A 42,176-nucleotide genomic window follows, 5' to 3' on the forward strand; every position below is an offset into this window, starting at 1 on the left:
GATCGCCGTCCCGGCCGACGAACCGCTCGCCTGGACGCGCCCGTCCGCCCCGGACGACTCCCGTCCGCCGCGGGGCGCGCGGGCGGCCGCGGACGGGGCCGCCGCCGTCCGCCGGGCGCCCCGGCCTCGGTCGCGGTTCCGGCCCGGTACGCGTCCGCCTCCGACCCGGCCTGAGCACCTCGAACGCCTCCCACCTGCGGATATCGGCGGCGCCCCCGCGGCCGGTCCCAGGCCGTCCCGGTGCGCCGGAGAATGACACGATCAAAAACGGGAAAGCGCGCCGCGTCGAACGGCATTCGGACCGGCATGCCGATCGGCAGGGCCGGAAACCGCCGGTGAGGACGTTACTCGATTCCGCCGCATATCCCAAGTGATCGATTCGGCGAGTTGTCCGGGACGGTCTTTAGCATGGCGCCCATGACCGCAGCTGACTCCGACGAGACCCGCTCGGCCAAATTGAACCGTCGCGCGCTGCTCCAGGGCGGCGCGATGGTGGGGCTGAGCACTCTGGCGGCCGCCGTGCCGGCGTCCGCGTCCCCCTCGGCCACGACCAATTCGCCGACCGCGTTCGCCCCGGGATCCGGCGGGCCCGAGCCTTCGCCGCCCCAACTGAAATTGACCAAGTTCGCGGATCCGCTGCGAATCCCGCCGGTACTGCGGCCGCGCCGCCACAGCGCCTATGACGAACTGACCGTGACGATGCGCACCGCCGATGTCACGCTGCACTCGGAACTGCCGCCGACGCCGATGTGGACCTATCAGGGGACCTATCCGGGGCCGACGATCGAGACGACCAGCGGCCGTCCGCTCCGGGTCGCCTGGGAGAACCGGCTGTCCGGCACCATCCCGATCGACGCCTTCGACTTCTACCTGGACCCCGGCGACGCGCAGAACCCGCCCAGCAACTACCCGGGCACCGCAGGCTGCCAGGAGGTGCCCGGTGTCGCCGGCCTGCCGCCGTGGGCCGCCGTCCACCTGCACGGCATGCTCACCGGCGGCGGCAACGACGGCTGGATGGAGAACCTCATCGGGCCCGGCGACGTCCAGCTCTCGGCCTATCCGAACCACCAGCCCGCGACGACGCTGTGGTACCACGACCACACCCACCACGTGAGCCGCTACAGCGTGTACGCCGGGCTCGCGGGGCTGTTCGTCTCGCGCAACGCCGAGGAGCGCGCCCTCGACCTGCCCGACGGCAGGTACGAGGTGCCGCTGGTCCTGAGCGACCGCAACTTCGGCCTGGACGGGTCGGGCGCGCTGACCGGCCGGTCCCTGCACAAGGTCGGGGCGGTCAGCGACCTGCGGCTCGTGCGCCCGCACGCCGGCCCCTACACCCTCGTCAACGGGGTCATCTGGCCGTATCTGAACGTGGAGCCGCGCTGGTACCGGTTCCGGATCGTCAACACCTCGAACGCCCGCTACTACCGGCTGGTCCTGATGGCGGACGGGAAGCCCGTCCCGGGAGCGCTCAAGGTCATCGGGACCGACCAGGGCCTGCTCGACAAGCCGGTCCCGGTCGAGGGCGCGCTCAGCCTCATGACCGCCGAGCGGGTCGAGGTGCTCGTCGACTTCAGCGCGTTCCGCGGCACGGCGGTGAAGCTCGTCAACACGCTGCCGAACATCGCGCCGGGCGGCCGCGACACGCGCGACGACCTGCTCGAACCCGACGTCATGCAGTTCCGCGTGGCCGACCGCAGGCCGTCCGGCCGGTTCACGCTGCCCGCGGTGGTCTCGCCCACCTTCAAGCGGGTCACCCACGAGGACCTGCCGCACGACCACCCGCAGCGGTGGATCCTCCTCGCCCCTCCGCTGTTCACCGCCGGCACGCCGGGCGTCCCCGAACTGTGGGAGATGAACGAGGTCGACTCCGCCGGCATCACGTTCCCCACCGAAGGGATCGTCCAGGTCCGGGACGCGCAGGGGAACGTCAAGACGCTGCGCAGGAAGGCGATGGTCTACGACGACGGCAAGGCGTTCACCCCGGAGCACGGGAGCTGGGAGGTCTGGAACTTCCTCGCCATCCACATCGTGCCCCACCCCATGCACATCCACCTGTCGCACCTCCAGGTGCTGTCCCGCGAGGAATACGACGTCACCGGATTCGACAGGTTCGTGCGCGGATCGACGACACCGCTCAAGTTCCTGGCCGCGACACCGACCGAGCCGTACGGGCTCGGGGACAAGGACGTGGTCCGGGTCGGGACGTCCGGGGTCGTCCAGGGCGGCCACGGCGAACTCGTCTCGGTGGCGGTCCGGTTCCCGGTCGTCGGACGCGGCGTCTACCACTGCCACCAGCTCGAACACGAGCAGCACATGATCCGTCCGCTCGTGGTGACCCCCGCCGCGCACATGCACGCGGGCGGCCACCACCACTAGCCCGGCACCCGCGGCCGGGCCGGCACCCCGCGGCCGGGCCCGGACCGGTGGGGCTACCCCGCGGTTCCCGGCTCGGCGCCGTCCGGCGCACCCGTGATCCGGAAGATCACGTCGTCGTCCTCGGCGATCTCCGCGTTGAGGGCCCGGCCGCCGAGCATCGCGGCGACCTTGGTCTGGAGGAACACCCGCACGCCGTCGGTCTCGATGACCTGGTCCCCCGCGTCCGGCCCGGGCGTGATGGACAGTTCGAGGCCGCCGGCGGAGTCGTGGTGGACGATGCGGAGGCCGGAGTCCTCCGGGACCCCCGGCCTGGTCGTCAGGATGCGGATGGCCTCGACGGCGGTGCCGGTCAAAGTGAGCACGGTCGAACTCCTAGGTCGGCGGGCGAGCCCCAGTGAAGCACGCGGAAGCGTTCAACCGAAAAGACCGCCGCCGCCTGACGGCGCTCTACACTCGCTTTCCCAACGGCGTTCAACCGAGGAAACACGCAGTCGAACACCCCCGCTCGAATCGGTACCAGGGCACATATCCGAACGGTCGGCGACCGCGTTGACTTTCGGCCGGGCGATTCTTGATCCTGGCGTCCAGTCGGGAAATGCACGCGCAGGCCGTCGTCCTGTGCCCCGCGGCTTCGAGCGCTGAAGGAGCGATCCGTGACCGAGAATCGCAACGCCGCCTATGACGCGATCGTGATCGGCGGAGGCCCCAGCGGGTCCTCCTACGCCATCACCCTGGCCCGCAAGGGCCACTCGGTACTCGTGCTGGAGCGGGAGCAGATGCCGCGCTTCCACATCGGCGAGTCGCTGCTGACCTACACCGCGGACGTGCTGGAGCAGCTCGGGCTGCTCGACCGGGTGGCCGAGAGCGGCTTCGTCGTCAAGCGCGGGATCGAGCTCACCGGGACCGAGGGCACGTTCCGGCGCCTCGACCTGGGCAGGGTCGGCGAAGGGCGGCGCGGCTACACCTACCACGTGGAGCGGGCCCACTTCGACAAGATCCTCCTCGACGCCGCCGCGGAGACGCCGGGCGTGACCGTCCTCCAGAAGGCCCGGGTCAGGAAGCTGCACTTCTCCGGCGAGCGGATCTCCGGCGTCCGGTACGAGCAGGACGGCGAGGAGCACGACGTCACCGCGAGCTTCGTCATCGACGCGAGCGGCCGGACGGGCGTGATCGCCCGCGGGCTCGACCTGCGCAGGACCGACAACGACCTCAGGATGGCGGCGATCTTCCGGCACTACGGCGGCCTCGACGAGCGCAACAACCCGGCCACCGAGGGCGACATCCAGCTCGGCCTGTACGAGGACGGCTGGTTCTGGGCCATCCCGATCCGGCCCGACGTCATCAGCATCGGCTGCCTGGCCCCGGCGGAGGTCCTGCGGGCGTCGGTGCCCGAGAAGGTCTTCGACGAGAACCTGGAGCGGATCCCCCGGATCGCCCAGCGCCTCAAGGGCACGACGGTGGTCCGCGACATCGGCGGCGAGAACAACTTCGAGTACCACTGCGACACCCTCGCCGGGCCCGGCTACTTCATCGTCGGCGACGCCGGCTGCTTCACCGACCCGGTGTTCTCCGGCGGCGTGCTGCTCGCCCTCACGACCGGGCGGCGGGCGGCCGAGGAGACCGCGCGGGTGCTGGACGGCGAGGCCGAGGAGAAGGACGTCGCGCTGCGCTACCAGAACTTCTTCAAGACCGGCTACGAGACGTACTACCGGCTCATCCGCGCCGTCTACGACAACCGGTACGTCTCCGAGGGCCGCGAGCTCCGGGTGACGCCGCAGTCGGGCGAGCGGCGCCTCGCCGGCGCGGGCTGGTGGGGGATCCAGGAGAGGCTCCAGGCCACGTCCGGCGGGCCCTTCGACACCAAGGAGTCGATCGAGCACTTCTGGCTCGTCCGGGCCCTGAACGGCGACTTCTGGTCGGGCGAGAACCGGTTCTTCCAGCGGCTGCGCGAGGAGAAGGCGTGGCGCCTGTTCGACGACTTCGACCCGATCTACGAGTGCCCCGTCCACCCCGGTAGCTGACCGGCGCGCGACCGCACGGCCCCCCGAGGCGCCGTGCGGTCCGCGCGGTCGATGCGGCCCGCACGGTGCACGGTCACGGTCGTGCAGCCGTGCGGGACGCGGGCGGTCGCGGCGGGTCAGGCGCGCGGGACCGGTTCGGGGACTGGGTCCGTGCGGGGCGCGTCCTGGGCCTCGCCGCGGCTGTTCGCGGCGCGGAGCGCGACGACCGCGGCGGCCACCAGGAACAGGCTGCTGACCAGCAGCGCGCGGGAGAAGCCCGAGGTGAGCGCCGCGGGCGCGGGGGTCCGCCGGGCGAGGAGGTCCTCCGTCCGGGACGTCGCCACCGCGGAGAAGATCGCGAGGCCCAGCGCCCCGCCGATCTGCTGCGAGGCGTTGAGCAGCGCCGCGGCGAGCCCGGCCTGGTCCGGCGGGACGTTGGCGTTGGCGGCGGTGGTGACCGCCACGAACGCGAAGCCGAGCCCGAACGAGGTCACCATCAGGCCGGGGAGCAGGTCGGTCAGGTAGTGGCCGTCCACGGGGATGCGCGACAGCCAGTAGATGCCGCCGGCGGCGAGCAGCAGCCCGGCGACCAGCACCGGCCGCGTCCCGATCCGCGGCACGAGCTGGGCGGTGGCGCCCGCGGCGACGCCGACGCCGACGCACAGGGGCAGGTAGGCCGAACCCGTCTGCATCGGCGAGTAGCCGAGGACGTTCTCCATGTAGAGGCTGAGGAAGAAGAACATCGACAGGAACCCCGCGACGGCGACGAGCTGGGTGACGTCCGCCGCGCCGAGCCCCCGGATCCGGAAGATCGACAGCGGCAGCAGCGGGTCGCGGCCGCGCCACTCGTTCAGCACGAACAGGGCCAGGACGGCCGCGGCGCCCGCGAGCCCGCCGACCGTCCGGGCCGCGTCCCAGCCGACGTCCGGCGCCTTCACCAGCGTGTAGACGAGCAGCAGCATCCCGCCGGTGACGAGCACGGTGCCGAGGACGTCGAAGTCCGCGAGCCGCGCCGGCCGCCGGTCGCCCTCGACCAGCGCGAACAGCCCGGCGAGGACGATCACGCAGACGGGGACGTTGACGAGCATGACCCAGCGCCAGCCGGGCCCGTCGGTCAGCAGCCCGCCGAGCAGCACGCCCGCCGCGGACGCGCCGCCCGCGACGCCGCCCCACACGCCGAGGGCCTTGCCGCGGTCGCCGCCCTCCCTGAACGTCGTCGTCAGGATGGACAGCGCGCCCGGCAGCATCAGCGCCGCCCCGGCGCCCTGCGCGAGCCGCGCGCCGACCAGCACCTCCGAGGTTCCGGCGAGCCCGCCCGTGACGGACGACAGCGAGAACAGCACCGTCCCCGCCGCGACGACGCGGCGGCGTCCGAGCAGGTCGGCGAGGCGGCCGCCGAGCAACATGAAGCCGCCGTAGGTGAGCAGGTAGCCGCTCGGCACCCACTGGAGGTCCTGGACGGTGAAGTGCAGGTCCGCGCGGATGGCGGGCAGCGCCACGTTGACGATCGAGGCGTCGATGAAGTCGAGGAAGGCGATGGCGCACAGCAAGGTCAGGGTGAGCTTGCCGCGGCCCGTCGCCAGGAAGGACGGTCCGGCGTCCTGTTCTGCCATGGAGGGCCTCCGGGATCGGGCGGTGGGACTCGTGCTCGGTTGTCGCGATCCAAGAGGGCCGGGCGCCGGCGAGTGTGACATCGGGCGCCGCCGCTGAGGTCCACGTCACACTTCGTCTCCCGATGTCACACTTCGGGGGCCCGCACCGCTCAGAGGGGAGAGCGCACAGGAGGTCGCGACCATGCCGGACACCGCCACGGGCGTCTTCGCCGATCACCGGGAGCTGCTGTTCTCGGTGGTCTACAACATGCTCGGCAGCGTCGCCGACACCGAGGACGTCCTCCAGGACACCTGGCTCGCCTGGACGGCGCGGACCGGCGCGGAGGACGCCGAGGAGATCGCGAACCCGCGCGCCTACCTGGTGCGGATCGCGGTGAACACCGCCCTCGCCCGGCAGGCCGCCATCAGCCGCCGCCGCGAGACCTACGTCGGCCCGTGGCTGCCCGAGCCCCTCGTCGGCGGCGAACCGGGCGCGGACGGGGCGGCGGAGCGCACCGAGGCCGTCTCCCTGGCGCTGCTGGTCGTCCTGGAGACGCTGACGCCGCTGGAGCGCGCGGTGTTCGTCCTGCACGAGGTGTTCGGCTACGCCCACACCGAGATCGCGGGGATCCTCGACCGCAGCCCGTCCGCCGTGCGGCAGCTCGCCCACCGCGCCCGCGAGCACGTCCACGCCCGCCGTCCCCGCTACCGGGTGGACCCCCGCGTCCAGCGGCAGGTGACCGAGCGGTTCCTGAAGGCCGCCATCGGCGGGGACGTGCAGGGCCTGCTGGAACTCCTCGCCCCCGACGTCACCCTCTGGACGGACGGCGGCGGCAAGGCGCGCTCGGCGGCGCTCCGCCCGATCAGCGGCCGCGACAAGGTCGCCCGCACGATCGCCCGGACCAGCCAGGGGTCCGACGCCGTGATCCGCTACCGCAGCGTCAACGGCGACCCGTCCGCGGTCCTGTTCGACGGCGACGACGCCCCGTTCGGCGTCATGGTCCTCGACCTCGCCCCCGAGGGGGACAGGATCACCGGCGTCTACGCGGTCACCAACCCCGACAAGCTCGGCCACATCGGCGGCCACGGCACCGAACGGGGGTGAGACGGCTCACGCGCCGCGGACGCCGACGAACAGGCCCCGCCCGGTGAGGCCGCCCTCGCGGTACTCGGCGGGGCAGCCGGCGTCGGCGAACGCGGCGTGGTACTCGTCCCTGCCGAACAGGGTGAGCAGGTGGACGTGGGTGAACTCCCGGATCCCGTCCGAGCCGCCGACCAGGTAGCGGGCCTCCAGCCGGGACACGCGGCCCTCGCGGGTGGTGTGCGAGACGCGGGCGACCGCGCGCCCGTCGACCTGCCCGGCGTCCGCCGCGAGGTAGCCGTCGATGAACCGCTCGGGGAACCACCAGGGCTCCACGACGAGGACGCCGCCGGGGTCCAGGTGCCGGGCCATCGCGGCGATCGCGGCGCGCATCTCGGCCGCGTCGGCCAGATAGGCGATGGCGTTGAACATGCAGGTCACGGCCGAGAACGTGCGGCCGAGCGCGAAGTCGCGCATGTCCCCGGCGTGCACCGTCACGCCGGGCAGCCGGCGCGCGGCCACGGCGCGCATCGGCGCGGCGATCTCCAGGCCCTCGACGTGCTCCATCGACCGCGCGAACGTCTCCAGGTGCGCGCCGGTGCCGCACGCGACGTCCAGGAGGGACGTCGCCCAGGGCGCCTCCGCGCGGATCAGCCGGACCAGCTCCTCGGCCTCGGCGGCCCAGTCCTTGCCGCGGATCCGGTACATGTCCTCGTAGACCTCGGCGAACTCCGCGGTGTACATCAGCGGCCGTCCCGCATCGGGAGAACGGTGGGGCATCGTCATCCTCCTGGGCGCCGGGGGCGCGCGTCCCGCGATCGGAATCCCCGTCCCCGCATTATGTCTTCGCCGCCCGCGGCCGAACAGTTCTTGAAGAAAGGCGCGCTCCGCCCCGCCGCCGCTTTATCGACAATCTGGGAGAAGACGCGGACCGGCGCCCATGGGATGCTCATCACAGGTGTCGCGCGGCACCATCACGAATTCATTCAACGTGAATTCATGGAAGACAAGAGCGAACGGAGCTTAACGGCCTAGGAGGCTCTCATGAGTTCGCGTGACGTACGTGTGCTCCTGCTCTATCCCCCGAACCAGACCCTGCCGGGCGTCATGTGCAAGCCCAACGGCTCCCTGGCCTACCCGTCCCTGGGCGGGTCGCTGCGCCGCCACGGCATCGACGTCGCCGTCTTCGACGCCTGCGTCGGCGACGACACCGACGACCTGAACGAGGTGTTCTTCGACCGCGCCGACGAGCTCCCGAGCGGGATGCTCCGGACGGGCGTCGACGACGAGCGCATCCTCCGGGAGGCGGCCGACTACGACATCGTCGGCATCACCTCGATCTTCACCGAGCAGGAGACGATGGTGCTGCACTGCGCGCGCATCATCAAGGAGGCATTCCCGGAGAAGATCCTGGTGTCCGGCGGGGTGAACGCCCGGTCCCGGATGCCGCAGTTCTTCGGCGCCGGTTTCGACGTCGTCTGCCTGTCGGAGGCCGAGGAGACCATCATCGAGATCGTCCGGGCGGTCCGCGCGTCGGCCGGGTCCCCGGACTTCTCCGCGATCGCCGGCGTCGCCTGGCCCGAGCCGGGCCGCATCCGCGTCAACGCCACCACGTCCAAGGACATGGTGTGGGACCTCGACACCCTGCCGATGCCGGCGTGGGACCTGCTGCCGAACAGCCGGTACTGGGAGATCGGGCGGCCGCACGGCGGCGTGCCGGGCGGCGTGCTGTCCTACTCGTCGATGGTGACCTCGCTCGGCTGCCCGTTCCACTGCGCCTACTGCCACATCGCGGGCGAGCAGGAGGGCAGCATCGCCGGATACATCGGCAAGTACCGGATCAAGTCCGACGAGCGGGTGCTGGAGGAGCTCGACGTCCTCAAGGGCCTCGGCGTGAACCAGGTCTTCATCGAGGACGACTCGCTGCTCGGCGACAAGCGGCGCGGGCTGCGGCTGCTCCGCAAGATCCGTGGCGCGGGCTTCGACATCGTCGACGTCAACGGGATCAACATCGTCCACCTGCTCAAGAAGTGGAAGCCCGACCACGAGGTGCTGGAGGTGCTCGTCGAGGCGGGGTTCTCGCAGATCGCGCTGCCGTTCGAGTCCGCGAACCTGCGCATCCTGCGCAAGTACGCCAGCAACAAGCTGAACATCGAGAAGAGCGACATCGAGGGCCTGATCCGGGCCTGCAAGGACTACGGGATCCGCATCATGGGCAACTACATGATCGGCTACCCGGACGAGACGCGCGAGGAGATCGACCGCACCGTCGAGCTCGCCCGCCGGCACATGTCCTACGGCCTGGACTCGGCGAACTTCTTCTGCGTGATGCCGCTCCCCGGGACGCCGCTGTTCGACCAGGCGATCCGGGACGGCAACCTCGACCGCGACTTCAACCCGGACATGATGAACTTTCTCCGGGCCAACATGCGCAACACGATCGTCCCGGCCGACGAGCTCGAAGAGATCCGGGACCGCGCCTGGGAGGAGGTCAACCGGCCGGAGTTCAAGGCGTACAAGCGCACGATGGTCGTGAACCCCCCGACGGTCGCGTGAGGACCGCTCCGGGAACGCCTCCCGCGGGAAGGCGTTCCCGGGATCGTCGCGCCGCCTCTCACTTCAGCGGGTCGTGACCCCAGTTCATCAGCGAGTACCGCCACTTCGTGTCCGTGACGTCCCCGGACGGTCGCTGCGCGAGGTGGCGGTGCACGTAACCGACGACCTTGTCCATGTGCGCGTAGTCGTCCTCGGTCAGCTCCGACTTCCTCTCGTGCAGCAACTGCACGATCCTGCGCCCGGACTCGTGCCCGACCGACTCGCTCCCGCCGTCCTTCTGGCCGACGGACTTGGACTCGTCGGTGTCGAGCCACCGCTCCAGCTCCTTGGCGGTCATGTTCACGGCCTTGCCGAACTCGGACGCGACCTTCCGCTCGTCGTCCTTCACTTCGACCCCTTCTTCTTCAGCGCCTCGGCCTTGTGCACCGCCTTGCCGCCGCTCTTCTCGCTGCGCACCACGTACTGCGGCTCGTCCTCCGAGGCCGCCACCGTGCGCCCCGCCTCCTTCGTCCGCTCGGTGAGCTTCTTCTCGACCTTGCCCTCGGCCGTGGAGCCGTGGCTCTTCCAGCTGACCTCGTCCCCCACGGACGGCTCGCTCTTCCCCTTTTTGCTCATGTGTCCCGGCTACCCGCCTCCGGCCCGAATACCGGGACGGCACGGCTGATCTCCGGCGATTTGACCGGCCCCCGAGAGACTCGGCCGTCCGGTCACGGACACGTCCCGCGCTCGCCAAGCCCGCGTCAAGTTCGGCCCGACTCCCGGTGAAGCGTCATCCGGCGGGTAGCCGGGGAGTGCCGGGAACCCGCACCGCCACGGAGGTGGACCATGAACCAGCCGGCGCAGCAGCAGCGGCCGCCCGGCGTCCAGTCGGCGATGTCGCCGCGCCCCGACTGCGGCGAGGACTCCTACCGCGGCTCGGGCCGCCTCGACGGCAAGACGGCCGTGATCACCGGCGGGGACAGCGGGATCGGCCGCGCGGTCGCGATCGCCTTCGCCCGCGAGGGCGCCGACGTCCTGCTCTCCTACCTGGACGAGCACGAGGACGCCCGCGACACGGCCCGGCTCGTCGAGGAGGCGGGCCACCGCGCCGTCCTCGTCCCCGGCGACCTGGCGGACCCCGCGCACTGCCGCGACGTGATCGCGAAGGCCGCCGGCGCGTTCGGCCGGATCGACGTCCTGGTCAGCAACGCCGCGTTCCAGATGACTCGCGACTCGCTGGAGGAGATCCCCGACGACGAGTGGGACCACACCCTCAACGTCAACATCTCGGCGATGTTCCACCTGTGCAAGGCGGCGCTGCCGCACATGGGCCCCGGCGGCTCGATCATCGGGACCACCTCGGTCAACTCCGACATGCCGCCCCCGCAGCTCCTCCCCTACAACTGCACGAAGGCGGCCATCGCGAACTTCGCCGGAACGCTGTCCCAGCTGCTCGGACCGCGCGGCATCCGCGTCAACAGCGTCGCGCCCGGCCCGATCTGGACCCCGCTGATCCCCGCGACGATGCCGTCCGAGCAGGTCGAGTCGTTCGGCGGGCAGGTCCCGCTGGGACGCGCCGGACAGCCCGCCGAGGTCGCCCCGGTGTACGTCCTGCTCGCCTCCGACGAGGCGAGCTACGTGTCCGGCGCCCGCATCGCCGTGACCGGCGGCCAGCCGATCCTGTGATGGACTGGCATCCGCTACGCCTGACCACGCCCGTCAAGGCGCACGTGTTCGGCGGCCGCGCCATCGCCGACCGCCTCGGCCGCACCGGCCTGCCCCCGGGCCGCGTCGCCGAGACGTGGGAGGTCAGCGACGTCGACGGCGAGGGCGCCGAGGTCGCGGACGGCCCCCTCGCCGGGCACTCGCTGCGCGACCTCGCGACCGAGCACCCCGAGGAGCTGATGGGACGCGGCTGGCGCGGCGACCGCTTCCCGCTCCTGACCAAGTACATCGACGCGACCGGCGCGCTGCCCGTCCACCTCCACGCCGACGACGAGACCGCCGTCCGGCTGGAGGGGCAGCCGAACGGCAAGACCGAGGCCTGGCACATCCTCGACGCCCGTCCCGGAGCCACGGCCCTGGCCGGGACGAGACCGGGCGTGGACGCCGCCACCCTCCGCGAGGCCCTCCTGCGCGGCGACTTCGACAGCGTGATGCGCCGCCTGCCCGTCGTCCCCGGCCAGACCATCTACATCCCCGGCGGCACCCTCCACAGCTTCGGCCCGGACACCCTCGTCTACGAGATCGAGCAGACGTCCGACATCCAGCAGCACGCGATGCCCTGGCGCATGGAGGACGGCTCCCCCATCGGCCCGGACGAACGGCACCGCAACATCGACATGCTGCTGGCCGAATGGAGGCCCGACCCCCGCCCGCGCTTCCACCCCGGGCTCGTGATCCCCGTGTCCGACGGCGTCCAGCGAACGGTCTGCTGCGCCGGCCGCTACTTCGCCCTCGAACGCTGGCAGGCCGCCGCGGGCACCCGCATGCACCTCACGCTCCGGACGGCCACGATCGTCAGCAACGCGGGCGCCCCCGCCCGGCTGAGCAGCGGGAACTGGTCGGGCACCCTCGAAGCCGGGAGCACGCTCCTGCTCCCCGCCGTCCTCGGCGAGGCCGAGGTGAGCGGCCCGGCGGACGTCCTCCTCGGCTACCTGCCCGACCTGCCCTGTGACATCGAGATCCCCCTGGCGAAGGCGGGCCACTCCCACACCGCCCTGACGACCCTGACCTCGGACGCCACTGAGGCGTCCGTCACACGACGATCTTGACGCTGCGGGCGCCGGAGGGAAGCGAGGGCACGGCCTGCCCCCGTCCCACGACGGCGACGGGCGTCCCGGCGCAGAAGGCCCCGGAGTACACGAAGGCCGTGACCGGCACCCCGGTCCCCGCCGGATAGGTGTTGGCGACCGACCCGAGCGGAAGCGTGGAAGCGGTACAGGTCGTCCCCCCGCGGAAGATCGTCACCGCTCCGGTGAAGTTGGGCCCGCTCCAGCCGCAGACCGAGTTGGCGGGACACCCCGGCAGCGGTGCGGCGGAGTCGGCCTGCGCCGCCGGCACCAGCCCCGCGACGGCCGCCGCAGTGGCAACGAACAAGAGAGCCGCTTTCCTGATCACGATGCACTCCTCTGGATCGGTCACCGGAACCGTCCGCCTCTCGACGGACGGCCCCCTCCGACCCGAGCATGCGCTCCGCGCCGCCCCCTGTCCTTACACCTGCACGCACACCCCTGTTCTTTCCATGCACTCCGCCGCTATGGGCATCACCGTCGCCCTCGGCACGGCTGGACGACCTTGCCGCCGACCACTCCGCGCAGCCGCCGGTTCGTCGCCGCCGTGTTCGCGGTGACGGACCAGCGCCTGCCGTCGGTGACGCTCGTGAACGGTATGCCGAAGCTGCACGCGATCTTCACGCCGGCCCGGAAGTCCGCCGGCGAGTCGTAGACCTCGACGTTGACGTGCTCCCCCCGGACGACGCACGTGACCTTGGTCCCGCCGAGCACCGCGCCCCGCTTCGGCCGAGCGCAGCCGAGCCCCGCGGACCTGATCTTCTTGGCGATGTCCATCGGCGTCCGATAGCCCCCGGTGGACGGGCCACTCGCCGCACCTGCCGCCGACCGCGACGCAACGGCGCCCGCTCCGGTGCCACTGGACGAGGGCCCGGCGCCGTCCCCGCCCCCGCCCCCGCCGCCGCACGCGGAAACGAGGACAAGCACCGCAACCAGGAAGCCCGCATTGCGCACGAGCGCACGGCAAGTGGACGTCGGCACGCCGCTGTGAACGGATGGCATGGCAGATCCCCCGTGAGAGCTCATGAAGGAATACGCCACCAGACCGATGGCGTCGTGTGTTACGGACACCAAGTGAAGCATGTGTGTATAGAGTTCACAAGCGTAGCCCGGTCATGCCGTCCACCACGGACGTCGAGCGCCAGAACCAGCACCCGCCCGCCATAGAGCGGACGGTGCCGTGTTTCACCGAGCCCGCCGAGCCGGGCTTTCCCACCGACCTGCACAGACCACGGCCCGAACATCCCGGACGTCACGCGGTGGACTGGCGACCGCACTGCCTGAGCGGTCACGCCAACGGCCGAGCGGCGCCGAGACGACACCCGGCGATGTAAAGGTGCGATCCCGGTCGACGACACTGACGCGGCAGGCCCGCCGACTCTCGGCCGCGTCGCGCGTGGTGAGCAGCACGGTCATGCCGACCGCGGCCACGCGGCGCAGCGTCGCCCAGATCCGATGGATCGTTCCATCGTCCAGGCCGGACGTGGGCTCGTCCAGGAACAGCACGTCCGAGCGGTTCACCATCGCCAGCGCCAGATCGAGCAGCCGCCGCTCACCCGCCGTCAGCCGCTCGAACCGCACCCCGGCGACCTTCTCCAGCCCGGTCAGCGCGAGCACCTCGTCCACCGTCAGCGGGTCCAGCGTCCAGCGCCGCCAGCCTTCGATGACCTCGGTGACGGTGAGGCCGGGGAACGAGCCGCCGTCTCGCCACACCGCGCCCACCCGAAACCCGTCCCGCTCGGCGTAGGGATCGGCGCCACGAAGCCGAACCCGGCCACCGCACGGCCGCCGCAGACCGGCCAACGCCTCCAGCGCCAAGGTCTTTCCGGCCCCCCGATGGCCGAGCAGCGCGTGGATCTCGCCTTCCGGCACCGCCAACGACAGGTCCCTGACCATCCGGCCGCCGGAGCTGACATACAGGTCGCGTGCCTCGACGACGATCGCGCCCATCCTGGTTCCCTCCACGCCGTGCGACTACCAGTCCTTCCGGACCTCCCTCGTGGGACGAGCCTATGGACGCGACCCCCCGATAGCCGCCTGAGCTGGCCGGACGTTCGCACTCCGTAAGATCACCGGAGAGACCCCGCCAGCAATGACGCGAAGCGCGGCTAGCGGTCGTAGCGTCCGGCGCGGACGTCGAGCGCCAGCGCCGCGAACGCCGCGCGCCCAATCAACAATCTCGGCCCGTCCGGATCCGTGGAGTCCCGCACGGCGACAACCGACTCCCCCGCCGCCACCTCAACGCAATTCCCTCCCTCGGAGTCGCTGTAGGAACTCTTGCGCCAACTGGGCGCCGACAGGCCGGGAGTGCTCACTTTCCCTCCATGATGCTGCTTATCTGAGAGTCCGCCGCACGTCCGGACCGATTGCGCCACAGGTCAAGGTCTCGAAGGCAGCTACGGGTCGGTCGTCGCGGCTAGCGGTCGTAGCGTCCGGCGCGGACGTCCAGCGCCAGTGCCGCGAACGCCGCGCGCCCGATCAGCAGCCTCGGCCCGCAAGGATCCTTGGAGTCTCGCACGGCGACAATCTGCTCCGTTGCCGCCACCTCGACGCAGTCGCCGCCGGATGAGTCGCTCCGACTGCTCTTGCGCCAGTGGGCGGACGAATGATCGAACATGCTCACACGCTTTCCATGATCGAGCGGATGAAGCTTCCGGAGTCGTCCGCGGACATCGCGGTGGACCTGATCATATTAAAAAGCATATTGAGCCTGCGCACATCCGGCGGCTCGGTGAGCATTTGCCCGAAACCGCTCACTCCATCGACATACGCGACGTCCGCGCTCGCGTCGAACGAGAGCAATTGGTAGCCGCCCCCTTGGAAGACGCGTGCCGTCGTAGGGATGACCTGGATCGCGACGTTCGGTTCAGCCATCATGTCGAGCAACCGCTTGCACTGTCCTACGCGGACGCAAGCGTGCAGGTCACGGAGCACGGCCTCGCGGAGGAGGACGAACAGCCAGGGTGGGTTCGCACGAGCGAAGATACGTTGCCGCTCCATGCGGAGGGTCAGGACCTCTTCCACCTTGTCCGCCCGCTGTTCGGACTCGAAGACAAAGCGGGCGTGCTCCTCAGTCTGAAGCAGCCCCGGTATGAGCAGCGGAGCGAAGATGCTCAGTTGCGACGCATCCGGTTCCGCCTCGGCCAGCGGGCGGAAGCCCTTGGGGATCAGGCCGCGTTTGCGGACTTCGATGTGTTTCTCCCAGAGGCGGCGGAAGGTGCCGTGGCACTCGAAGTAGGTGTCGAGGTCGTCGGCCAGGCCTTCGGAGGGCGGCTTCTCGAAGGTCTCGACCTTGGCGATCCACTGGGGGGTGCAGCCCAGGGCCTCGGCGAGCTTGTTGCGTGAGAGCCCGGCCATCTCGCGGCGGGCGCGCAGCTCGATGACGAACATCTCCTGATAGGCGGTGGGGCCGCTGTCACGCGCGGGTGCCATCGGACGCCTCCCGGGTGTCGGCCTGCCGGTTCCGGGTGTCGCACTGTCCGGCGGGGGTGCTCGCTGGGGGGTGAGTGGTTCGTAGCTCAGCGTAGTCGTGCGCTGCGACGCTCGTCTCCCGGACAGAGAAGCCAGCAGGGAGTTCCACACCGTGAACGATCCAGAACACGCCCGCCTCCAGCAGCAGTACCCGGACTGGTACATACGGCGCCCTCCGACGATGGCGTGCTTCGTGGCCACGCGGTTGCGTCCGCTCACCGAGCGGGAGATCTTCTACGGCCTGCACGCCACGCTCGTCGAGGACACCCGGGAGCGGCTGAGCGAGGCGCTCGCCACCCAGCACGAGATCGAAGAGGCCCTGTGATCGTCGTAGCGATGTGCGGTGCGGCGGCCGTCGCGCTGCTGGCGCTCTGGATGCTCGTGCTCTTCGTCAGCATGGCCGGACGGTCGTCGGGCGGCGCCCACGTCAGGAGCCGGCACTCCTGGGAGCAAGAAGAGGGAGGAAGACCTGGTCGACGATCTCGGTGAGCGTGGTCTCGGCGATGGGGTTGCTGGTGAGCAGCATCTCGTGGCGGAGGAGGTCCACGGGCAGCGTGACCACGCGGGACGGGAGGTCGGCGGTTTCGAGTTCGCCGCGTTCGGCCGCCCGCTGGAGGACGGTGGTCATGACGCCGTGCATGATGGTGAAGAACCGGGGGTCCAGGTCGGGGGCGTCGGCCATGAGCCCGTGGACCAGGTCCGGGCCCAAGTCGCGCTGACGCTGGACCATCCGGCGCAGGACGGTCAGGACGTCGCCGCGCAGCTCGCCGGTGTCGATGACCTCGTCGGCGATGGAGCCGGTGTGGTGGCGCACGGCGGCGATGACCAGTTCGGGGCGGTTGCGCCAGCGGCGGTACAGGACCTGCTTGCCGGTGCGGGCCCGCGCGGCGACGCCCTCCATGGTCAGCCGGGAGTAGCCCACGGCGGCCAGCTCGTCCCAGGCGGCCTCCAGGATCGTGGCCTCCAGCGCGGCGCCGCGGCGGCGCGTGCGCGGCGGGCTCTCGTCCATTGCCATCTCCTTTGGAGACGTTGCGTCTCTTGTGTTCGTCAGCCTATCGTGGCAGTGCAAGAGACGCCGCGTCTCTTAGAGTGGAGGGTGGGCGATGACCGCGGAGCGGCTGGATCGGGGGTTGCTGGGCCTGGCCGGCATCCTGGTCCTCGGCGCGATGGCGCCGCTGCTGGACAGCACGATCGTGAACGTCGCCATCCACGTCCTGGGCCGCGACCTGGACGCGCCGGTGTCGACGGTCCAGTGGGTGAGCACCGGCTACCTGCTGGCGATGGCGACGGCCATTCCCGTCACCGGGTGGACGGTGGAGCGCTTCGGCGCCAAGCGGATGTGGCTGGTCGCGCTGGTGCTGTTCCTGGCCGGTTCCCTGCTCAGCGGCCTGGCCTGGGACATCGGCTCGCTGGTGGCGTTCCGCGTGGTCCAGGGCGCGGGCGCCGGCCTGATGCTGCCGGTCATGCAGACCATCCTCCTGCGCGCGGCGGGCGGGCGGCGGATCGGACGGCTGATGGCCGTCGTCTCGCTGCCGGTGTTGGCGGGTCCGATCCTCGGGCCGGTCATCGGCGGGCTGATCGCCGGGCATCTCAGCTGGCGCTGGATCTTCTACGTCAACCTGCCGATCTGCGCGGCGGCGATCGGCCTGGCCTGGAGGCGCCTTCCCGCGGACCCGCCGCCGTCGAGGCCGCGCCTGGACGTGATCGGGCTGGCGCTGCTGTCGCCCGCGCTCGCGGCGCTCGTCTACGGCCTGTCCCGGGTCGGCGACCGGGGCGGGTTCGCGCATCCGGAGGTCGCGGTGCCGCTGGCGGCCGGTGCGGTGCTGCTCGCCGGGTTCACCTGGCACGCCCTGCGCGCCGCCGATCCGCTGATCGACCTGCGGCTGTTCGGCAGCCGCTCGTTCGCCGCGTCCTCGGCGCTGCTGTTCGGGTCCGGGCTCGCGCTGTTCGGGCCGATGCTGCTGCTACCGCTCTACTACCAGCAGTTGCGCGGCGAGAGCGTCATCGCCACCGGCCTGCTCCTGGTGCCCCAAGGGCTGGGCAGCCTGCTGGCCCGGCCGCTGGGCGCGGTCGCCGACCGCATCGGGCCCCGGCCGGTCGTCCTCGCAGGTATCGTGCTCGCGGCGCTCGGCACCGCGCCCTTCGCCCTCGCCGGCCGGCACACCGGCATGCCCGTCCTGGGCGCCGCGCTCGTCGTCCGCGGATTCGGGCTGAGCGCGGCGACCATGGCGGTGATGGTCGGCGCCTTCGACGGCCTCGACCGGGCGCGGATCCCGCACGCCAGCAGCACGAGCCGGATCATGCAGCAGCTCGGCGGATCGTTCGGCACCGCCGTCCTCGCCGCCATCCTGCAAAGCCAGCTGAGCGGTCACCCGGGCCCGTCCGGGCAGGTCACCGCATTCGACCGCACCTTCTGGTGGACGGTGGCGTTCACCGCCCTCGCACTCGTCCCGGCCCTCGCGCTGCCCCGCCGCCCCCACCCCACCCCCGCCGTAGACGGCAAACGCAACACCACGTCCACCACCGCCTCCTAGTCGTCTACCTCCTGGGCGGCATCGTCCGGGGTAGCGGATCCTTCATGGCTCGAAGCGCGGCGGTCACGGGTGAGCCACGCGGTCAGGAAGGCGGCGGCGATCGGCATCGCGTCCGCGACGGCGGTGTGCAGGAGATGAAGGATCGACATGCCACTCCCTCGGGGCCGACGTGCCTGCTTCCCCGAGCCTCCCGGAGGGTCCGCGCCGCGAGCCGGAGGCAAAGCGTCCAAGACCGGGAGAAAGCGTCGGTTTGCGTCGAACGCCTCAGTTCTCGGACGGCGAGATACGTACGCTTGCGGACAGTGAGTGCGAGACGTCCCCGATGAGCCCGGTCACCGCCCCGGAGCCTCACGAGCGCTGGGCCAAGGCGCTCCGGACGCTCGTCACCCCGGGCGTGTACGGCGCGGACCTCAAGGAGTCACCGCTGCTCGACCATCCCGCCGTGCTGGCACGGGCCGGGGAGGGCGCCGGACGGCAGGTACGCGCCGAGGCTCTCATCGACGTCCTCGAAAAGGTGGTGGAGACACGGCTGCGCGCCAATGACAGGATCGCGGCGCGAATGCTCCTCGGCCTCGGTGAATGGTCGGGCCGGCCCGTCACCGAGCGGCACCAGGCGGTGGCCAGGCTGCGGAACCGGCATTGGACGTGGGAGCGGAACTACCGGAAGGAGCCGCTCGGGCGCGACCTCCTCATGATCGTGCTGGCGCTCGACCGAGCCGTCCCGGGACCCGACGACAAGCCCGGTCCGCCGGAGACCCGGCTTCTGGAGTCGGCTCCTGGCCGGGCGGAGGTGCTCTCCGGCGACCTCGTCCGCGACCTGGGACGCCGTCGCACCGCCTACCCCCTCGACATGAGCCTCCACCAGTTGCACGACGGCGGCCTGCTCGTCGGAACGCGGATGGTGCGCTATCACGAGCGAGGCCGCAGCAGCCAGATGCTGGCACTGGACACCGTCATGCGGGCGCTCGCCGGAGGACGCTCGGTGCTCCTGCTCGGCGAACCCGGCTCGGGCAAGAGCGTGGCGCTGTACGAGGCGGTGCAGCGCAGTCTCGCGGAGGGCCTCCTGCCGTTTGCGGTGCGGGCGCGCGAGCATGCCCGGCTGCTGTCCGGCGCCGACTGGCCGTGGTTGAAGGTCCTTCCGGGCGCCGTCATCTTCCTGGACGGCTTGGACGAGGCCGTGGCGGACGCCGAGAGCCTGGCCCGCACACTGCCGGAGCTGCTCCGGGCCCGGCCGACGCTCGTCACCTCCCGGCTCCGCGCGTACGAGCAGGAACTGTCGCCGCTTCTGGCCGATGCGGGGTTCGACGAGGTGTACGTCCTTCTGCCCTGGCGGCCCGGTGTGGAGTTCCGCGATTTCCTCGACCGGCTGCACAGCGCCGACCTGCTCGACCGGCCGGAGCGCCTCCACGACGCGGTGACGGCGAGACAGGACCTGTCGCAGTTGGCGGCGCGGCCCCTGTACGCGCGCATGCTCACCTTCATCGGTGAGCACGCGCGATTCGTCGAGGATCCCGTGACGCTCTACGACGAGTACCTGTCCGCCCTGGCCAAGGTCGCCGACTCGTCCGCCGGGCACCAGGCCGCCGGTTCCGTTGACGCGCTCACCGTCTGGCAGGCGGCCGCGTGGGCCGCGCACGCGTCCGGTGCGATGGCGAGGGGCGCCATGCCCGTCGCGGAACTGGTGGAGGCGCTGGTGGAGGCGCTGCCGCCGGGCATCGGTCCGCAGTCCCTCCGGCGGATGCTCGACCTGATCCTCGACATCCGGACCGTCCGGAACCGGGAGGTGGGCGAGTTCCTCCACTACTCGTTCTTCGAGTACCTGGTCGCCGCGCATGTCTGCGATGCGCTCCTGGACCGGCCGAACGTCCGGAGCATCCACGAGCTGTTCCGCCGCGATCTCACCCGTGAGATGCGGCACTGCCTGCTCGCCCAACTCAGGGCCACCCCGCAGCGGGATCTCCGTGAGGGGCTCGCGGCGGCGTACCGGGAGGCCGGGTCCGCGGGCACGACCCCCGAGGGGCAGGCCGTCCGCAACCTGCTGGTGTATCTGCTCTCCAGGTCCGTCCCGCACAGTGACGCGGTGCTCTCGGAACTGCTGGAGGCAGAGGACGACCCGTTCCTGGCCGCCGCCATACTGTGGGCCCTCTGCCATCGCGACGTCCCCGGAAGCGACCGGCGCTTCTTCGCGCGGCTCGATCAGGATCCGTCCTTCCGATCTATGTGCCGGGGGTATGTCCTGTATTACTACGGCGATCTGGAGTTCTCCGACGGGCCACCCTATCTGGACAATCCACCATATCGCTCATGCGCAAACACTCTGCGCACGATCCTGGAACTTTTTGAGCGTTCCACCGGAATTCAGGACGTCTCAGCCCGCCGCCGCGGAATCGATCTCTATACTTTCCTCGACATCCTCGTGGTGCGCGATATCACCCTTCCCACCGGATCATTGGACCTTCTCGAAATATTTCACCGGAACCTTCAGGGCGGGGACATCGATGCTACGCTGTGGGCTCGCTTGGCGGAGATGATGGAAATGCTCCGAGCCCGCTGACGATCCGCCGCCCACCGGAGTCAGGTGATCCTCGTGAAGAAGCTGTTCGTCTGGGATCTGCACGGGACGCTGGAGCAGGGCAACCACCGGGCGGTCATCGACATCTCCAACCATGTCCTCGCCGCTTACGGACACGCCGAGCGCTTCTCCCATGCCGACAGCATCACCCTGTACGGCAAGAAGTGGTTCGAGTACTTCACGTGGCTCTTAGGAGAGGACGAGTACGTCCGCGCCATGGAGCTCCAGGAAGCATGCTTCGAATTGTCGGAGAGCAACCCGAACATGCAGTGCGACGGCATCGAGCCGACCCCGCACGCGGCGGAGGTGCTCGCCGCGATCCAGGCGCGGCATGACCAGATACTGCTGTCCAACACCCGGCCCGCCACCCTGTCGATCTTCTTGAAGGTGCTGCGGCTCGAAAGGTTCTTCCCCGAGGGCACCGCCTTCGCGGTGGACCAGCACACACGGGACGCCCGCCGCACCAAGGCGGACGTCCTCACCGAGTACCTCCGCGGCGCCCGCGACTACGACGAGATCGTGGTCGTCGGCGACTCCCCCAGCGACATGGGCCTGACAGCGATCAGCGGGGGCACGGGCTACCTGTTCACCCATCCCGGCTTCGTCTTCCGCGAATGCGAGGCGACGCACCGGATCAGGGACCTCAGAGCGGTTCTGTCGGCGCTGTGAGCCCGGCCGGCCCGAGTTCCCGCCGCCGGAGGCGATCAGCGAACCCCCTCCGCCAGGACGGGGCGTTCCAGTCGTACGCGAAGGCCCACGGAGCGATGCCCCGCAACCGCACGCCCGGCGGAGGACGCACGGCCAGCGGAGAGCCGCGCACGATCTCCAGCATGTTGAGCGAGCCGTCCACCATCCCCGGTGCCCGACCGCACTGGGCCTCGAACCAGGCCAGCTGCCGCTCCGCGGCGTCCAGCGGCTCGTCCGGCAGCCCGAAGATGAGGTTGATCACCACGGCGATACCGCTGCCCGCGCAGGCCGCGACGACGTCCTCGACGACCTTCGTGTCCGTCACCTTGGCGAACAGCCGCTGACCCGCGGGGTGGACGCTCTCCACACCGAACTCCAGTGTCGACAGGCCCGCCGCCGCCAGCCTCGGCGCGTGCACGGCCAGGCTCGGCGTGATCTTGGTGGTCGCGCTCCAGCGGACCCGGACGCCCGCCTCCTCCAGCGCGCCGGCGAGGTCGAGCATCATCGGGACGGTGAAGAGCGAGTCCTTCACCGAGAACCGGCGGACGCCGTGCCGGTCCACGAGGGCGCCGATCGCCTCCGCCGCCCGCGGCGCGTCCAGCCGGGTCGTGGCCGGCTCCACGACCGGGTACGTGCAGTAGGTGCAGCGGCCGTAGGAGCACCCCCGCGTGAACTGCAGCGGCATCGTCAGCGTGGACGGGTCGTAGGGGGCCAGCTGGTCCTGCGACATCAGCGGCAGATAGTCGAACGGCCTCCCGGCGGGCGGGACGCCCGCCACCCGCGGGGCGGCGGGGCGGCCGCCACGCACCCGCCGTACCAGTTCGGCGAACTCCTCCTCGGCGTGCCCCGGCAGGACATGGTCGAAGAACCGCGTGTAGCGGGCGTCCGCGGCCATCTCCGCCGCGAGGAGGGTGGCGTGGCTGCCGCCGAGGACGGTCACCGAGCCCGGCCAGTGGCGCTTGACGAGCCGCGCCACGACGATCCCGAGGAAGACCTGCGACGGACCCATCATCGAGACGCCGACGACGCATGGCGGCTCCGGAACCGCAGGGAAGAGAATCCCGGACAGCCATGTCGCCCAGAACGCGCCGGGCTCGGCGGCCTGGGCGGTGGCCCGCTCCAGCGACGCGAAGGCGAAGTGCATTCCCGCTCTCGCATCGGCGGTGTCAGGAAGATGCAAGGCGTCAGCGCGGTCGAGTCCCGTCTCGTCGAAGAACCATTCCGCCGCCGCGGCGAGCAGCGCCCGATTCTTTCCGTGGTCGCCGATGATGCCTTTTCCGCGATCATCGGTCACTCCCCGGAACCGCCGGAGGTACTCGATATTGAGATCACAGATCCGTACATGGACGCCATTCCGGTCAGCCGCGCGCGCCAGGATCATCGGCCCCAGCGGAGGATTCGTCTCGGACGGGGACGGCGGCGGCACGATGAGCAGCGCGTCGATCGGCTGGCCGGAATCCATGGCGTTCCGATCCGAGTCAGGCGCGAGGCAGCCCTCCCGCTTCAGGGCACTCTAACTCGGATCCCATCCTGTCGACCATGCAATGATGCACAGTCTTTTCCGGACACGTTCACCGGCCATTTCCCAGCCTCGACGGAGATCAGCCGAACCTTTCTCGATGATTCAGGGACAGGTGGGATAGAGGGGGCGGGCGCCTGTGGTGCGGACGGTCGTGTCGGTGGTTTGGTCGTGTCACCCGCCGGGCGCCTGCCCGTGTCGATCCAGCGGACCAGGTCGTCCCAGGCGGCGCCGGCCTCTGAGCCGCCCGTTTCACTACGGCGGTGGGTGGACGATCGTGTATCCCGGCAGCGGCTGGTCGTCCGGCGTCGTGGTGGCGGCGGCTCCGGTCGGTATGTGGAACCCCTCGACCGGATGTGGCCGAGGGGTTCGTCCACGTATCCGTGCGGGTCAGCGGTCGGGGTGGTTCAGGAGCCAGGTCAGGACGGCGCGGGTGGTTCCGGCGGCCGTGCCCTTGAGGAGCGCGGCGAGCAGGGTGAGCCGTTCGGCGCGGGTGAGTCGCGCCGTTTCGGCGGGGTCAGGGGCGTGCCTCATCGGGAGTCCTCTCGATGGCGTCTCGGATCACGTCCAGGATGGGGAGCGCGTCGGGACCGGAACTGAGTTGCGACGAACGGGGGCACGGTCGGGCACAGCGCCGCATTCCACCCCGCATGGGCGTCCGGGGAGGACATGATGGTTCGCGATGAGTCGCGACGAGTCAGCCGGGGACGGGGTGCGCAGGCCGCGCTTGGTGACGCGGCCTCGGGTAGCGCCCGGTCCGCTGCGGGACCTCAAGGATTTGCTGTACGAGCTCTACCTGGAGGCGGGCGCGCCTTCGCTGGACGACATCGCCCGCGACGTCCTGGACGACGACGATCTCGCGGGGGCGCCGACGCGAGCGACCATCGGCCGCATCATCGGCTCGCCGGATCCGCCCGCCGCACAGGCGGACACCGTCGCGGTCGCCACCGTGCTGGCTCGCCTGGCGGGCTGGGACGGGCAGGACGCCGCGCGGCGCGTCCGCAAGCTGTGGGTGCAGGCGCGGATGGAGCCGCCGATCGGCACGCCCATCACCGAGCTCGACGACCCGTTCGCGCTGGAGGTGCATCGTCCGGTCGAGCTTGATGCGTCTGCGGGCCTTCCCGTGCTGCCCGCGTACGTGCCTCGGGAGCATGACCGGCGGCTCGCAGAGGTCGTCGGCGGGGTGCTCAGCGGACGCAGCGCGATGGCGGTGCTGGTCGGCGGATCGTCCACGGGCAAGACGCGGGCATGTTGGGAGGCGGTCCAAGGGCTGCCGGACGGCTGGCGGCTGTGGCACCCGTTCGCCCCGACGCGCCTCGACGCCGCGCTGGCCGAGTTGGCGAAGGTCGGACCGCGCACGGTCGTCTGGCTGAACGAGACGCAGCTCTACCTGCACACGCCGGGCAGCGACACGGGCGAGCGCGTCGCCGCCGCCTTGCATGCCCTGCTCACCGACCGGACACGCGCTCCCGTCCTGGTGCTGGGCACGCTGTGGCCGCAGCACTGGGACGCCCTGACACGTCCGGCCCCGGTGGGCGGCGCGGCCACGCCGTCGCGCGCCTCCATACTGCTGGCGGGCACCGACATTCCGGTGCCGGAGTCCTTCACGGCCGAGGCGCTGCTCGATCTCCGGCAGGCGGCCGCCGGGGACGCACGGCTGGCCGCGGCGGAGGAGGAAGCCGAGAACGGGCAGGTCACGCAGTATCTGGCCGGTGTCCCCGAGCTGCTGACCCGATACCGCAACGCCCGGGCGCCCGTCCGGGCGCTCATCCACGCCGCGATGGACGCCCGCCGCCTCGGCCACGGCCTCGCGCTCCCCCGCGCTCTCCTGGAGGCCGCCGCACCCGGCTACCTGACCGATCTGGAATGGGACGCGCTGGAGCCCGGCTGGTTGGACGAGGCCCTCGCCTACACGGCCGCACCCTGCAAGGGCGTTCGCGGGCCGTTGACGCGGATCCGTCCCCGCGCGCCGGGAACATCCGAGGAGCCGCCGCGATACCGCCTGTCCGACTACCTGGAGCAGATCGGACGCCGCGACCGCATCGACCTCTGCCCTCCCGCGACGTTCTGGGAGGCGGCGATCACTTCGGCGGACGCTGGATCGTGCGAGCCGCTGTCCCTGGAGGCTCAGTCGCGCGGCCTCCTCCGGTACGCCGCGCTGCTCCACCGGCGGGCCGCGCACGCCGGTGATGCCTGGAGCGCGCGCAACCTGCTCGTCCTGCTGCACTCGATCGACCCCGGCACCGTCGCCGCCGAGGCCGAACGGCTCGTCCCGCACCTGGACCTGACCGACGCTTCCGCCGTGGCCTCGTTCATCGACCTGCTGCGAGAGGTGGACGCTGGCACGGCGCTTAGCCTGCTCTGGGATCGCGATCCGGCGGCGCATGCCGACGTCTCCAACGTCCTCGACGTGACAGTACTGCTCGATGCGTTACGTCGGGCGGATCGACGGGACGAGCTGGATCGCCTGCTCGCCCGGGACGCCGCCGCGCACGCGGACATGACGAACATGAGCATCGTCGGATCCCTGGTCCGTGCGCTGAGCGACGCGAGTGCGGGCGAAGCCATGGACGCGCTCCTCGACCGCTCGCCCGAAGTCCGCGCCGCCTGGGAAGCCGCTCCGCACGGCTTCACGGCGGATCCATGGCATCTAACCTCGCAGATTCCTGCACCGGATGCGGTGACGGCCAGCCTGCGATTCGACGAAGGTGTCTTGTTTGACGAGGAAGCGTTCGTCAGCTTGCTGTCGGCTCTGCGCCAAGCGGGCGAGGACCTAGCCGTTCGCCCGGCACCTCAGGTGCCCCAACACGAGAATGAGGACGCGTGGTCACATGACGATCCCTGGTCCGATGACGACTTTTCCGCGGGGCATCCCCGCCTCCCTACCTTGCCGCGCTCTGACGACGGCTCGATAGCGGAACTGCTCGCTTCTCCGTCCGACAAGGACTTCGCGCCCTATCGGTTCCCAGCCGATGACGTGATCGAGGTGATGGACGTCGCGGAGAAGGGAGACGAAGAGGCGGCGGTCGCCCACGCGCGGGAGGTCGATCTCAAAGACGCCCTCACCGTGGGCTGGTACCTGGATTCCTTCTCTCTGGTCGGCGCGCGTGAGGCGCTCGTCGCGCTCGCGCAGCGTTATCCGGAGGTGCATGCCAGCCTGGACGACCTGCCCGCCGCGGCCTTCCTGGTGGCGACGCTCCGGAAGATCGGCGCGCCTGGGCGGGCCGACGCGCTTCTCCGCCGCCTCCTGGACGCGGACGTCACCGACCTTGCACAGTTCGCCATGGCGTTGAGGGTGCTGCGAGACCAGAACGAGCATGACTCCCTCGCCGCGATGCTCGGCAAAGTCACCGCAATCCCGGTTACCGACTTCCACGGCGCCGTCCGGCTGGCCAAGGCGCTGAACCTGCTCGACGCCCACGACGAGGCCCGGCGGCTGCTGGAACGCGATCTCGAAGCGCTGGTGGACGACCTGTACGGCGGGGCGTTCCTGCTCGGCGTCCTCCATGGCCTCGGGGCGCGCAAGCGAGTGGACGCGCTGCTCCAACGCCTCACCCCTATGGTGCTCGCAGACCCGCTGCGCCGGGCCGGACTGGTCGTCCTCCTGCACGAGATCGGCGAGAGCGAGCGGGCCGCCGCGCTGGCTCCGGGCGTCGCGGACGCGGGCCTGTTCTACATCGTCAAGCGTGCTCTGCCCGACTGGGAAGACCGGTATAGGTACGGCCGCGAGCCGGACGGCTCCGCGTCCGGCCCTTGGGATCTTCCATAGGCGGACCTGCCCTATCCTCCTAGCCGTTGCCGATCTTCGTCCGATCGGCCCGATAGGCAGTAGGCAGACCTGCGCGGCCGGACGCCCGGCCGCTGGAAAGGAGCTCCCCCTCCATGCGCACGATCCTGAGCGCCGTGACCGTTGCCGTGGCCGCCGCCCTGCTGGCGGGCTGCGGCGGAGACGGCAAGGAGGACGCGAAGGCCGCCCCCGCCAAGCGGGGCGCGACCGCCGTGGCGTCCTCCGCTCAGCCGCAGAGCACGGCGGCCGGCGGGCTGGACGGGACGTGGAAGCCGATCAACAAGAGCCCGATCGCGACGCTCACGATCTCCGGCACCACGGTCACGACCACCGGGAAGCTCGCCTGCTCGGGGACGGTGAAGGGCGCGGGCACGGCCAAGGCGTCCATCACCCTGTGCGCGAACGAGCAGGGGCGCGAGAAGGGGACGATCGACCACAAGCCCGGCGCGAACCGGTTCGTCATCAACTGGGACGGGCCGGCGTGGGGCGGCGACATCGACAGCTTCACCAAGGCGTCCTGACCGACCGGACGGGGCCGGATGCGGTCATGAGGTGATCGCGTGTTGACGGTCTCCGGGCCGGTTCGTACGGTCGAGAAAGCGTTTGCTGAAAGCGCTTTCACCACGCACGGGAGGCCCGTCGCATGCCGAAGTCACGTTGGAGCGTGCTCGCCGCCACCGGGGTCCTGGCCGGACTGCTCGCGGCCCCGGGCACGGCGGTCGCGGACGGCGCGGTCCACGACCCGATCCCGGAGGACCCCGCGCCGTCCGGCCTGGGCCTGACGCTCCAGGAGATCGCCGCCTTCCCCAAGTCGGAGCCCACTCCCCCGCCCACGGACCAGCGGCTGGTCCGGCACGCCCGCATCAACTACGTCGGTGAGCTGCCCGACCGCTCGGGGCGGAAGTACGTCCCGGACCTCAACGGCAAGCTGTACTTCCTCGCCAAGGGGTCGTCCACGCCGACGACCTACCTGGACGTCGGCGCGACGTTCGCGCCGCAGTTCTTCTCCGGGCGCGGCATGGGGCAGGGGTTCGGCTTCGCGGCGTTCCATCCCGACTTCGCCAGGAACGGCAAGTTCTACACGGTGCACACCGAGCTGGCCTCCGCCACGACGGCCGCCCCGGACTACGTGCAGGCCGGCACGATCCTGTACCACGGCGTCATCACCGAGTGGACGGCGAAGGACCCGTCCGCGAACGCGTTCGAGGGCACGCGCCGGGAGGTCCTGCGGATCGGGTTCGGTGGGCAGATCCACGGCATCCAGCAGATCGACTTCAATCCGACCGCGAGGCGGCACGGCGCCGACTACGGCAAGCTCTACGTCGCGGTGGGCGACGGCGGCCAGGGCGTCCGCAACGGCGAGCCGCAGAGCCTGTCGCTGCCGCACGGCAAGATCCTGCGCATCGACCCGTCCGGGAGGAACAGCGCGAACGGCGAGTACGGGGTCCCCGCCGACAACCCGTTCACCGGACGGGCCGGGGCGCTCGGCGAGATCTACGCCCTCGGCATGCGGGACCCGCACCGCTTCAGCTGGGACCGGAGGTGGCCGCACCGCTTGCTGCTCGGGCACATCGGTGAGAAGACGATCGAGTCGGTGTACGAGGTGCGGCCGGGCGCCAATCTGGGGTGGAGCGAGCGTGAGGGGACGTGGGTGTTCGACAAGGCGACCGCGAACCCGTGCGACCGCCTGTACCCGCTCCCGGCGGACGACGCGAAGTACGGCTACACGTATCCGCTGGCCATGTACGACCACAACCCGCCGCCGGACTGGAACTGCACGGACGACGTCGGGCACGCGATCTCCGGCGGGTTCGTGTACCGGGGCGCGCGGGTGCCCGCGCTGCGCGGCAAGTACGTGTTCGGCGACATCGTGGACGGGCGCGTCTTCTTCACCTACGACCGGCAGATGAGGCTCGGCGCGCCCCGGGCGCCGATCTACACGCTCGGGGTGTTCGGCCAGGACGGGAGGCCGGCGACCATGCAGGACCTCGGCGCCGTCGGCGCGACCGGCAGCCCGACGCGGGTCGATCTCCGGTTCGGCACCGACGCGGCGGGTGAGCTGTACCTGCTGGCCAAGTCGAACGGCAAGGTCTGGAAGGTCACCGGAGTCCGCCCCTACCGCTGACCGGCCCCGCGCAGGCCCGCCGTCCGCGACCGCCGGGCCGGTGACCTCCCGGCCACCGGCCCGGTCGGATCGCGGTGTCAGACGCCGAGGGAGCGGCCGATGATCTCCTTCATGATCTCGGTGGTGCCGCCGAAGATCGTCTGGATGCGGACGTCCTGGTAGGCCTTGGCGATCGGGTACTCGGTCATGTAGCCGTAGCCGCCGTGGAGCTGGACGCAGCGGTCGACGACCCTCTTGAGCAGCTCGGTGTTCCAGTACTTCAGCATCGCGGCCTCGTCGACGCCCAGCTCGCCCTTGCTCTCCTTGACGACGCACTCGTCGGTGAAGGAGCGGGTGACGGTGAGCTCGGTCTTCATCTCGGCGAGCGTGAACCGGTTGTGCTGGAACTTGCCGATCGGGCGGCCGAACGCCTCGCGGGTCTTGCAGTACTCCAGGGTCTGCTCGAAGGCGGTCTCGGCGGCGGCCTGCGCGGTGACGCCGATGGACAGCCGCTCGCGGGCGAGGTTCTGCATCAGGTAGATGAAGCCCATGCCCTCCTCGCCGAGGAGGTTCGCGGCGGGGACGCGGACGTTGTCGAAGAACAGCTCGGCGGTGTCCTGGGCGTGCATGCCGACCTTGTCGAGGTTGCGGCCGCGCTCGAAGCCGTCCATGCCGCGCTCGACGACGAGGAGGCTGACGCCCTTCGCCCCGGCGGACGGGTCGGTCTTCGCCACGACGATCACGAGGTCGGCGAGGATGCCGTTGGAGATGAAGGTCTTGGAGCCGTTCAGGACGTAGTCGTCGCCGTCCCTGACCGCGGTGGTCTTGATGCCCTGGAGGTCGGAACCGGCGGCGGGCTCGGTCATCGCGATGCCGGTGATGATCTCGCCGGAGCAGTAGCCGGGGATCCAGCGCGCCTTCTGCTCGTCGTTGGCGAGCTGACGCAGGTAGCCGCCGTTGATGTCGTTGTGGACGGAGAAGCCGGGACCGTGCACGCCCGCCTTGGCGAGCTCCTCGTTCAGCACCACGTAGTAGCGGTAGTCGGGGTCGCCGCCGCCGCCGAACTCCTCGGGCATGTCGATGCCGAGCAGGCCCTGGCGTCCCGCGGCGAGCCACACGTCGCGGGAGACGATGCCGTCCTTCTCCCACTGCTCGTGGTACGGCGCGATCTCCTTCTCGATGAAGGACCGGACCATGTCGCGGAACGCCTCGTGCTCCGCGGTGAAGATGTCCCGTGCCATCCGGCGGTCTCCCTCGGTAAGTGCGTACTGATACAGGGATAATGTAACACTGGCACTGTCACATGGCTGGACGCCGGGTCGGGGCCCGGCCGCGGCGGACCCGGACGAGGAGGCGCGGTGGAGCTCACCGTCGACGAGTTGGCGGCGCGCGCGGGCGTGACCGTCCGCACGGTGCGCTTCTACGCCGGGCGCGGGCTGCTGCCCCCGCCGCGCCTGCGCGGGCGCACCGGCCTCTACGGGGATGAGCACCTGGCGCGGCTCGAGCTCGTCCGCGAACTCCAGTCGCTCGGGCTGACCCTGGCCGCGATCGAGCAGCACCTGGCGAGGATCCCCCTGGACGCGGCGCCCGAGGACCTGGCGTTGCAGCGGGCGCTGCTGTCGCCGTGGGCGCCCGAGCGTCCCGAGGACCTCGACCGGCACGAGCTGGACCGGCGGGCCGGGCGGCACCTCGACGACGAGACCCTCAAGCGGCTGGAGGCACTCGGCGTGGTCGAGCTCGTCTCCGCGGACGCGGTGCGCGTCGTCAGCCCGGCCCTGCTCGGCATCAGCGCGGAGCTGGCCGAGCTGCCGCTGCCCCTCGACACGCTGATCGCCTCGCACGAGGCCGTCGAGCGGCACACCACGGCGCTCGCCGCCGAGCTGCAGCAGGTGTTCCAGGACACCGTCGTCCGCCCCTACCGGGAGGGCGGGCGGGCCCCCGAGGAGCGCGGGCGGCTGCTGGAGCTCGCCGGGAAGCTGAAGCCGCTGATGATCCAGTCGGTGGTGACGTCGTTCCAGCGGGCCGTCGACAAGGCGATCCGCCGCTCGACGCATCGCTGACCCGCTAGGAGTCCTTCCACTCCTCGCCCTCGTACTCGACGAGGCGCGGGTGGACGAGGGTGTTGACGTCCACGTTCCGGGACCGGCGGTCCTTGGGGAAGACGGTGGCGGCGCGGAGGAGGTCGGCGTCGAGGAAGCGCAGGTCGGGGACGTCCCGGCTCAGCGTGAGCGCGGGCGGCCGCGGGGTCGGGGCGGCGAGCACGAAGCCCCAGTCGCCGAAGCTCGGCACGTCCACGTGGTACGGGACGGTCGCGAGCCCGGCCGCGGCGATCGACTTCTGGATGCTCCAGAACGACTTCGGCGCGAAGTACGGCGAGCCCGACTGGACGACCACGCGGCCGCCGGGGGCCAGGGCCCGCTTGACCAGGCCGTAGAACTCGACGGAGTAGAGCTTGGCGGTGGAGACGTCGTCGGGGTCCGGCATGTCCACGATGACGGCGTCGTACCGCTGGTCGAGGCGCCGCAGCCAGGAGAACGCGTCGGCGTTGACGACCGTGGCGCGCGGGTCGTCGAGCGAACCGCGGTTCAGGGACGCGATCGGCCCGTACGTGCGGGCGAGGCGGATCATCTCCGGGTCGAGCTCGACGAGCGTCGCGCTGGCGACGTCCCGGTAGCGGAGCACCTCGCGCAGGGCGAGGCCGTCGCCGCCGCCGAGGATCAGCACGCGCCCGTGCGGGCCCGCCATCAGCGGATGGACGAGCGACTCGTGGTAGCGGTACTCGTCCGCGGAGGAGAACTGGAGGTCGCCGTTCAGGAAGAGCCGCACGTCGGACGCGCCCGACAGCGTCACCTTCCGCGTGATCACGATCTCCTGGTACGGGGTGCGCTCGGCGACCGCGATCGGGTCGGAGTACAGCGCCTGCCGCGCCGACACCTCGAACCCGTCCGCGAGCGCGTACGTCCCGCACAGGACGGCGAGGACCGCGACCATCCCGCCCCACAGCGCGGCCTGCGCGGCGCGGCCGAGCCGGCGGCGGAACAGCCAGAGCACGACCGCGATCCCGGCGACCGCGTTCACGACGCCGACGAGCAGCGCGCCCTTGATGTGCCCGAACGCGGGCAGCAGCAGGAACGGGAACGCGAGGCCGCCGACGAGCGCCCCGACGTAGTCGGCCGCGAACAGGTCGGCGACCGCGCTGCCCGCGTCCTGCCGCCGGATCCGCTGGAGCAGCGTCATCAGCAGCGGGATCTCCGCGCCGATCAGCGCCCCGACCGCGAACGCGACCACCACGAGCGCCGGGACGTACAGGTCGAGCCACGCGAACGCCGCGTACAGCATCAGCACCGACAGGCCGCCGACCAGCGCGAGCGCGCCCTCGACGACGGCGAACGCCACGACCGGGCGTCCCTGGAGCGGCTTGGCCAGCAGCGACCCGACGCCCATCGCGAACACCATCACCGACAGGACGATCGACGCCTGCGTGACCGAGTTGCCGACGAGGTAGCTGCCGAGCGCGACCAGCGCCAGCTCGTACACCAGGCCGCACGCCGCGCAGGCGAACACCGCGGCGAGGACCAGGGCACGCGCGGCCCGCGCGGGGACCCCCAGCGCGGGCGGGTCGGGTGCGGGCGGGTCGGGTGCGGCCCCCTCGTCCGTGGACGGGGAGGTCCGGTCGAGGTCCGGGGCGGTCAGGACACCGCCCCGGCGACGATCGCGGCGACGGCCAGGTCGGCCGCGGCGACCACCCAGCCCGCCGGGTGCACGGCCGCCCCCTCGACGAGCGTCGCACCGAGCTTGCCCGGCGTGAACATGTCGAGCAGGAGGAAGGCGAGGGCCATCAGCACGATGCCGAGCAGCCCGTACACGGTGGTGTCGACGAGGCCCTGGCCGAGGTCGTCGTCGCTGGTGACGATCGCGGTGGTGACGATCGCGCCGACGCCGAGGAGCTTGGCCGACAGGAGCAGCGCGGCGCCGCGGTTGCCCTCCGTCCAGATCTGGTGGCCGAGCCGGCCGGGCGTCGTGACCTCGACGACGAGGTAGCCGAGCGCCATCAGCGCGATGCCGAGCGCGCCGTAGGCGAGCGTGGCACCGCTCTCCTGCACGATGTCGTTCATCGGTTGCTCCTCACTTGCCCGATCCGGGGCCGCCGCCGCGGAAGGTCGCGATGCCGCTGCCGTTCCAGCCGTTGCTGCCGGGGCTGCTCCAGCGCCCGCCCACATGGGAGTGGTAGCGGTTGTAGCCGTGCGACGGGTCGTCGACGGTGATGCGGCTGCCCGTCCCGTCCGGCAGGACGCCGACGACGAGCTTCGGGTAGCGCAGGTAGACGCCGCCCGCGGCGCCCATGGTCGCGAGGTCGTCCACCCGGTCGATCGCCTTGTGCTTCTTGTTGATCTCGTTCGCGACGGTCCGCGGGGGCTTCGGCGACCGGTACACGCCGGACGAGACCCTGCTGTACTTCTTGGAGATCCACGAGCGCGGCGACGATCCGCCGCCGTCCTTCAGGACGGCCACCAGCACGATCGCGGCGATCACCGCGGCGGAGACCCCGCCGATCACCCAGTACCTCGTTCTCACGACGGCCTCACCAGCCGGCTCCGCGTCATGACGATCTCCCGCGTCTGGGGATAGGCGTGCCAGGTGCGCCAGCCGATCCCGGTGTCCTCCAGTGCCAGGGCGGTGACGGCGTGCCGGGAGCCGGGGAAGGCCCCGGTCAGGGCGTCGCCGCGGTCCGCCAGCCGCGCGCACACCGCCTCGACGGCGCGGCCGAACGCCGCGTCGTCGGCGGAGGCGGCCGTCGTCGCGGTGAAGTCGTAGGTCCAGCCGGGCAGCGTCGCGCCGGCCCGCCGCGGCAGCGGCTCGGCCGAGCCGGGCAGGCAGGCGACCGTCTCGCTGAGCGGTCCGGCGATGACCTGGTGGGACGCGCCGAGCAACCGCAACTCGACGGCCAGGCCGTCCCGCTCGACCGGCAGCACCGCGAGGGCGTCCAGCGGCGGCAGGCCGAGCGCGAACGACAGGGCGTCGGCGCGCGCGTCGGCGTAGGGGGTGTCGAGGGTCGCGAGCAACGGTCATCCGCCGCCCGGGTAGATCGTCAGCGCGCCGGTCGGGACGCGGTCGCCGAGACCGGCCTCCCACTGGCCGCCGCCGTACTGCTCGAACGACAGGTAGCGCCCCTTCGGGCCCTCGTAGTCGACGTACTCGACCCGGCCCTGGACGCCGACGCCGGTCGTCCCCTCGCTGGTGTAGTCGGCGGTGCCGTGCTCGTCGCGCCGGTACTCCACGCCGTCCACCACGATCGTCTTCTCGCCGGGGCGCAGGTCGCCGATGTCGTGCTCGGTCCACCAGACGACCTCCAGGTCCGGGTCCTCCTCGACGGAGATCCACACCTTGGTGCCCTCGATGGTGTCGGCGTCGAGCAGGTGCTCGGACCAGGTGAACCCGCCCTCGCGCAGCCGCAGCGAGCCGCGCACGAAGTAGCGGGTGCCGAGGTACTCGACCATGTCGCCGGCCTTGAGCGTCCGGGGATCGCCGCCCACCTGGTCCTCGGCGGCGAACGGGTCGCGCGGCGCGGCCGGCGCCGGCGCGGGCGCCGTGCCCGCCGTCCCGCGGCGGCGCAGCAGGACCGCGATCAGCGCCACCAGCGCCGCGAGGATCAGCGCCAGCAGGATCACGATCACGACTGTGGTCACGGGTCCTCCGTCTCTCGGCCGCGGCCGGTCCGCGTCCGGCACACCTGCACGGACCTGCGGATCCTACCGATTACGGCCCGTCAAGCCCATACCGCGATGAGACGGATCATGCGGGAGTCCGGTTCCCCGCGGAGCCGTGCGCCCGCGGCGCCGGCTGTACGACCCCTGGGGTGGACTCCCAGGACCCCAGGGCTCCCGCCCGGAGAGCAGGCTCAGAGGCGTTCGACGGCCGCGGCGACGCGCTCGTCCGTCGCGGTGAACGCGACGCGGACGTGCCGGGCCCCGGCCTGCCCGTAGAACTCGCCGGGGGCGGCGAGGACGCCGAGGGACGCCAGGTGCGCCACCGTGTCCCAGCACGGCTCGTCCCGCGTGGCCCACAGGTACAGGGACGCCTCGGAGTGGTCGACGCGGAACCCGTGGCCCTCGAACGCGGCGCGCAGGGCGGCGCGGCGGCGCGCGTACCGCTCCCGCTGCTCGTCCACGTGGGCGTCGTCGTCGAACGCCGCCGCCATCGCGGCCTGCACCGGTGCCGGGACGATCATCCCGGCGTGCTTGCGGACCTCCAGCAGCCGCCGGACCAGCGCGAGGTCGCCGGTGACGACGCCGCCGCGGTAGCCCGCCATGTTGGAGCGCTTGGACAGCGAGTTGACCGCGAGCAGCCCCTCGTGGGAGCCGCCGCACACGTCCGGGTGCAGGACGGACACCGGCGGGTCGTCCGGATCCCAGCCGAACTCCAGGTAGCACTCGTCGCTGACGACGACCGCGCCGCGCTCGCGCGCCCACGCGACGACCTTGCGCAGGTGCTCGGCGGGCAGCACCTTGCCGGTCGGGTTCGACGGCGAGTTCACCCACACGATCCTGGGCGCGCTCGGGCCGAGGGCGAGGAGCCCGTCCGTGCGGACGGGCTCGGCGCCCGCCAGCCGGGCGCCGACGTCGTAGGTCGGGTACGCCAGCTCGGGGAAGACGACCTTGTCGCCGGGTCCGACGCCGAGCAGCGTCGGCAGCCACGCGACGAGCTCCTTCGTCCCGATGACCGGGAGCACCGCGTCCGGGTCGGCGCCCGTCACGCCGAGGCGGCGGCGCAGCCAGCCGGCCACCGACTCGCGCAGCGCGGGCGTCCCGTACGTCGCGGGGTAGCCGGGCGCGTCCGCGGCGGCGGCGAGCGCCTCGCGGACGACGCGCGGGGTGGGGTCGACGGGCGTCCCCACGGACAGGTCGACGATGCCGTCCGCGTGGCCGGCGGCCCGCCGCTTGTACGGCTCAAGCCGATCCCACGGAAAGTCCGGCAGCGTGAACACGACCCAAATCCCTTCCTACTGCGCACTCTGGGAGAAATCGCGGGCCTCGCGGAACCGCAACCTCGGAGCAGCGGCGCGGGCCCCGGAAAACCGCGAGGCCGTGGCCCCCAGGGGGAGCCACGGCCCTGGCGTACGGAACCGGCGGGCGACGAGGCTTCCTCCGCGCCGCCCGGTCCTAGTCGTCCTGGCTCTGGGGAGGCAACGCGGCGACGATCGGGTGGTCCTTGTCGATCTTCCCGACCTTGGACGCGCCGCCGGGCGACCCGAGGTCGTCGAAGAACTCCACGTTCACCTTGTAGAAGTCCTTCCACTGCTCGGGGACGTCGTCCTCGTAGTAGATGGCCTCAACCGGGCAAACCGGCTCGCACGCACCGCAGTCGACGCACTCGTCCGGGTGGATGTAGAGCTGACGCTTCCCCTCGTAGATGCAGTCGACCGGGCACTCCTCGATGCATGCCTTGTCGAGCAGGTCCACGCAGGGCTGCGCAATGACGTAGGTCACGTCAGTGACTCCTCTCGGGTTTCCGGCCCCGCCGCACGTCACGGCTCACCGCAAGCTCGCTGTGAATAGTATGGCCGTCACGGCGCAGTCGATTCGACACGGGGGTCCTCACATGTCCGGTCGCTTCGCCGCGCGGCTGGTGGTGTCCGTCAGTGGCGCGGACGTGGGCCAGCGGGTCTCGCTGCGCCGTCGTCTGCCCACCGGAGAGTACAGCGACGTGGTGGGCGTGCTCGAATCCTGGTCCGGCGGAACGCTCCGCGTCCGCCGCCGCACCGGGGAAGTGGTGGAAGTTCCCGAACACTCCCTCGTCGCCGGGAAGGTCGTGCCGCCCCAGCCGCCGCCGCGCCGCCGTCCGCGCGGCCCCGAGGCCGACTGAGCGAACCTCACCGTCCGGGGGGCGCCTCCGGTACCGGTGGCGCCTCCGGTGCCTCGCCGGGCGACGGCGCCCCGGGCTCGGCCACGTCCGAGGAGGGCGCCGCGGACCCGCCAGGCTGCGCCGGCGTTCCCGGCTGCGCCGGAGTCGCCGGTTGCGGCTGCGCCGGAATCCCCGGCCGCGCGGTGCCCTCCGGTCGCGCGGGCGTCCCCGGCCGCTGCGGCGCGGCCGGCACCGGCGTCGCGGGCGGCGAGGGCTTCGGCGGAACGTTGTCGGTGTAGGTCTGGCCGGGCTTCAGCGCCCGCCCGCCGAACAGCTCCGACACCGTCACGAACGTGAACCCGCGCTTCTTCAGGCCGTCCAGGACCTTCGGGATGGCGTCCACGCTCGGCTTGTGGATGTCGTGGAACAGGACGATCCCGCCGCTCCTCGGCTCCTTGACGCCGACCCGGGCGTCCCGTGCGGTGTCGCGGTACTGCCAGTCGAGCGTGTCGACGCTCCAGAGGATCAGCGGCATCCCGATGGCCCGCCCGGTCCGCTTGTTGGTCGCCCCGTACGGCGGCCGCATGAGCTTGGGCGTCACCCCGCCCGACGCCTGCTGGATCGCCCGCTGCGTCCGCTGGATCTGCGACCGCACCTCCGCGTCCGACAGGCCCGTCAGCTGCGGATGCGACCAGCTGTGGTTGCCGAGCTCGTGCCCTTCCAGAGCCATGCGCCGCACCACGCCGGGGAAATTGTGCACGTTCTCCCCGAGCATGAAGAACGTGGCGCGCGCGCCGCCCCTCCGCAGGGTGGTCAGCAGCCGGTCGGTGTAGGGGCCCGGCCCGTCGTCGAACGTCAGCGCGACGCACCGCGCCCTGGCGCAGTCGATCCGCCGCGCGGGCGGCGGCCCGGCCGGGCGCGGCGCCTGCTTCGCGACGATCTGCTTTCCGGCGGCGGGACGCGCCTGCTTGCTGGGCGCATGCCCGCCGCAGGCACTGACGGTCAGCAGGCCGGCTCCGGCCGCGGCGATGACTCCAATGCTCCTGATATGCACCACGCACCCCCGAAACGTGTTGCCCAGGGCGACTCCATACCCTCCGCCCCTCTAGTGACACACGTCCGGCAGCACCCGGAAACGCCTGAAGCCGTTCGACGGTTCTCCCTCCGGCGCCATACAACCCTGACGGGACGGCCCGTTCCGGCCGCGGCCCCGGCGACGGGACCTAGGGCGGGCCTAGCGGGTGGGCCAGTCCGGGACCTCTGCGGGAAGGTCGCCGGTCACGCGCATCGGGAAGTCGGCCGGACGCTTCTCCAGGAACGACGTCACGCCCTCCTGGGCGTCGGCGCCGCCGCCCAGGGCGGCCATGAGCCGGGAGTCGGCGACGTGGGAGTCCCACGGGGACGGCGCGGACAGGCCGGACCACATCAGGCGGCGAATGGCGGCCACGGACACCGCCGAGGTGTTGTCGGCGATCTCCCGGGCGAGGCCGTAGGCGGCCGGGAGCAGCTCGTCCGGAGCGAGGACCCGCGAGACGAGGCGCCCGGCGAGCGCCTCCTGGGCGTCGAAGACGCGGCCCGTCGCGGCCCACTCCATGGCCTGGGAGATGCCGACGATGCGGGGCAGGAACCAGCTCGACGCCGCCTCGGTCACGATGCCGCGGCGCGCGAACACGAAGCCGAACTTGGCCTTCTCGCTGGCGAGGCGGACGTCCATGGGCAGCGTCATGGTGACGCCGACGCCCACCGCGGCGCCGTTGAACGCGCCGATCACGGGCTTGAGGCAGCGGGCGATCCGCAGCGCGACCGTGCCGCCGCCGTCGCGGGGCGTGCCGTCCTCCAGGACGTCGTCCTCGCCCGCGAACATGTCCGTGGACTGCTCCTTGTCGAAGGTGCGGCCCCCGCCGCTCAGGTCGGCGCCCGCGCAGAACGCGCGTCCCGCGCCCGTCACCACGACCGCGCGGACGGCGTCGTCCGCGTCGATCTCGTCGAAGACGCGCAGCATCTCGTTGCGCATCACGAACGTGTAGGCGTTCATGTGCTCGGGGCGGTCCAGGGTGACGGTGGCGATCCCGTCCCGCACCTCGTACCCGATCTCGCTGTACGACACTTCGCATCCCTTTCGTCGCGCCCGGCTGAAGCAGAATCAGATTCTAGGATCCGGGCGGAGCGGCGGCCGGTCGCGGGCCCCTCGGACCCCTCCTCGTTGACTCGCGGGCGGGGCGGCGCCCCTCAGGTGTTCGCCTCGGGGAACAGGCGCAGCAGGACGTCGCGCCGCCAGACGGCCGCGTCCTCGCCCGGCGGAGGGGCCGGTTCGAGCCATCCGGCGCCCGCGGGGACCAGCCGGACGGTGACGTCCGGAGTGAGATCGATCTCTTGAACGCCCCTGTCAGCGGCCGCAAGCCGCTGAGCCAGGAGCCCGAGGACGCGCGCCCAGCCCTGCCCCAGGTAGGGCGGCAGGCCGGCGGCCCGCAGCTCCGGCAGGCCCCGCGCGGCAAGGCCGGAGGTGCGCAGGGTCAGGCCGTCCGGCGCCTCGGAGCCGGTGATGCGGACCTCGCTCATGACCGCACCGTACGGCCCGGGACGCCGTGGAGCGATGCGAGGTTCACCCGGCGTGTCCCGGATCACTACGGGACGTCCGTCATTGGCAAGGTCGCCTCCACTCGCTCCTTTGTCCGATAAATTGGGACAGTGAATTGGGCCGTGACGACGTACGACTCCGCCTTCGGGTACGTCTCCGCGCACGGTGCGCCCCTGGTCGACCTGCTCGATCCGCAGCCCGGCGAGCGGGTCATCGACCTCGGGTGCGGCACCGGTGCGTTCAGCGCGGAGATCGCCGAGCGGGGCGCCGAGGTGCTCGGCATCGACGGCAACCCGGACATGGTCGCGCAGGCGACCGCGCTGCACCCCGGGCTGTCCTTCATCATCGGCGACGCGCACGACTTCACCATCAGCGAGTCGTTCGACGCGGTCGCCTCCAACGCCGCGCTGCACTGGATGACCCGGGACCCCGACGCCGTGATCGCGCAGGTCCACGCCGCGCTGCGGCCGGGCGGCCGGTTCGTCGGCGAGCTCGGCGGCGCGGGCAACTGCGCCGAGCTGATCGCGGCGATGCAGACCGCGTGGCGCGTGTTCGGCCTCGGCGAGCCCGAGCTGCCCTGGTACTTCCCGAGCCCCGCGGAGTACGCCGCCAGGCTGGAGGAGGGCGGGTTCACGATCCGCCTGCTGGAGCACGCCGACCGCCCGACCCGCATGACGGAGGGCCCGAACGGCGCCGCCGACTGGGTCCGCGCCTACGCGGCGCGCGCGCTGGCCGACGTCCCGCCGGAGCTGGTCGAGCCGCTGCTCGTCCGGGTGAACGACCTGGCGGCGCCCGCGCTGCGCCGCGAGTCGGGCTGGGTCGCGGACTACGTGCGGCTCCGCTTCGCCGCGGTCCGCAAGCCGGACGGCGGCGCGCCGCTGCCGATCGGCCCGCTGCTGTCCGACCTGCCGCAGGCGGGCGCCTAGACCGGGGGCCTAGGGTTGGGGGCATGCTCCGGTTGCGCGACTCCCGTACCGGACGCCCCGCGGACCTGCCGGGCGGGCCCGCTCCGCGCGTCCATGTCCTGGACGGCGCCGGGCTCCGCACGCTCGTCGTCGCCGACCTGCTGCGGCGGGCGGCGGAACGGGCGGGACGCCGCGTCCGGATGACCGCCTCCTCCCTCCCGGACGGGGACTGGACCGAATACAGCGTCAAGCCGATCGAGGAGACGCCCGTCCGCGAGGCCGACGTCTACGTGACGGCCTCGGACGGCGCCGAGGCCGACGCCCTTCTCCTGACCGTGCCGCACGCGACGGGCGGCTGGGACGGCGCCGACCCGCTGAGCGTGCGGCTAGCGATGCTCGACGCGCCCTACCGCGAGCCGCTGCACCTGACGTCCGGGACCCTGTCCGCCGCGGCCGAGCGGCTGGACGGCTGGCGCACCCAGGTCGCCCGGTGGGCCACCGGCCCCGGCCGTCCGATGGACCGGCGGTACGCGGCGAAGGCGGAGGCCGCCTTGGCCGACGACCTCGGCTCCCCGGCGGCCCTCGCGGTCCTGGACGAGCTCGCGGCCGACCCGGACGTGCCGCCGGGCGCGAAGCTGGAGACGGTCGTCCACCTCGACCTGATCCTCGGCCTCAACCTGGTCGCCGCCATCGGCACCGTTTAGGTCTGCCGCGCGGGCGCGTTCAGGTCGTCTCGACGAGGGTGCCGTCCGCGAGCATGGCCGCGATCGAGCGGCGGAACACGTAAGCGGTGCCGCCGCCCGGCTGGTCGAACCAGGGCACGGCCGTCCCGGTCAGCGCCTCCACCGGCCTGGTCAGCCGGTAGACGTGGTACGGGCGGTTCTGCCAGTCGGCAGGCAGCGACCTCTGCGCGAACGGCGTGCGGGCCGCGTACACGAGGTTGCCCCCAGGGCCGCCGTAGCGGTCGACCAACCTCCCCTCCACGAGCTCCACCACCCGGCGGTCGCGCAGGAGGCTGAGGGGCGGTTCCCCCTCCAATGGCTCGATCGGCCCGGTCTCACCCGTCGCCCCGGTCGGCTGACTGGCGTTCACGTAGGGCTTGGGGCGGGGCGGAGCGTCGAGGAGCACACTTCCGAGCAGGTAGGCGGCCGCCTGCTCGGCCACATCGAACGTGACCTGCCTACGCCGTTCGCCGTTCCGCAGTTGGAAGACCGTCCACTGCGCTCCCTCCGGCAGTAGGCACCAGGAGCCTTCGGCGGTGGCCCGGATCCGGTACCGGGAGGCGGGGACGTTCAGCTCGTCCAGGCGGGCGCGGAGCCTGACCGACCAGTCGTCGGCCGGCGGACCGGGATCGGAGTGGGCGGCCGGAGGGTTCTTCCGGACGCGTTGCGGGGTGTCGCGGCCCGTCGCGGCGGCGCTCGCGGCGTCCATCGTGTCGTCGTCCACGGCGGGCACCCGGAACCCCTGGGACCGGATGTGGGCCACCAGGTCGGGCTCCGGCGGGACGCCGTGCTCGCGCAGGTAGTAGCCCACCGCCCCGGACCACACCCACGTCCCGTCCGTGTGGAACGTCAGCGGGACGACGGCACCGCGCGAGGGGTCGATCTGGTCCGGGGCGCTGGACCGGGCGGCCAGCACGACGGGCGCGTCCCGCAGATACCGGGCGACGCGGTCGGCCTCGTCCGCCGGGACGGGCGGGCGCGTCACCGAGGGCCGGTCGCCGTCGGGGCCCGCGTGGTCGAACACGCGCGCCTTGCGCATCCCGCCGCGCGGCGCGCCGTCCGGAGCCGGAGTCGGCGCG

The 42,176-nt window shown here is 71.6% G+C and carries 45 protein-coding genes; 18 read left to right on the plus strand and 27 right to left on the minus strand.

The window, feature by feature from the left end; genetic code table 11:
* Both E1300_RS51670 and E1300_RS22445 read left to right on the plus strand, forming a co-directional pair.
* The coding region (locus E1300_RS51670; RefSeq protein ID WP_370785136.1) for a hypothetical protein at nt 1-256 on the plus strand (256 nt) is incomplete at its 5' end.
* Between the two features lie 161 nt (nt 257-417).
* Nucleotides 418-2,376, plus strand: a complete 1,959-nt coding sequence (locus tag E1300_RS22445) for a multicopper oxidase family protein (RefSeq protein WP_165502937.1) — start codon at nt 418-420, stop codon at nt 2,374-2,376.
* 53 nt (nt 2,377-2,429) lie between these two features.
* Here E1300_RS22445 and E1300_RS22450 read toward each other — a convergent pair whose 3' ends face one another.
* Nucleotides 2,430-2,738, minus strand: a complete 309-nt coding sequence (locus tag E1300_RS22450; RefSeq protein ID WP_207399898.1) for a Fe-S cluster assembly protein HesB — start codon at nt 2,736-2,738, stop codon at nt 2,430-2,432.
* Between the two features lie 291 nt (nt 2,739-3,029).
* On the opposite strand from E1300_RS22450, the gene E1300_RS22455 reads away from it, so the two are divergent.
* Nucleotides 3,030-4,397, plus strand: a complete 1,368-nt coding sequence (locus tag E1300_RS22455; protein WP_131759012.1) for an NAD(P)/FAD-dependent oxidoreductase — start codon at nt 3,030-3,032, stop codon at nt 4,395-4,397.
* Between the two features lie 116 nt (nt 4,398-4,513).
* Here E1300_RS22455 and E1300_RS22460 read toward each other — a convergent pair whose 3' ends face one another.
* Entirely contained in the window at nt 4,514-5,989 is a 1,476-nt protein-coding gene (locus tag E1300_RS22460) for an MFS transporter (RefSeq protein WP_131759013.1), read from the minus strand.
* A 181-nt stretch (nt 5,990-6,170) separates the two neighbouring features.
* Between E1300_RS22460 and sigJ the strand changes: the two genes are divergently transcribed.
* Nucleotides 6,171-7,073 (plus strand): RNA polymerase sigma factor SigJ, encoded by a 903-nt coding sequence (gene sigJ / locus E1300_RS22465; RefSeq protein ID WP_131759014.1) that lies wholly within the window; start codon nt 6,171-6,173, stop codon nt 7,071-7,073.
* 6 nt (nt 7,074-7,079) lie between these two features.
* Here the strand turns inward: sigJ and E1300_RS22470 are convergent, their stop codons facing one another.
* Nucleotides 7,080-7,829, minus strand: coding sequence for a class I SAM-dependent methyltransferase (locus E1300_RS22470; protein WP_242619323.1), 750 nt, complete (start codon nt 7,827-7,829; stop codon nt 7,080-7,082).
* 264 nt (nt 7,830-8,093) lie between these two features.
* On the opposite strand from E1300_RS22470, the gene E1300_RS22475 reads away from it, so the two are divergent.
* Nucleotides 8,094-9,605 carry a B12-binding domain-containing radical SAM protein gene (locus tag E1300_RS22475; protein WP_131759015.1) on the plus strand — a complete coding sequence of 504 codons (1,512 nt, stop codon included), beginning with the start codon at nt 8,094-8,096 and terminating at the stop codon, nt 9,603-9,605.
* 58 nt (nt 9,606-9,663) lie between these two features.
* Here E1300_RS22475 and E1300_RS22480 read toward each other — a convergent pair whose 3' ends face one another.
* Complete coding sequence (locus E1300_RS22480) at nt 9,664-9,993, minus strand: DUF3140 domain-containing protein (RefSeq protein ID WP_131759016.1); 330 nt, start codon at nt 9,991-9,993, stop codon at nt 9,664-9,666.
* Entirely contained in the window at nt 9,990-10,220 is a 231-nt protein-coding gene (locus tag E1300_RS22485) for a hypervirulence associated TUDOR domain-containing protein (RefSeq protein ID WP_131759017.1), read from the minus strand. Before E1300_RS22485 ends, E1300_RS22480 begins: the two co-directional genes overlap by 4 nt.
* Before the next feature lie 210 nt (nt 10,221-10,430).
* Here E1300_RS22485 and E1300_RS22490 point away from each other — a divergent pair, with 210 nt between their 5' ends.
* Together E1300_RS22490 and E1300_RS22495 are read left to right on the plus strand one after the other, a co-directional pair.
* Nucleotides 10,431-11,270 carry an SDR family oxidoreductase gene (locus tag E1300_RS22490; RefSeq protein WP_131759018.1) on the plus strand — a complete coding sequence of 280 codons (840 nt, stop codon included), beginning with the start codon at nt 10,431-10,433 and terminating at the stop codon, nt 11,268-11,270.
* On the plus strand, nt 11,270-12,358 hold the full coding sequence (locus E1300_RS22495) for a class I mannose-6-phosphate isomerase (RefSeq protein WP_131759019.1): 1,089 nt from the start codon (nt 11,270-11,272) through the stop codon (nt 12,356-12,358). Before E1300_RS22490 ends, E1300_RS22495 begins: the two co-directional genes overlap by 1 nt.
* On the opposite strand, the gene E1300_RS22500 is transcribed toward E1300_RS22495, so the two are convergent.
* From E1300_RS22500 to E1300_RS22525, 6 genes are all read right to left on the minus strand, one after another.
* Complete coding sequence (locus E1300_RS22500) at nt 12,342-12,683, minus strand: peptidase inhibitor family I36 protein (RefSeq protein ID WP_165502938.1); 342 nt, start codon at nt 12,681-12,683, stop codon at nt 12,342-12,344. The two genes, E1300_RS22495 and E1300_RS22500, sit on opposite strands and share 17 nt — an antisense overlap.
* Nucleotides 12,684-12,850: 167 nt before the next feature.
* Nucleotides 12,851-13,153: a hypothetical protein gene (locus E1300_RS22505; RefSeq protein ID WP_131759021.1), complete on the minus strand. Its 303-nt coding sequence runs from the start codon at nt 13,151-13,153 to the stop codon at nt 12,851-12,853.
* A gap of 408 nt (nt 13,154-13,561) precedes the next feature.
* On the minus strand, nt 13,562-14,326 hold the full coding sequence (locus E1300_RS22510) for an ATP-binding cassette domain-containing protein (protein WP_131759022.1): 765 nt from the start codon (nt 14,324-14,326) through the stop codon (nt 13,562-13,564).
* A 158-nt stretch (nt 14,327-14,484) separates the two neighbouring features.
* Nucleotides 14,485-14,751, minus strand: coding sequence for a DUF397 domain-containing protein (locus tag E1300_RS22515; protein ID WP_306440668.1), 267 nt, complete (start codon nt 14,749-14,751; stop codon nt 14,485-14,487).
* Nucleotides 14,752-14,792: 41 nt separating this feature from the next.
* Nucleotides 14,793-14,993, minus strand: a complete 201-nt coding sequence (locus E1300_RS22520; RefSeq protein WP_131759047.1) for a DUF397 domain-containing protein — start codon at nt 14,991-14,993, stop codon at nt 14,793-14,795.
* 2 nt (nt 14,994-14,995) lie between these two features.
* A complete protein-coding gene (locus E1300_RS22525) occupies nt 14,996-15,808 on the minus strand; it encodes a helix-turn-helix domain-containing protein (protein WP_165502939.1) in 813 nt (270 codons plus the stop codon).
* 151 nt (nt 15,809-15,959) lie between these two features.
* Between E1300_RS22525 and E1300_RS50215 the strand changes: the two genes are divergently transcribed.
* Nucleotides 15,960-16,172: a hypothetical protein gene (locus tag E1300_RS50215; protein ID WP_165502940.1), complete on the plus strand. Its 213-nt coding sequence runs from the start codon at nt 15,960-15,962 to the stop codon at nt 16,170-16,172.
* A gap of 102 nt (nt 16,173-16,274) precedes the next feature.
* On the opposite strand, the gene E1300_RS22530 is transcribed toward E1300_RS50215, so the two are convergent.
* On the minus strand, nt 16,275-16,856 hold the full coding sequence (locus E1300_RS22530; protein WP_131759024.1) for a TetR/AcrR family transcriptional regulator: 582 nt from the start codon (nt 16,854-16,856) through the stop codon (nt 16,275-16,277).
* A 94-nt stretch (nt 16,857-16,950) separates the two neighbouring features.
* On the opposite strand from E1300_RS22530, the gene E1300_RS22535 reads away from it, so the two are divergent.
* Nucleotides 16,951-18,381 carry an MDR family MFS transporter gene (locus tag E1300_RS22535; RefSeq protein WP_131759025.1) on the plus strand — a complete coding sequence of 477 codons (1,431 nt, stop codon included), beginning with the start codon at nt 16,951-16,953 and terminating at the stop codon, nt 18,379-18,381.
* On the opposite strand, the gene E1300_RS50220 is transcribed toward E1300_RS22535, so the two are convergent.
* Entirely contained in the window at nt 18,378-18,530 is a 153-nt protein-coding gene (locus E1300_RS50220) for a hypothetical protein (RefSeq protein ID WP_165502941.1), read from the minus strand. The genes E1300_RS22535 and E1300_RS50220 overlap by 4 nt on opposite strands.
* 173 nt (nt 18,531-18,703) lie before the next feature.
* Between E1300_RS50220 and E1300_RS22540 the strand changes: the two genes are divergently transcribed.
* Together E1300_RS22540 and E1300_RS22545 are read left to right on the plus strand one after the other, a co-directional pair.
* Nucleotides 18,704-20,935 (plus strand): NACHT domain-containing protein, encoded by a 2,232-nt coding sequence (locus E1300_RS22540; RefSeq protein ID WP_131759026.1) that lies wholly within the window; start codon nt 18,704-18,706, stop codon nt 20,933-20,935.
* 33 nt (nt 20,936-20,968) lie between these two features.
* Nucleotides 20,969-21,622 carry an HAD family hydrolase gene (locus E1300_RS22545; protein WP_165502942.1) on the plus strand — a complete coding sequence of 218 codons (654 nt, stop codon included), beginning with the start codon at nt 20,969-20,971 and terminating at the stop codon, nt 21,620-21,622.
* On the opposite strand, the gene E1300_RS22550 is transcribed toward E1300_RS22545, so the two are convergent.
* Entirely contained in the window at nt 21,597-23,102 is a 1,506-nt protein-coding gene (locus E1300_RS22550) for a B12-binding domain-containing radical SAM protein (protein ID WP_131759028.1), read from the minus strand. The genes E1300_RS22545 and E1300_RS22550 overlap by 26 nt on opposite strands.
* Nucleotides 23,103-23,549: 447 nt before the next feature.
* Nucleotides 23,550-23,693: a hypothetical protein gene (locus E1300_RS50225; protein ID WP_165502943.1), complete on the minus strand. Its 144-nt coding sequence runs from the start codon at nt 23,691-23,693 to the stop codon at nt 23,550-23,552.
* 148 nt (nt 23,694-23,841) lie between these two features.
* On the opposite strand from E1300_RS50225, the gene E1300_RS22555 reads away from it, so the two are divergent.
* From E1300_RS22555 to E1300_RS22565, 3 genes are all read left to right on the plus strand, one after another.
* Nucleotides 23,842-26,928 carry a hypothetical protein gene (locus tag E1300_RS22555; RefSeq protein ID WP_131759029.1) on the plus strand — a complete coding sequence of 1,029 codons (3,087 nt, stop codon included), beginning with the start codon at nt 23,842-23,844 and terminating at the stop codon, nt 26,926-26,928.
* A gap of 113 nt (nt 26,929-27,041) precedes the next feature.
* Complete coding sequence (locus E1300_RS22560; RefSeq protein ID WP_131759030.1) at nt 27,042-27,467, plus strand: hypothetical protein; 426 nt, start codon at nt 27,042-27,044, stop codon at nt 27,465-27,467.
* Nucleotides 27,468-27,589: 122 nt separating this feature from the next.
* Nucleotides 27,590-29,071, plus strand: a complete 1,482-nt coding sequence (locus E1300_RS22565; protein ID WP_131759031.1) for a PQQ-dependent sugar dehydrogenase — start codon at nt 27,590-27,592, stop codon at nt 29,069-29,071.
* A gap of 77 nt (nt 29,072-29,148) precedes the next feature.
* Here E1300_RS22565 and E1300_RS22570 read toward each other — a convergent pair whose 3' ends face one another.
* Nucleotides 29,149-30,291 carry an acyl-CoA dehydrogenase family protein gene (locus E1300_RS22570; protein WP_131759032.1) on the minus strand — a complete coding sequence of 381 codons (1,143 nt, stop codon included), beginning with the start codon at nt 30,289-30,291 and terminating at the stop codon, nt 29,149-29,151.
* 117 nt (nt 30,292-30,408) lie between these two features.
* Here E1300_RS22570 and E1300_RS22575 point away from each other — a divergent pair, with 117 nt between their 5' ends.
* Nucleotides 30,409-31,110: a MerR family transcriptional regulator gene (locus tag E1300_RS22575; protein ID WP_131759033.1), complete on the plus strand. Its 702-nt coding sequence runs from the start codon at nt 30,409-30,411 to the stop codon at nt 31,108-31,110.
* 4 nt (nt 31,111-31,114) lie between these two features.
* On the opposite strand, the gene E1300_RS22580 is transcribed toward E1300_RS22575, so the two are convergent.
* The 7 genes from E1300_RS22580 to fdxA all read right to left on the minus strand — a co-directional run bounded on the left by E1300_RS22580 (nt 31,115) and on the right by fdxA (nt 36,537).
* On the minus strand, nt 31,115-32,659 hold the full coding sequence (locus E1300_RS22580) for a polyamine aminopropyltransferase (protein ID WP_131759034.1): 1,545 nt from the start codon (nt 32,657-32,659) through the stop codon (nt 31,115-31,117).
* Nucleotides 32,660-32,739: 80 nt separating this feature from the next.
* Entirely contained in the window at nt 32,740-33,165 is a 426-nt protein-coding gene (locus E1300_RS22585) for a DUF350 domain-containing protein (protein WP_131759035.1), read from the minus strand.
* Nucleotides 33,166-33,175: 10 nt separating this feature from the next.
* Entirely contained in the window at nt 33,176-33,625 is a 450-nt protein-coding gene (locus tag E1300_RS22590) for a DUF4247 domain-containing protein (RefSeq protein ID WP_242619324.1), read from the minus strand.
* Nucleotides 33,622-34,113, minus strand: a complete 492-nt coding sequence (locus tag E1300_RS22595; RefSeq protein ID WP_131759036.1) for a DUF2617 family protein — start codon at nt 34,111-34,113, stop codon at nt 33,622-33,624. The genes E1300_RS22590 and E1300_RS22595 overlap by 4 nt, the downstream gene beginning before the upstream one ends.
* A 3-nt stretch (nt 34,114-34,116) precedes the next feature.
* Nucleotides 34,117-34,737 carry a DUF4178 domain-containing protein gene (locus tag E1300_RS22600; protein ID WP_131759037.1) on the minus strand — a complete coding sequence of 207 codons (621 nt, stop codon included), beginning with the start codon at nt 34,735-34,737 and terminating at the stop codon, nt 34,117-34,119.
* Nucleotides 34,738-34,949: 212 nt separating this feature from the next.
* Nucleotides 34,950-36,035 (minus strand): succinyldiaminopimelate transaminase, encoded by a 1,086-nt coding sequence (gene dapC, locus E1300_RS22605; protein ID WP_131759038.1) that lies wholly within the window; start codon nt 36,033-36,035, stop codon nt 34,950-34,952.
* 175 nt (nt 36,036-36,210) lie between these two features.
* Complete coding sequence (gene fdxA, locus E1300_RS22610) at nt 36,211-36,537, minus strand: ferredoxin (protein ID WP_131759039.1); 327 nt, start codon at nt 36,535-36,537, stop codon at nt 36,211-36,213.
* 112 nt (nt 36,538-36,649) lie between these two features.
* On the opposite strand from fdxA, the gene E1300_RS22615 reads away from it, so the two are divergent.
* Nucleotides 36,650-36,913, plus strand: a complete 264-nt coding sequence (locus E1300_RS22615; protein WP_207399900.1) for a putative acetyltransferase — start codon at nt 36,650-36,652, stop codon at nt 36,911-36,913.
* A gap of 7 nt (nt 36,914-36,920) precedes the next feature.
* On the opposite strand, the gene E1300_RS22620 is transcribed toward E1300_RS22615, so the two are convergent.
* From E1300_RS22620 to E1300_RS22630, 3 genes are all read right to left on the minus strand, one after another.
* Nucleotides 36,921-37,949, minus strand: coding sequence for a polysaccharide deacetylase family protein (locus E1300_RS22620; protein ID WP_242619325.1), 1,029 nt, complete (start codon nt 37,947-37,949; stop codon nt 36,921-36,923).
* A 177-nt stretch (nt 37,950-38,126) separates the two neighbouring features.
* Entirely contained in the window at nt 38,127-38,999 is an 873-nt protein-coding gene (locus E1300_RS22625; RefSeq protein WP_131759040.1) for a crotonase/enoyl-CoA hydratase family protein, read from the minus strand.
* Nucleotides 39,000-39,121: 122 nt separating this feature from the next.
* Nucleotides 39,122-39,451, minus strand: a complete 330-nt coding sequence (locus E1300_RS22630; RefSeq protein WP_131759041.1) for a hypothetical protein — start codon at nt 39,449-39,451, stop codon at nt 39,122-39,124.
* Between the two features lie 129 nt (nt 39,452-39,580).
* On the opposite strand from E1300_RS22630, the gene E1300_RS22635 reads away from it, so the two are divergent.
* Together E1300_RS22635 and E1300_RS22640 are read left to right on the plus strand one after the other, a co-directional pair.
* Entirely contained in the window at nt 39,581-40,396 is an 816-nt protein-coding gene (locus tag E1300_RS22635) for a class I SAM-dependent methyltransferase (protein ID WP_131759042.1), read from the plus strand.
* A 23-nt stretch (nt 40,397-40,419) separates the two neighbouring features.
* Complete coding sequence (locus tag E1300_RS22640; protein ID WP_131759043.1) at nt 40,420-41,079, plus strand: cysteine--tRNA ligase; 660 nt, start codon at nt 40,420-40,422, stop codon at nt 41,077-41,079.
* A gap of 19 nt (nt 41,080-41,098) precedes the next feature.
* On the opposite strand, the gene E1300_RS22645 is transcribed toward E1300_RS22640, so the two are convergent.
* A partial coding sequence (locus E1300_RS22645; protein WP_131759044.1) for a TNT domain-containing protein occupies nt 41,099-42,176 on the minus strand: 1,078 nt, incomplete at its 5' end.

Origin of the sequence: Actinomadura fibrosa (genome assembly GCF_900659615.1) — a bacterium.
GTDB classification, from domain to species: domain Bacteria; phylum Actinomycetota; class Actinomycetes; order Streptosporangiales; family Streptosporangiaceae; genus Spirillospora; species Spirillospora fibrosa.

Excerpts from the sequence above, each read along its gene's own strand:
- sigJ (WP_131759014.1), top strand. The coding sequence starts at position 6,171 with ATGCCGGACACCGCCACGGGCGTCTTCGCCGATCACCGGGAGCTGCTG.
- E1300_RS22530 (WP_131759024.1), bottom strand. The coding sequence starts at position 16,856 with ATGGACGAGAGCCCGCCGCGCACGCGCCGCCGCGGCGCCGCGCTGGAG.
- E1300_RS22445 (WP_165502937.1), top strand. The coding sequence starts at position 418 with ATGACCGCAGCTGACTCCGACGAGACCCGCTCGGCCAAATTGAACCGT.
- E1300_RS22565 (WP_131759031.1), top strand. The coding sequence starts at position 27,590 with ATGCCGAAGTCACGTTGGAGCGTGCTCGCCGCCACCGGGGTCCTGGCC.
- E1300_RS22560 (WP_131759030.1), top strand. The coding sequence starts at position 27,042 with ATGCGCACGATCCTGAGCGCCGTGACCGTTGCCGTGGCCGCCGCCCTG.
- E1300_RS22570 (WP_131759032.1), bottom strand. The coding sequence starts at position 30,291 with ATGGCACGGGACATCTTCACCGCGGAGCACGAGGCGTTCCGCGACATG.
- E1300_RS22640 (WP_131759043.1), top strand. The coding sequence starts at position 40,420 with ATGCTCCGGTTGCGCGACTCCCGTACCGGACGCCCCGCGGACCTGCCG.
- E1300_RS50225 (WP_165502943.1), bottom strand. The coding sequence starts at position 23,693 with ATGAGGCACGCCCCTGACCCCGCCGAAACGGCGCGACTCACCCGCGCC.
- E1300_RS22460 (WP_131759013.1), bottom strand. The coding sequence starts at position 5,989 with ATGGCAGAACAGGACGCCGGACCGTCCTTCCTGGCGACGGGCCGCGGC.
- E1300_RS22550 (WP_131759028.1), bottom strand. The coding sequence starts at position 23,102 with ATGGATTCCGGCCAGCCGATCGACGCGCTGCTCATCGTGCCGCCGCCG.
- E1300_RS22475 (WP_131759015.1), top strand. The coding sequence starts at position 8,094 with ATGAGTTCGCGTGACGTACGTGTGCTCCTGCTCTATCCCCCGAACCAG.
- E1300_RS22495 (WP_131759019.1), top strand. The coding sequence starts at position 11,270 with ATGGACTGGCATCCGCTACGCCTGACCACGCCCGTCAAGGCGCACGTG.
- E1300_RS22520 (WP_131759047.1), bottom strand. The coding sequence starts at position 14,993 with ATGTTCGATCATTCGTCCGCCCACTGGCGCAAGAGCAGTCGGAGCGAC.
- E1300_RS22585 (WP_131759035.1), bottom strand. The coding sequence starts at position 33,165 with ATGAACGACATCGTGCAGGAGAGCGGTGCCACGCTCGCCTACGGCGCG.
- E1300_RS22470 (WP_242619323.1), bottom strand. The coding sequence starts at position 7,829 with ATGCCCCACCGTTCTCCCGATGCGGGACGGCCGCTGATGTACACCGCG.
- E1300_RS22490 (WP_131759018.1), top strand. The coding sequence starts at position 10,431 with ATGAACCAGCCGGCGCAGCAGCAGCGGCCGCCCGGCGTCCAGTCGGCG.
- E1300_RS22510 (WP_131759022.1), bottom strand. The coding sequence starts at position 14,326 with ATGGGCGCGATCGTCGTCGAGGCACGCGACCTGTATGTCAGCTCCGGC.
- E1300_RS50220 (WP_165502941.1), bottom strand. The coding sequence starts at position 18,530 with ATGTCGATCCTTCATCTCCTGCACACCGCCGTCGCGGACGCGATGCCG.
- E1300_RS22525 (WP_165502939.1), bottom strand. The coding sequence starts at position 15,808 with ATGGCACCCGCGCGTGACAGCGGCCCCACCGCCTATCAGGAGATGTTC.
- E1300_RS22505 (WP_131759021.1), bottom strand. The coding sequence starts at position 13,153 with ATGGACATCGCCAAGAAGATCAGGTCCGCGGGGCTCGGCTGCGCTCGG.
- E1300_RS22540 (WP_131759026.1), top strand. The coding sequence starts at position 18,704 with ATGAGCCCGGTCACCGCCCCGGAGCCTCACGAGCGCTGGGCCAAGGCG.
- E1300_RS22615 (WP_207399900.1), top strand. The coding sequence starts at position 36,650 with ATGTCCGGTCGCTTCGCCGCGCGGCTGGTGGTGTCCGTCAGTGGCGCG.
- E1300_RS22630 (WP_131759041.1), bottom strand. The coding sequence starts at position 39,451 with ATGAGCGAGGTCCGCATCACCGGCTCCGAGGCGCCGGACGGCCTGACC.
- E1300_RS22485 (WP_131759017.1), bottom strand. The coding sequence starts at position 10,220 with ATGAGCAAAAAGGGGAAGAGCGAGCCGTCCGTGGGGGACGAGGTCAGC.
- E1300_RS22535 (WP_131759025.1), top strand. The coding sequence starts at position 16,951 with ATGACCGCGGAGCGGCTGGATCGGGGGTTGCTGGGCCTGGCCGGCATC.
- E1300_RS22555 (WP_131759029.1), top strand. The coding sequence starts at position 23,842 with ATGAGTCGCGACGAGTCAGCCGGGGACGGGGTGCGCAGGCCGCGCTTG.